The organism is Mastigocoleus sp. MO_188.B34 (assembly GCF_030065675.1).
Lineage (GTDB): Bacteria > Cyanobacteriota > Cyanobacteriia > Cyanobacteriales > Nostocaceae > Mastigocoleus.
Genome location: NZ_JASJDK010000073.1, coordinates 1 through 44,861, shown reverse-complemented (window position 1 = coordinate 44,861; position 44,861 = coordinate 1). Strand labels below are relative to the sequence as shown.

The 44,861-nt window shown below is 36.6% G+C and carries 34 protein-coding genes; 12 read left to right on the top strand and 22 right to left on the bottom strand.

Annotated elements, in window-relative coordinates; translation table 11 throughout:
- Window positions 1-143: 143 nt before the first annotated feature.
- The 3 genes from QNJ50_RS17645 to QNJ50_RS17635 form a co-directional block, all read right to left on the bottom strand.
- Window positions 144-407 (bottom strand): hypothetical protein, encoded by a 264-nt coding sequence (locus QNJ50_RS17645; RefSeq protein WP_300637553.1) that lies wholly within the window; start codon window positions 405-407, stop codon window positions 144-146.
- Window positions 408-1,512: 1,105 nt separating this feature from the next.
- Window positions 1,513-2,262 carry a DUF561 domain-containing protein gene (locus tag QNJ50_RS17640; RefSeq protein ID WP_300637551.1) on the bottom strand — a complete coding sequence of 250 codons (750 nt, stop codon included), beginning with the start codon at window positions 2,260-2,262 and terminating at the stop codon, window positions 1,513-1,515.
- 428 nt (window positions 2,263-2,690) lie between these two features.
- Window positions 2,691-2,861 carry a hypothetical protein gene (locus tag QNJ50_RS17635; RefSeq protein WP_300637549.1) on the bottom strand — a complete coding sequence of 57 codons (171 nt, stop codon included), beginning with the start codon at window positions 2,859-2,861 and terminating at the stop codon, window positions 2,691-2,693.
- Between the two features lie 30 nt (window positions 2,862-2,891).
- Here QNJ50_RS17635 and QNJ50_RS17630 point away from each other — a divergent pair, with 30 nt between their 5' ends.
- Complete coding sequence (locus QNJ50_RS17630; RefSeq protein ID WP_300637547.1) at window positions 2,892-3,308, top strand: hypothetical protein; 417 nt, start codon at window positions 2,892-2,894, stop codon at window positions 3,306-3,308.
- A gap of 107 nt (window positions 3,309-3,415) precedes the next feature.
- Here the strand turns inward: QNJ50_RS17630 and QNJ50_RS17625 are convergent, their stop codons facing one another.
- Window positions 3,416-3,976 (bottom strand): DUF2854 domain-containing protein, encoded by a 561-nt coding sequence (locus tag QNJ50_RS17625; protein WP_300637545.1) that lies wholly within the window; start codon window positions 3,974-3,976, stop codon window positions 3,416-3,418.
- Between the two features lie 241 nt (window positions 3,977-4,217).
- Here QNJ50_RS17625 and QNJ50_RS17620 point away from each other — a divergent pair, with 241 nt between their 5' ends.
- On the top strand, window positions 4,218-4,406 hold the full coding sequence (locus QNJ50_RS17620; RefSeq protein WP_300637555.1) for a hypothetical protein: 189 nt from the start codon (window positions 4,218-4,220) through the stop codon (window positions 4,404-4,406).
- Between the two features lie 164 nt (window positions 4,407-4,570).
- On the opposite strand, the gene QNJ50_RS17615 is transcribed toward QNJ50_RS17620, so the two are convergent.
- From QNJ50_RS17615 to QNJ50_RS17590, 6 genes are all read right to left on the bottom strand, one after another.
- Window positions 4,571-4,984 carry a response regulator transcription factor gene (locus QNJ50_RS17615; protein WP_300637543.1) on the bottom strand — a complete coding sequence of 138 codons (414 nt, stop codon included), beginning with the start codon at window positions 4,982-4,984 and terminating at the stop codon, window positions 4,571-4,573.
- Between the two features lie 179 nt (window positions 4,985-5,163).
- Window positions 5,164-7,401, bottom strand: coding sequence for a polyphosphate kinase 1 (gene ppk1, locus QNJ50_RS17610; RefSeq protein WP_300637540.1), 2,238 nt, complete (start codon window positions 7,399-7,401; stop codon window positions 5,164-5,166).
- A gap of 284 nt (window positions 7,402-7,685) precedes the next feature.
- Window positions 7,686-11,126, bottom strand: coding sequence for a carboxypeptidase regulatory-like domain-containing protein (locus QNJ50_RS17605; RefSeq protein WP_300637538.1), 3,441 nt, complete (start codon window positions 11,124-11,126; stop codon window positions 7,686-7,688).
- A 166-nt stretch (window positions 11,127-11,292) separates the two neighbouring features.
- Window positions 11,293-12,183 carry a fimbria/pilus periplasmic chaperone gene (locus QNJ50_RS17600; protein ID WP_300637536.1) on the bottom strand — a complete coding sequence of 297 codons (891 nt, stop codon included), beginning with the start codon at window positions 12,181-12,183 and terminating at the stop codon, window positions 11,293-11,295.
- 51 nt (window positions 12,184-12,234) lie between these two features.
- Complete coding sequence (locus tag QNJ50_RS17595; protein ID WP_300637534.1) at window positions 12,235-12,729, bottom strand: hypothetical protein; 495 nt, start codon at window positions 12,727-12,729, stop codon at window positions 12,235-12,237.
- Window positions 12,730-13,040: 311 nt separating this feature from the next.
- Window positions 13,041-13,601, bottom strand: coding sequence for a hypothetical protein (locus tag QNJ50_RS17590; protein ID WP_300637532.1), 561 nt, complete (start codon window positions 13,599-13,601; stop codon window positions 13,041-13,043).
- Between the two features lie 927 nt (window positions 13,602-14,528).
- On the opposite strand from QNJ50_RS17590, the gene QNJ50_RS17585 reads away from it, so the two are divergent.
- Window positions 14,529-15,974: a HAMP domain-containing sensor histidine kinase gene (locus tag QNJ50_RS17585; RefSeq protein ID WP_300637530.1), complete on the top strand. Its 1,446-nt coding sequence runs from the start codon at window positions 14,529-14,531 to the stop codon at window positions 15,972-15,974.
- Window positions 15,975-16,114: 140 nt separating this feature from the next.
- Here QNJ50_RS17585 and QNJ50_RS17580 read toward each other — a convergent pair whose 3' ends face one another.
- The 3 genes from QNJ50_RS17580 to QNJ50_RS17570 form a co-directional block, all read right to left on the bottom strand.
- Window positions 16,115-17,683, bottom strand: coding sequence for a CAP domain-containing protein (locus tag QNJ50_RS17580; RefSeq protein WP_300637528.1), 1,569 nt, complete (start codon window positions 17,681-17,683; stop codon window positions 16,115-16,117).
- A 509-nt stretch (window positions 17,684-18,192) separates the two neighbouring features.
- Window positions 18,193-19,176, bottom strand: a complete 984-nt coding sequence (locus QNJ50_RS17575; RefSeq protein ID WP_300637526.1) for a tetratricopeptide repeat protein — start codon at window positions 19,174-19,176, stop codon at window positions 18,193-18,195.
- 314 nt (window positions 19,177-19,490) lie between these two features.
- On the bottom strand, window positions 19,491-20,108 hold the full coding sequence (locus tag QNJ50_RS17570) for a sigma-70 family RNA polymerase sigma factor (RefSeq protein WP_300637524.1): 618 nt from the start codon (window positions 20,106-20,108) through the stop codon (window positions 19,491-19,493).
- 200 nt (window positions 20,109-20,308) lie between these two features.
- Here QNJ50_RS17570 and QNJ50_RS17565 point away from each other — a divergent pair, with 200 nt between their 5' ends.
- Both QNJ50_RS17565 and QNJ50_RS17560 read left to right on the top strand, forming a co-directional pair.
- Window positions 20,309-20,899 (top strand): hypothetical protein, encoded by a 591-nt coding sequence (locus tag QNJ50_RS17565; protein ID WP_027841443.1) that lies wholly within the window; start codon window positions 20,309-20,311, stop codon window positions 20,897-20,899.
- 483 nt (window positions 20,900-21,382) lie between these two features.
- Window positions 21,383-21,997 carry a hypothetical protein gene (locus tag QNJ50_RS17560; protein WP_300637521.1) on the top strand — a complete coding sequence of 205 codons (615 nt, stop codon included), beginning with the start codon at window positions 21,383-21,385 and terminating at the stop codon, window positions 21,995-21,997.
- 101 nt (window positions 21,998-22,098) lie between these two features.
- Here QNJ50_RS17560 and QNJ50_RS17555 read toward each other — a convergent pair whose 3' ends face one another.
- The 3 genes from QNJ50_RS17555 to lysS all read right to left on the bottom strand — a co-directional run bounded on the left by QNJ50_RS17555 (window position 22,099) and on the right by lysS (window position 25,882).
- Window positions 22,099-22,566, bottom strand: a complete 468-nt coding sequence (locus tag QNJ50_RS17555) for a hypothetical protein (RefSeq protein ID WP_300637519.1) — start codon at window positions 22,564-22,566, stop codon at window positions 22,099-22,101.
- Between the two features lie 931 nt (window positions 22,567-23,497).
- Window positions 23,498-24,193 carry a hypothetical protein gene (locus QNJ50_RS17550; protein ID WP_300637517.1) on the bottom strand — a complete coding sequence of 232 codons (696 nt, stop codon included), beginning with the start codon at window positions 24,191-24,193 and terminating at the stop codon, window positions 23,498-23,500.
- A 153-nt stretch (window positions 24,194-24,346) separates the two neighbouring features.
- Window positions 24,347-25,882, bottom strand: a complete 1,536-nt coding sequence (lysS, locus tag QNJ50_RS17545; protein WP_300637515.1) for a lysine--tRNA ligase — start codon at window positions 25,880-25,882, stop codon at window positions 24,347-24,349.
- Window positions 25,883-26,153: 271 nt separating this feature from the next.
- On the opposite strand from lysS, the gene QNJ50_RS17540 reads away from it, so the two are divergent.
- Window positions 26,154-27,107 (top strand): hypothetical protein, encoded by a 954-nt coding sequence (locus QNJ50_RS17540; protein ID WP_300637513.1) that lies wholly within the window; start codon window positions 26,154-26,156, stop codon window positions 27,105-27,107.
- 133 nt (window positions 27,108-27,240) lie between these two features.
- Here QNJ50_RS17540 and QNJ50_RS17535 read toward each other — a convergent pair whose 3' ends face one another.
- Window positions 27,241-28,365: a calcium-binding protein gene (locus QNJ50_RS17535; protein WP_300637511.1), complete on the bottom strand. Its 1,125-nt coding sequence runs from the start codon at window positions 28,363-28,365 to the stop codon at window positions 27,241-27,243.
- A gap of 851 nt (window positions 28,366-29,216) precedes the next feature.
- On the opposite strand from QNJ50_RS17535, the gene QNJ50_RS17530 reads away from it, so the two are divergent.
- The gene (locus tag QNJ50_RS17530) at window positions 29,217-30,431 is read left to right on the top strand and encodes a glycosyltransferase family 4 protein (RefSeq protein ID WP_300637509.1); all 1,215 of its coding nucleotides are present in this window, start codon (window positions 29,217-29,219) and stop codon (window positions 30,429-30,431) included.
- A 202-nt stretch (window positions 30,432-30,633) separates the two neighbouring features.
- Here QNJ50_RS17530 and QNJ50_RS17525 read toward each other — a convergent pair whose 3' ends face one another.
- Complete coding sequence (locus tag QNJ50_RS17525; RefSeq protein ID WP_300637507.1) at window positions 30,634-33,063, bottom strand: ATP-binding cassette domain-containing protein; 2,430 nt, start codon at window positions 33,061-33,063, stop codon at window positions 30,634-30,636.
- 208 nt (window positions 33,064-33,271) lie between these two features.
- On the opposite strand from QNJ50_RS17525, the gene QNJ50_RS17520 reads away from it, so the two are divergent.
- Both QNJ50_RS17520 and QNJ50_RS17515 read left to right on the top strand, forming a co-directional pair.
- A complete protein-coding gene (locus tag QNJ50_RS17520; RefSeq protein ID WP_300637505.1) occupies window positions 33,272-34,162 on the top strand; it encodes a PhnD/SsuA/transferrin family substrate-binding protein in 891 nt (296 codons plus the stop codon).
- 638 nt (window positions 34,163-34,800) lie between these two features.
- Window positions 34,801-36,195: a serine/threonine-protein kinase gene (locus tag QNJ50_RS17515; protein WP_300637503.1), complete on the top strand. Its 1,395-nt coding sequence runs from the start codon at window positions 34,801-34,803 to the stop codon at window positions 36,193-36,195.
- A 58-nt stretch (window positions 36,196-36,253) separates the two neighbouring features.
- On the opposite strand, the gene QNJ50_RS17510 is transcribed toward QNJ50_RS17515, so the two are convergent.
- On the bottom strand, window positions 36,254-37,222 hold the full coding sequence (locus tag QNJ50_RS17510) for a DUF3365 domain-containing protein (protein WP_300637501.1): 969 nt from the start codon (window positions 37,220-37,222) through the stop codon (window positions 36,254-36,256).
- 988 nt (window positions 37,223-38,210) lie between these two features.
- Here QNJ50_RS17510 and QNJ50_RS17505 point away from each other — a divergent pair.
- A complete protein-coding gene (locus QNJ50_RS17505) occupies window positions 38,211-40,130 on the top strand; it encodes a serine/threonine-protein kinase (protein ID WP_300637499.1) in 1,920 nt (639 codons plus the stop codon).
- Between the two features lie 123 nt (window positions 40,131-40,253).
- Here the strand turns inward: QNJ50_RS17505 and QNJ50_RS17500 are convergent, their stop codons facing one another.
- The gene (locus QNJ50_RS17500) at window positions 40,254-40,409 is read right to left on the bottom strand and encodes a hypothetical protein (protein ID WP_300637497.1); all 156 of its coding nucleotides are present in this window, start codon (window positions 40,407-40,409) and stop codon (window positions 40,254-40,256) included.
- A 216-nt stretch (window positions 40,410-40,625) separates the two neighbouring features.
- Here QNJ50_RS17500 and acs point away from each other — a divergent pair, with 216 nt between their 5' ends.
- Both acs and QNJ50_RS17490 read left to right on the top strand, forming a co-directional pair.
- Window positions 40,626-42,596, top strand: a complete 1,971-nt coding sequence (gene acs / locus QNJ50_RS17495) for an acetate--CoA ligase (protein ID WP_300637495.1) — start codon at window positions 40,626-40,628, stop codon at window positions 42,594-42,596.
- 378 nt (window positions 42,597-42,974) lie between these two features.
- On the top strand, window positions 42,975-43,460 hold the full coding sequence (locus tag QNJ50_RS17490) for a DUF4365 domain-containing protein (RefSeq protein WP_300637493.1): 486 nt from the start codon (window positions 42,975-42,977) through the stop codon (window positions 43,458-43,460).
- A gap of 123 nt (window positions 43,461-43,583) precedes the next feature.
- Here the strand turns inward: QNJ50_RS17490 and QNJ50_RS17485 are convergent, their stop codons facing one another.
- Both QNJ50_RS17485 and QNJ50_RS17480 read right to left on the bottom strand, forming a co-directional pair.
- Window positions 43,584-44,525, bottom strand: coding sequence for a hypothetical protein (locus QNJ50_RS17485; RefSeq protein ID WP_300637490.1), 942 nt, complete (start codon window positions 44,523-44,525; stop codon window positions 43,584-43,586).
- A gap of 8 nt (window positions 44,526-44,533) precedes the next feature.
- Complete coding sequence (locus QNJ50_RS17480) at window positions 44,534-44,659, bottom strand: hypothetical protein (protein WP_300637488.1); 126 nt, start codon at window positions 44,657-44,659, stop codon at window positions 44,534-44,536.
- Window positions 44,660-44,861 lie beyond the last annotated feature (202 nt).

Sequence of the window (44,861 nt, the reverse complement as noted above, 5' to 3'; positions counted from 1 at the left end):
TATTAGAAGATATATTGAGGAACAGCGGCATCATGACGTAACCTAAGATTGACTGCACGTAAACGTGCTAACTCGTTCTACATCTCCCGCCTAAAGGCTGGGAGTTTTGAACTTCGACAAGTTCTATAAATCCCATGTTTTAACTAGGCAGCTTCCTGCAATTGAGGTTGTTCGCTCACTTCAGCAATATTAAGTGCAAGCTGTTCGGCTTGAGGTGCTTCGGCTTTCTCTAATACTTTTACTTCAATATTGACACTAATTAAGTAGTTACCTGATCGAGCATTAACTGCTTCTGCAATTAATTTCGCCATTTCTGGGCGTTTTGCGCTCAAAACATCCCGTAACACACATCTGTCCCATTCATGCTTAGCTGTAGGATTGAGGCTGAGAATGTAATGCTTAACCATAAGATATAAACCCTTAACCTTTTGATTCTGAAGTTAATCCAGCCTTATGGATTACTATACATTCATTTTAGTACAAAAATACTATAAAGTGCGATTGACTCAACTTCCATCAATGATGTGGATCTGATTCACAACGGAATTATTGAAGATGTGCTCGGATGTTACTGGTGAGTTAAGTTAGCGTGGGACTTGCGCTGTTCTCTCTCCCTGCTCCCTTTTATGGCGAAGAGGAATCCTAAAGGAATCTGATATTCAAGGATATTTGGTAGTGCGATCAAAAACTAAGCAAATATAGAAAAATACTAAAAAACGTTCCAGCTCCTGGGGAACGTCTGAAGCATTTGTTGCAAGAATCTCTCTCACACCTGTATTGTATGTGTTGTGTATATCTTTGCAGTACGGATATAGGATTCAAATTCTCACAACAACTTTGCTCTGAGAAAAAATGGTAGCCAAAAAGAAATTGTGAACTGACAGAACTTAACAAAAATGCGATGCAAATTTAGTTGGTTGAATTAATTAAAATGCTAAGTTTTTCTCAAGACAATGGGAACCATTTACTTAAATACCCACTTTGGTAATCAAAGAATGAATTTTTATGCTAAAGTATCGACTTGCAAAAATGGGACGCCAGTAAAATCGAATTTTTCCCAATAATCTTAAATACTGATGAAGTAATTTAAACTAGAGATTTAAGTTTTTCAGTTACTACATCTTAAGGTTTCGTATTTTTCTAAAGGTAAATTCTGCGCTACTTGCCGGATATATTTATCAAAAAATACCGTAACAGGGAAATTTATGACCCAAATCATTAATAAATCTCGGTTGTATCCATACATATTGTAGGTGTTGCAAACACTACACTAATCCTAGTCGTGCTTAATTTAACACCACTTATATTGGTAGTGACTAATTTTTACCCTTACTGGAGTAATTAGATGTATAGACACAACTGAATAGAAATTAATCTCCTGTTTCATTGCTATTAAATCTTTTACGAGCCAACATTCCCATAAATAGACTTGTAGGCTTTCTCCCTGTAATTGTTGGTTCCTGTAAGTTATTTGAGAATCCAGTTACAAATAGAAAACACGATCCTGTTTTTCTAAAGAATGTTGATTCTTGTGCGGTTAGCCATTAATGATTCGACTATACCTCTAACAGCAGCAATCATTGCAATTTCACTATTGAGTTGGTTGATTGCCGAACCTACACCTACACCAGCCGCACCAGCCGCAACCGCAAGAGGTGCTGTCACACTGGAGATACCAGAAGCACATAATACCGGCACCGAAACAGCACGAGAAATTTCATAAGCAGCAGCCAAAGTAGGGGCAGCTTTCTCAATTAATCCTAATGTTCCGGGATTATTGGGCTTACTGCTAGTACCACCTTCAGTCTGAATAATATCTGCACCTGCTTTTACCAATTCTTCTGCTAATTCCACCTGTTGATCCAACTTAAGAATGTGAGGAACAGTGACAGAAAGAGTAATTTTCGGAAGAAGAGCACGAGTTTCTTTTGTGAGTGCTAACACTTCTTCAGCTTCGAATTTACGCCCTTTGGCATAAAAAGAATCAAAATTACCAATTTCAATGAGATCCGCACCAGCATTTACAGATGTAACAAATTTTTCTGCTTCTACTGCCGATACACATATAGGTATATTCGTCAATAGTTTTACTGTCTTAACTAATGCAGGATCTGCAGCAATGTCAATGAAAGTAGCACCACCATGATGTGCTGCTTGAACAGTCGCGGCAACGCTTTTGGAATTGAAATTATTCAAACCACTGATAACTTTTAAAGCATTGCGGTTGAAAAATGCACGTTGCAAAGAATGATGCATCGTCATAGTTATTCTCTTGAGGCTTTGAAAATAAAAATATTTTACCCTTTCCCTGTAAACAAATAATATCGTATCCTCTGGAACACTTTATTATATGTGTTGAACTTATGACTCAGATTTTTTTTACATTTTACAACCATGGAACAGCAAATCACTAAAAAGCTACCAAAAGTTCATAGGTATTGGGGTATTTGAGTATAAATTCCATTTTTCTGCGCAAATACTAGAAAAAGGAATCAAGTAGTAGGTAACTGTAATAAAAACATACATTATTGTACTATATATCACCTACAATTTATAGTGATTATAAGTTTTGTCTGGAATTTGCTTCTAATTACTGACCATTATTTACACTTTTGAGTTGTAGAAAACAAAAGGAGTGAAGAATTAACATTAGAAGAACTCGGTTATTGGATCGATTTCCTTTAAAATTGCTACACGTCGCTTATAGAAGGGAACAGAAAACTGGGAACAGCGCGGCGACTAACCCGCGCTAATTCATCAGCGCTATCCGGTGCAGCTAACCCGCAGGGTGGAAAAGCTTTAACTTTCAGATCGGGAAAGATGCAAGATACTACCTTTTTAAAGGCTATAGTTATTAACATTAATGTTTCCAGCTGTTAATATCACATTTCATGTCAGAACAAGTTATCTGGGTACATGGGGATTGTTTGAGTCCGAAAAACCCAGCATTTGAGGAATATCCCAACTCTCCCGCAGTCTGGATATGGGATGACGCACTGCTCGAAGAATGGCAGATTGGTCTTAAACGAATTACTTTTATTTATGAATGTTTATTGGAGTTACCTGTCACAATCCGTCGTGGTGATATTGTCAATAAAGTTTTAGCTTTTGCGGTAGAAAATAATGCTAGTAAAGTTATTACTGTCGACACTCCCAGTCCTCGCTTTGATAGTATTTGCGATGAAATTGAACGTTACAAAAAATTAGAGGTGTATGAGACCAAGCCATTTTTTGACTATGACGGTTTCATTGACCTCAAACGCTTTTCTCGTTACTGGAAAGTCGCCCAAAAGCATGTATTTGATTAATTCATGATTTAATAAATCTCAAATTTTATTAGGTTTGCAACTACCAAAGGTTATATATCAAAAAATTATCAGGAAAATTATCGCGAATGTGAAGCATACTTGAAATTTTAACTAGCTTTTTCCTCTGGTAAAGCGATCAATGCTAATTCAATTCGATCTTCACCGACTTCTGTAATTTCTACGTCTACCCCGGGACCAAAGTACTTAATCATTTTCTCGTGTTTTTCTCTCCAGACATCAATAGAAAATTCTGGGGAGTTAAATTCTAGAATAATCGTGTAAGCACCTTCTGTTTCTGTTTCTCTTAAACCAGTAACTTCAGGTAAATCGTCATCCGTTGAACCAAGACCTAAGTAAGATAAGGCTCGATCAAAATGTACATTTTGACCGTAACAATATCTGGTAATGTCTTTGCGAATTTTATTCTGAGTTATGGTCGCTTGTTTTTCCCGTAATGCCAAAATCTCTGGTGTGGTTGGTTGGGTAAATTTTATTGGTTTGAGTTCGTTAGCTTTTAATGCTAGTCCTCCAAGTAATAAAGGAAAACCATAAAAAAATCCAGCAAGGTTAAGGGTCGCATTATCCGTAGCGTAGGCGACAAAACCAACTATGACAAGAACTCCACCAATGCTTAGACCCAAAGTCCCTAAAGAAATCTGGCGCAACATAATTTTAATTTTTGTATTAATTATTATTACTTCATTTTTACTATCATCGTTTATTATAAGTACCTTGCCAAGATATTTACTTATGGAGCAATGATAGAAGGTTAATTAACAAGAAAAAGCTAATTGTAATTATCCAACCCAACTACCAGGCATCTATAATTTCTTTAAAGGTAAAGCTAGTAAAGTAAAGTAGGGATAGAGCTTTAGGCTGAAAAAAATTAATTTGTGTTGGAGAGTAATGATGGACGCGCAGACAATCAAGGAAAAAGTAGTTGAAATTAGAAGTAAAAGAGATTATTTGCTAGGTCTTCTTGAAAAACCAAATTTAGGTACTTTAAGAATTGACGTAAATCAAGCTTTAGAAGAAATGGATGAGTTGATTGACGAATATGAACGTACTTTTAATGAATCTGAAAATAATCGATCCTAAATTAGATTAAAAGCAATAGTTAACCCTGGAAATTGCGCCGGTAGTAAAACCCAAGATGTACTACCGACGCATTGGTAGAAAACACATATGCGACTTCCTATTGACCCTGAAACGATTTTGTCTATGTATTGATAAATAACTTGCAAATATGCTCGACCGTTCGATCATGTTACTGAATTATTTATACTGTTCTCCCCCAATTTTTTAATCAAAGAGATTAGTTCATTTGTAGGGGCATCTTTTTTACAAAAAGCATCCAAACTAGCTGTTACTTTTTTTTCATGATATTTAGTTTCTTCGAGTGAAGAATAAGCAATTATTTTTGTATCAGGAACAATAGTTTTGATCTGATTGGAAGCAATCCAACCATCCATTACTGGCATTTGTAAATCCAGGACAACCACATTTGGTGGGAAACGTTTGACGATGTCTATCGCTTCTTTCCCGTTTTCTGCCACACCTACAATCTGAATATTTTCTTCACGAGAAAAAGCAAATTTCAGAGCTAAACGAGTAAGTTCGTGATCGTCAACTATTAGAACCCGCAAGATAGAAGACTTACAGGATAACATTAACATTGAAGTAAAATTAAACTCAATTTACAGTAACTTTTATAGTCTATGCGAACATGCACCGCAACTGACTCTATCCTATGGTTGAATAAGTTTTAATTTTATAATTAAAGCTAACAAGAGTTAATCAACTGATACATTAGGACTACCTCAATATTTTTTGCAATTTAACTATCTGGTGAAAATTAATTTTGCTTTGGACTGATTAAATTAGGAGGAATTGTAGCTGAAACTAATACCATAGACATAAGTTTTTTTTGGGAGACAGCTTCTGGACAATCGCCGGGACGTCGTTGGATATAACTACCATCAGACTGTAATTCCCAAGCTTGACGGTTATCTGCTAACATCATCCCTAAAATTTCCTGTAAGTCTTTTGCTATGTCAGGATCTTGTATGGGGGTGATAGCTTCTACTCGCCGATCTAGATTGCGGGGCATCCAATCTGCGCTACCGAAGTAAATTTCTTCGTGTCCGTTATTGTAAAAATAGAAAATCCGCGAGTGTTCTAGGAAACGACCTACAATACTGATTACACTGATATTTTCACTAATATTTTTCAATCCAGGACGCAAACAGCAAGTTCCCCGTACAATTAAGTCAATTTTTACTCCCGCTCGCGAAGCTTCATATAATGCGGTGATAATTTGTGGGTCGATGAGGGAGTTCATCTTAGCTACAATCCTTCCAGAAAGCTCTTTTTGGGCATTTTCTATTTCCCGATAGATCAAATTCATGAAGCGATCGCGCATATTGACCGGAGCAACCAACAACTGTCGGTAGGATTTTTGCCGGGAATAACCTGTTAAGTAGTTGAATAAATCTGTTAGATCTGCTCCTAAATCTTCACGACAGCTAAGTAAACCTAAATCTGTATAAAGTCGGGCTGTTTTCGGATTGTAGTTTCCGGTTCCAATATGTACATAACGACGGATGCGTTCTTTTTCTCGTCGCACTACCATAACGATTTTACTATGGGTTTTCAGTCCCACTAAACCATAAACTACGTGAACTCCTACACTTTCTAAACGTCTTGCCCAATAGATGTTATTTTCTTCATCAAAACGTGCTTTCAATTCAACTAAAACCGACACCTGTTTGCCATTTTCCGCGGCTGCAATTAAAGCATCTACAATTGGTGAATCACCGGAAGTCCGGTACAAGGTCATCTTAATTGCTAGTACGTCGGGATCGTGGGCCGAATCTGTAATAAATCTTACAACAGAACGGGTAAAGGATTGGTAGGGATGATGTACTAATAAATCTTTCTCTCGGATCACAGAAAAAATATCCTGACCTTCATCAAGCTTAAGTAATCCAGAACCGGTATTAGGTTCTCTAAGTACTTGTAGTCTTGGATGTACTACAGAACGCCAAGGTTGGTCTTTTAATTCTGGAAGTGGGAGTGACAAGAAATACATTAAATCTCGCAATCCCAAAAGACCTTCCACCTGATAAACATCGCTATCAGACAAATTCAAATCTTGCAAAAGTCGGTTACGAATAATTTCTGGAGTTTGGGATTGAAGTTCTAAGCGAACCGGAGTTCCGCCAACTCGACGCTTGCGTAATTCTTGTTCGATGGCTAAAAGTAAATCATCGGCTTCATCTTCTTCTAATTCCAAGTCAGCATCACGGGTAATTCGGAAGGGGTGATATTCTTGAATATTCATCCCCGGAAATAAATACTCTAAATTGTGAGCAATTGCTTGTTCTAGGGGAACACCCGTCCAAACAATGGATTTACCGTTGCGGTTACTGCTTAAATCAGATGGTAAGGGTATAAATCGGGGTAAGACTCTGGGAACTTTGACTCGAGCAAAAAATTCCTGTTCGGTTTCTGGATTTTTAATAACAACAGCTAAATTTAAACTGAGGTTAGAAATATAAGGAAATGGATGACTGCGATCAACTGCAAGAGGGGTAATAACAGGAAATATTTGTTCTTCAAAATAATTGTTTAAATAATCCCTTTGCTGCTCGGATAGATCTATGTAGTCTAGGATATGTATCCCATGTTTTACTAGTTCGGGACGGAGTACTTGCTCAAAATGTTGGTTGTGTTGAGTAACTAAAGGACGTAGTGCAAAGCTAATTTCATCTAGTTGCTGTTGGGGAGTGCGCCCATCAAAAGTTAATTTGCTTACTTTTGCTTCTACCTGTTGCTTTAATGCAGCAACCCGCACCATAAAGAACTCATCTAGATTTGAACAAAATATTGCTAAAAACTTCAGACGCTCTAGGAGAGGAGTTCGTGGATCGCAAGCTTCGTGGAGTACCTTGCTATTAAATTCGAGCCAACTCAATTCCCGGTTGAGATAATATTTGGGATTGGTCAAATCTATTGGATTATTAATGTTCTGATTATCAAAGTTTTGATTATCAATGTTTTGATTATTAAGGTTCTTTTTTGACTTTGGCATGATTATCTGAGGGAAATTGGGTAATGGGCAATAGTGGGCACTAATTTAAGTCATTGACTAAATTTTTTGATTCCCTTGAAGAAAGTATTTTATATCTATATGGTTATGGTAATTGAAGTTGGACATGAAATTGTCCCTTCGCAAGATAATTAAACCAAACACTAGGTGAAAGGTTTTGATGCAAAGTAAAATTGCTGTTCTAAATTGCTTGAGATTTACCATTAATTACCAATTCGAATATCCCGATCTCTAATCCCCAAATCTCGATCTCTAATCCCCAAATATCAATTTTTCTTGCTTTCTTTCGTTGCTGTAGAAATAGGTAGTTGCAGATTCTGGTGGTAAACAAATTCGTTGCGAATTTCTATGTTGCGTTTGGGTAGCTGTCTTTGATTACTTAGGTTTTCCTGAGGAGAAATCTGTAATGTATATTTGCCAACAGGAACTCCATCAAGGCGATATAGACCAAATTTATCCGTAACGCCGGATAATACTCTTGCCCCAGAAGGATTTATTAATTCTATTCTAACTTGGGATATTGCTTTACCTGCGGTATCAGTAATTCGCCCCGCAACACCATATTCTATTCTCGTTGGAAAATTAAGCCGGGTTACCGCAGAACTAGCAACTTCAGCTACCATACTAGTCTTTGGAACTGCTATTTCTATTGGTAGCTCTTCTGTTTCTAATTCCACCACATGTAGACCTACTTTTAAATTCCCAATAAAGAAATTGCCATCCTTGTTAGTTTTTGAACTACCGACCAAATTATTATATTTGTCATAAACCCTAACAATAGAGCCCTCTAAATCCCAATTTTTCTTTTTATCTTCTATTATTAATTTTCCAGCGATCGCGCCTCGCTCTTTACCAATTCCACTAGCTCTTGCTGGTGCAACTTTACCACCTGCAAAGGATAGATCCGAGATCAATGACACAGACAAGCTACCGTCATCTAAACCACCAAAACCATTCCTAGCCCTCGAAGGAATTCCTTGATAATCAAGTCTTGCAAATAAACCGGGAAGTACTTGCATGCTTGCACCTACCAATGGTCCGAATTCACCATCGCTGTAAGCTAGTCCCAAATTCCAACTGAGTTGTTGTAAACTTCTGGGGGAACGACCAAAATTGACTGAGTAACGGGGAGCTAAACCTTGACCGAATTCGCTTCCCAGAGATACTTGGTAATTACGATTTAAATCGTATCTTAAATTGGAAATGTAGGCATCACCATAGGTATTAAAAGATAATCTTGTGGAGTTACTCGGTCTAAAGAAAGCGTTGAATAAATAATCTCCATTGATATCTGGTCTACCGTTTAAAGAGAGAGTCGAAAAAGGTCTAGCAAAAAAAGTTGGCAAAATATAATCTGCTGAGCTACCTCCATCTTGACGACTGCGACCAATTACACCCAGGCTGAATTTATTACTAAAGCGATATTTTGCTTCCAAGCTGTGGTTAAAGCGTTCTCCGGTACTGTTAATACGATATCCTTCAGGTAAAGACTGGGAATTTGCATTGATTTCCAGCTTATCAAATTCCATATCCAAGTCCGCAGCATAACCAAGTTCGCCACGGGAACTACCCACACTAGCAGATAAAATGATTGGATTGGCTAAACGCCACACCAAACCAGCTTGTCCCTGTAAAGCATCAGGAACTGCTTGCAAGGAACCCTCAAGAGTCAGATTATTAGTAAGACCTTGGCGTAATTGATAAAAACCAACTGGTTTTCCTTCATCAGAAGAGGTGTAATCATCAAATAAACTATCTTGAACCAGGTTACCGTTAAATCCTAAACCTGCTAGTTGGACATTACCTCCGGATGGTAACAACAGGTCAGAAGCATTCAACCTAACGGAACGAATATCTCTAGGTACACGTAAATCATTGCGATCAAAGATTGCAATTTCAATTTCTTTACTTTGACCCACAGGTAATCTAACATCAAGAAATTCATATCGCCCGTCAAACCCTACTTGCTGTTGGGCTATGGGAATACCCCCAACTCTCAATTGGACAAAACTAGCTGGTGGGGCTTGACCGCGAAAGGTTTGTACTGGTCGAGAACGTCTAGGTACGAGTTCGTTAGCATTATAACTTGGATTAAATCTATCTTCAGGGAGATTACTATAACCAAGTTGAAACCCAGTAAGACCAACTCCATTAAGGAGAGGGTGCAAACCTACTCTTTGTTTACCTACCTGATAACGAAATCGACCGTCACGTTTGTAGAAAAAATATTCGGAAATATTTGGCTGATTCTCAAAGTTATTATCTAGACGTAAACGGAAAGCACCGCCGAAAATTCTACCACCCAATTGGCTCGAACTACGTAGGAGAGTATCTCCCCTGCTATTATAAAAATTAAATTCTTGCTTCAAACTAGAAATTCCGCTTCTAGGAGCCAAAAAATCAGGTTTTAAATCTATTCCTTCTCGTCTTCTTTGTTGAGAACCTCCACGCCAAGGTAAATCTGCTAGTAGACTTAAATCGGCAGTGTTTAATTCTAAATCTATCTTGAGCTTTTCTTTGAGAACTTCTTTACTAACGTAAATAATGCCATTAATCTGTTTGAATAATTCAGGCTCAATATCTACAATTCCCAAAGGACTTTGAACCTGAAAATTATCATTATTTACTTCAACAGTAAATTCAGCAATCTCAGCAAAGCTTTCTAAAGGTATCAGTAAAGTATTATCTAACTGTAGAATATCTAAAGTACCGACTTCCCGACCATTAATTATTATTCCAACTAAAAAAGGTTCTCCGGGTCTTTGTGCTAGTTGAAGTGAAGATTTTTGATAATTTTGAGTGTTCTCATTATCCCGTAGTGCTTCCTGCTTTTGATTCGTTAGTCTTCGAGCAAGACTATCGGTAGTCTTTTTTGGATTATTGGTATTATTCTCAGAGTTAGTTTCAGTTTTTAGGTTATTATTCGGCTTTTTATTTGTTGATATATTTCCTTGAGAAGAAGCAATTTCAACGGAGCTTTTACCGTCGTTACCTAATTTTATTGCTTCGCTATTTGATTGCTGTAAAGAAGTAGATATAGCAGTAACAATTAACTCTTGAACTATTGATATAAATTTAACAGCATTAAATTTAGTATTTCTAGAAATTTTTGTACTATTAAGATTATATTTATGTTGCTCTAACTTTTTGGCACTATTAATTTCTTCAGTATTAGCATCTTTTGAGTTTGGAACTTTACCAATTTTTAAATCACTAATAATGATTGGTTTTTTAAGGGATGGTTCTTTGATGGTTTGTGATTCAAGGTCAACTGCACTATTATTATTAGTTATATTATCAATAGAAGCATATAAAGAAACGCTGATAATTTCTTGAACAGCAGTAATAATTTTCCCCACTACATTTTTTTGCGCAGCCTTTTGAATTGCTAATTCTATTTCAGAATCATGTTTTTTTGGAAATGTATCTTTCTGAGAATTATTTTGGGTATTTATATTTTGGGGAGTTATATGTTGAGGATTTATATTATGATTTTTTTCTTGTAATAATCTATTAGTAGCTGATGAATAATTTAGTTTAATGGTATTGTCAACATTTTTAATCAAAGATTTTTTAACTGCAAAACCTTTTGATTCCTCAGACTTTTGCAGCTTTTGAGCGACTAGATATTTGTTCGCAGACACCTTATCAGATGTCATCATTAGAATAATTGCTGGGGGTGTAGGTGGTAAAGCTGGGTAGAGCATATCTAAGTAATAAAATTCAAATAACTAGCCAAAATATCCAGCTGTGAACTCTAATTAAAAGAAGTTAAAAATAGCTTGTATGATTTTGCAATTTTGCAATTTTTTAAATCTTCGACTTTTCAAATTTTTAGAGTACAAGTATCTTTAAGTCTTCTTATAAACAGAATCAAAACTTTTCATTTACGGACTTAGAAGTATTAGATAAAGGCGGAACAATAAAAGGAATTCCCTTATCAATGAGAGTTCCACTTAAGTCACCATTAATATCCAAAATGTATTTACCTGGGGATAAATTTTTCGCTATTGGAAGTATCTGTTGACGACGATTTGCAGGTAAAACAGGCTTGATTTTAATTTTTCCTGCAGCTAACACATTAGCTGGCAATTTTATTTTTGGTTTATCTAAACCTGGTATATTTTTAGTTGCTTCTGCACCTGGGTATTTAGCCGCTTCCCAGATTGCATATTGTCCATTCATCCGGACATGGGCATTTCCTTTACTGGAAATATCAAAAGCCGCTGTTATCAAACCATTAGATTTAGTATCTATATTTACAGAATTAAGAACACCTACTCTTTTTACTTCACCAGAATAAGCATAAATAACTACCCCCATACTAGCAACAGTAATTAGAGAGTTTTGATCGGGATTTTTATTTTTTCGTGGAATTTCTTCAAGGTTGATGATTGCTCGATGTTCTCCAGGAGCTAGCTTAACTTTGGGACGAATAGCAAAGCGAATTGTTTGTTCACCACCAGGAGGAATAGTAAATCGAGAGGGGGTAAAAATAATAGCTTGGTCTAAAGTCTGCTCGGTGGATTCTATTTCTTTTAATTTACTATTTTCGTCCAGATTCCAGGAGCGGATATTAGCCTTCATTTGTACTGGCTGATCGTCAAAATTTTTAATTTTGAGGGAGTGAGAACGTTTTTTACCACCAATGGGGATTTCAAAGCGAGGGGGGCTAATACTAACCTCAATTCCATCTACACTCTCGATCCCAAGTGTTAAAAGTGCAATTAGACTTAAACCAATACTTTTTAATTTATGTAACATTTCAACCTTTATACTCTTTACGGATCGAAAAAAATATTTTAGGGATACCTTTTACAAACAACTACTATCGTTGCGTTTGACGCATACTGATATTTGTCCTTGATAACTACCTGCATTCCCAGTTTTAAATGCATCGCCAAACAGCAGGCGTACGCCTCCTTCTACTACAGTTGTGCTGGTATTAGGGTCGCTGGATACTTCCCTGATATCCAAGGGTTCCAGCGTCACATTCAGAAAGGGATTGCCATTTTCATTAGAGGTTGTAATTGTGTATTGGGCTACTAGGTCAGGTACATCTTCAGTTGGAACTCGCATTCGCCAAAGTTGTGGTAGCTCGCGGGAAATTACTTCATTAAATGAGGGAGCTGCGAGTAACTGTTCTTGAGTGCTTGCAGTTCCGCTCTGGCTTGGTAAAATATCTTGCGACCTTAAAGGAGAAATATTTACAGGTTCGGAGCTAAAAGATAATTCATAATCACTGCTAGGATCGGGTGGTGGTGACGTTTGTGCCATAACTTGCAATTGAGGTATGACTAAAAGTGCCATAACCATCACCCAGTAGTGTTTCAAGTTGAGTTGGCAACTCATGGTATTTAAAATTTATGTTGCAGATATTTCTTTGAAAGTAGTGTTGGGAAGGGAAAATAATATTGTGTTTGGATTAGTATTGTGTCCGTATTAAATATTTGTCATTAAGTTTTCCTCGTTCTCAACTCTGTTCGAGGGAATTTGTAGAGTCTTCTGATTACTTTGAGTTTTCTTTTTACAGGAATAATCTTATTTGGATTTTGCCGGAAGCAGGCGATACGCCTGCACCCGAATAATTTGTACCCAAATAATTTGTAATTATATCTGGATTAGAGTTGTGCTTCTGCTTTCACTCTAACCACACCTCCGTTATATGTTCCAGTAGCAGTAGCATTTGTTAGATTGAATGTAAAGTTAGCACCACCAACTAAAGGTTGAGTTGCCGTTGGCTGTCCATTAGGTTCAGTAGCTGTAACCTCAGTAATTATTGCAGTAGATACACCATCTGTAGTGTTTGTTAATGTATCTTGAGTTGCTTCAATACTTACATTTACTTCTGTACCGCTATTAGCCCAAACAGCGTAAAGTTCTTTAACTTGTTTTTGTACTGCTAATAATTCACTTCCATCAGTGAGGGATGGTCTTGGGGTCACAGTAAGGCTAGTATTACCATCTGTTGTGGGATTTGTATCGAAATCTTTATCGTTTGCTCCTAAGTCTCCTTGAGTAATATCTAAACTGATATTCTCAAAAGTCCGCAAGAACATTGTTGGTTGAATAGTGATTTCAACATTGACCTCTTGCTCTACTGCATTTGCAGGTACACCTGCAATAATGCTACCAACTGCACTTAAGCTAGCAGCAATAATGGCTAAAAATTTGGTTTTCATTAAAATTGTCCTTCAGTTTTGTGGTGTAAATGTTGGAAGTTTAATTAACTCTCTTTTTCCCAATCTTCAAAACTAATTGGATTATGCTAATTAATTTTTGTTTTTAGATTCCCTGGTAATCCCGAGAGTCGAGGGTCGAATTATTCTTGCAAATATGAGATTTCTTACAATTTTAAATTTCTAAATAGGTATATCACCCCCTTAATCAATTAAACTAAATACTTTAACGTTTATCTCATAATAAGCCGCAAAAAATTACTTATGATTCATAACATTCAATATTGATGTGGAGTTATTATTGATGATGTAATTTATATTTTTGCAATTTGCGACCAATACATGTTTATGGGGCGTTTAACCGCAAATATTAGCCTTAAAAGAATGAGATAAACTAAATATATATATGAGTAAATTATGAATAAATATAGTATTAGTTCTGTATGAAATAACTTTTGATTCAATAAAATATATTTGAATTTTTTGTTGAGTAATAAATGCAACAATTAAGGTGGAAAAGTTAAATTTTCGGATTAAAATCTATATCTCCACATATAAATGATGCAATCGAAATGCAAATATAAATTCATAATTAAGCACTATTATGAATTTAATTAAAAACCAAGATAAAAAGTGTCAAAAAAATACATATACTATTGTTTTGTAACAAGTCTCCTTTCCTGTGGAGTTACATAAAGAATTTAACCTCTGTGACTAAAAGATTACTTCAGTAATAATATGGAATTATTAGTTAACTAAATTGAAAAATAATTAGTATTAATACTTAAGTAAACATCTAGGTTTATATGTCCCTATGTAGATAACACTTATCTTATTAGACCCAAAAGGCATATTCAATAATTTTGAGATAATGATTTTTCCATTTATATTGAGCGATCTACCAGTAAAAATACCAAGCCCTCCAAGAATATGTTCCAAGCAACTCGGCGTCGTCTAGCACTTTGGTATACTGCTATTACAGCAGTACTTCTATTACTTTTTGCTAGTGGTGTTTATTTGTATGTTCGCTCGACTTTAATAGAACGAATCGATGACACTTTAAATCATGTAGTCGAAGTAGTAGAGCGATCGCTAGTTATAGAGTCAGTAAGTCTAGGCAATAGTAAATATAATAAATTACGTGTTAACCCTGAAGCCAGCTTTCGCAATAATGCTGAGTCAGTGGAAGACGACCGCATCGATTTGGAGTGGTTTAGTCCTAATGGTAAATTACTTTGGTCTACTTTCTCGGAAGCTTTGGATGTTCCAATTCATGCGAATCGTGATGGTGAAACGGTTCGCATAATTAGATCTAATAACAGTTCAGATTGTAGTGATATTTCAGTAGACTGTAACTATAGTATTTTACTTCGCCAAGTAACTGAAAGAGTAGAAATAGGAAGGCAAGTTTTAGGTTATTTACGTGTTAGTCATCCTTGGTTTGAAGTAACTAAACCCAGTCATCAACTAATATTTGATTTAGCTGGAGGTAGTGCTTTGATGTTACTTTCTGTTGCTGCTAGTGGTTGGTTTTTGGCTGGAAAAGCAATGGAACCGGTGGGAGAATCATATCAACGTCTCAAGCAGTTTACTGCTGATGCTTCCCACGAATTAAGAAGTCCGATCACTCTAATTCAAACTAATGTTCAAGTCGCACTTACAGATTTAGATTTAACAGAATCAGATGACTTGGTAGATCGAAATTATCGCCAACAACTAAAAGTTATCGAAAGACTGACAAAAAGATTGGGAAAATTAGTTAATGATTTGTTATTTCTTGCGAGACAAGATAGCGGTATCAATAAAAATACTTTTTCTTTTTGTCCCTTGGATGTATTATTAATTGAATTAGTTGAAGAACAACAACTATTAGCAGCAGAAAAAAATATTTCTTTGACTTTGGAGTTGATCGAACCTCCCATTAGTGAAAATGATTCTGAATTACCGGATGATTGGTTCTCTTTGAGGGCTAATTCGGAACAATTAGTGCGGCTATTTACTAATTTAATTAGCAATGCTTTGCAATATACTGATAGTACAGGAAAAGTCCAAGTAGAGCTAATGCGCCTAGAGTCGAACCATCGAGTATCTGGATTGCGTGATCGTTATCCTCAATTGCAAGTTAAAGTTAGTGATAATGGAGTAGGTATTCCTCCAGAAGCTCTACCGAGATTATTTAATCGTTTTTATCGGGTAGACCCAGCACGCGTTCATCGCTCGAGTAATAAACAAATTGGGGCTGATACAGGTTCGGGATTAGGGTTAGCGATCGCCCAAGCGATTGTGGAGTATCATCACGGTCAAATTCAAGTTGAAAGTACTGTGAATCAGGGTACAACCTTTACTGTTTATTTACCGATAATTCCCGAATCTTGATATTTAAGTGTTCAGAGACATCCTATTAAAATGTCTGTCTCTAAACCTCTGAAAATTAATGAAATCACTCAAGGCTATTAGCTTCAGTTTTAAGCAGTTTCGTAAAACTTACGCTTGGAAATATGTAAATTTTAACCTTGTTAAGACGTAAGTTGCGTACTAAAATTTTGAGTCCAATAGTCTGTATAGTTGACATGACCAGTGTCATTTTCTAAGTGGTAGTAACCAATTCCTATTTCCTTGTAATAGGGATTAAGAATATTTCGACGATGTCCGGGACTATTCATCCAGGCTGCAACAACAGCTTCAGGTGTAGAATATCCTGCAGCAATATTTTCTCCAATGTAGGGATATAGATAGTCTTGTGCTTCTGCTCGTTCAACAGCAGAAGAACCATTGGGACTTTTATGACTAAAAAAGTCATTAGTAGCCATATCCAAACTATGATTTTGAGAAATTTGACTCAATTTTGTACCCAAAAGTAATGGCTCTAAGCCAAATTTAGTACGTTCTTGATTTGTTAGTTTTAAAACTTCTTGGATAAATTCGTCATTACCACCAGTAGGTATTGGAGTCTGTGGAATAGGAGTTTCTAACGGAGTAAGTTCCGATCTATTGGGTGTTGCAGATAAGCTCAAATTGTAATGTGTAGAGTCACCTTCAGGCTCGAGATAAACCTCTATATAAAAAGTACCAGCATCTAAATTATTAATGATGAGTGATTCCTCCATCGTTCCTGGATTATTCATTCCAGCAACAATTTCACCACTAGCATTAAGCAAGTTTACACCTGCATTATGTTTTAAACCGTTAAGTGTCAGATTGAACTCATTACTTGTTTCTTCTAAGGTGAATTTATAGATATCTTTCCTATCATTATTACTAACAGCCTCTCTCCATGTAACTAAATTGTAACTGAGAAAAATATGGCGGGAACTCTCAATAGTATTTCCTGCAGCATCTTCAGAAATATAGTTACTAGCCATACGACCTTCGGTCAAGCCATCAGTAATAAAGTGTTCGTAGGCTGTTTGATAGTTTAAATTATCTCTTCTAAAGTCAGAATTGAAGGTTAAATAGGGTTGCACATCAAATGATTCCGATGAAGCTCGACCTTCACTCAAACCATACATCCGAAAATGTTCTAAAAGTTGCTGGTTAGTAAGATCTGCATTTGCTAATTCTGGGTTATTATGGCGGTAAAAATTAGGGTCAAATGCAACTGAAAATCTACGTCCTTCATCCAAGCCAGAAATCACAAAATGTTGTAGTAACGCTGATTTATCATTACCAAACTCTGTTAATAAATCCGGATTATCGGCTAAATAATAATTAACATCAAAAAATTGAGAAAATCTCCTTCCTTCTGCAACACCGTAATTTTGCAGATGTTGAAATAATTGTTCGTTACTAAAAAAAGTTAAATCATTATTATTTTGGCGATAAAAATTCAAATCCCATAATTCAGAAAATTGACGCCCTTCTGAAATTCCGTAGTTTTGCAAATGTTCAAAAGTATCTTTATTGCTAAGGTGACTCAAGTCACTGTTGCTAGCTCGATAAAAGTCTAAATTTACTAAAGGGGAGAAGGATAAACCTGCTTCTAAACCATGGTTTTGAAAGTGAGACCATAGGTCACTATCACTCAAACTTTCTAAGTTTGGGTTAGCAGAGCGATAAAAACTCGCATCAAAAATATTGACAGGCATAGGTTAATAGGGAACACAAATTACTGGATATTTTCTAGGTAGAGCACAGCCTATGCCACGTGGCTGAAATTAAAAGTTATTTTCCTTGGAAATCGAAATTAAATTATAGTTTATATTTTTTAAATCGTCATTATAAGGAAGTGTTATTAGGTTAATTCTTACATAATTATGCAATGATAGCTATTTAAGCTCCTACATCAAATTAAGAGTTAACTAAGAATTCTTATTGAATTGACTTTTTTGAATTTAACCAGAAATATTTAATATTCAAAATTAACAATAGATAAATGTAGTGATGTTCTTGTTAGGACTTACGCAACTGGCATATTTTTCCTGTAGGGTGTGTGACGCTGTAAAAATACCTGAACGTAAGAATCAGACTTATAGCGTCACGCACCAACCACCAATTGTGATACTTGCGTAAGTCCTGCTTGTATCAAATAATGCATTTATAGAAATAGAGACGCAGTAACGCGTCTCTAGAACCAGTAATAAAAATAAACTGTTAATCAACGTTTACTAATACGGGTAATCTTGTCGAGTAACAATAACTCTTCTCTAGTATCTTCTAAACTTTTTGCAAGTAAAATGGCTCTTTCGTAAAAATTGCGAGCTGTAGGATATTGACCCATTTGCTCGTACAGTTTGGCGTAAGACTCAAATGATTTCAACTCTTCCCGAACATTGTTGAGTTTTTTCGCTATATTCAAACGTCTTTCGAGCAACTCAAAAGCCCGGTCATAACGCTTCACAGAACTGTGAGCAGTTATTAGTCCATCCATCGCACGTAATTCATTTGAGCGATCGCCAATAGTTTTTGCAATTCGTAGTGCTGCACCATAAGTAGCAATGGTCTGTTGATAATTATCAACTAAGAGGTAAGCATCCCCTAAATGATTGAGGGTATTTGCTTCCCCTGGGTAGTCGCGAGCTTGACGACGAAAATTTAATGCATTTTCATAAAGCTCTATGGCTTGCTTATGATTTTCCAAACGAAAATTTGCTAGACCTAAATTACTTAAAGACAGCCCTTGACCTTCAAGGCTTTCAATATTACGAGCAATGTTAAGGGCTTCTATAAAAGTTTGAAGTGCGGGATTAACATCGCCTTTTTGCATCAATAAAGTACCGACGTTATTCAGTGCAAAAATTTGAGAGCGAAAGTCTTTGAGATCGCGAGCAATTGCTAAACGCCGGCGAATAGCATTTTCAGCTTGTTTGGAACGACCTAATTTTACATAGTTTTTGCCTAATAAATCGTAAACTAAACCTTGAGCTTTTATGTCTCCAGTAGAATGATAAATTTCTAAAGCTTGTAATAATAAATTTACTGCTGAGTCTAGTTTCCCTTGTTGTAATTCCCGTCGAGCTAAACTTACCTGTTGATCGCCTTCCTCGCGTAATTGAAATGAATTTTTTACATAGGGTGAACCATGAAGTTGTTCCGTTACTTCAGCAGCATTTACTGTCAAAGGAGCACAAAAAACACTCACAAGCAAAATCTTGCACGTCAATAGTATGGTCTTTGCCCAATTTTTTTGACCTTTACGGGGTAATTCTTGAAATTTATTATGCTTCCCAGTGCAAGAAAAGAGATATTTCCAAAACAGATATTTCAAAAAGGCATTTTTCATAAAATATTCCTACTTCATAAAATATTCCTACAATGATGCAGGTTTGAGTAATTGAAAAAAGTATTAAAAAAGTAATTGAAAGACGGTAGTTATAAAGAAGTAATTAAAAGAAATTAATTAAAAAATATTGAAAAAAAAATTGATTGAGTTTCACTGCTATTAGACACTAGAGTTTAAGTTTCGCTCAGGTAGATGTTGCGAATATCTAATGGTAATTTTTCTTCCAGTAAAGAGTATCCTTCTCGAAGTAAATTAGTTACTTCTGGTGGAGAAATTTCTTCTCCTTCTGCTTGTAAATAAGCAGCAATTCTAGTTTCGCTCCAATGAAAAGTTTGTGCCATCAGTAAAATTAATCTCAGTTTGGGCGATAGTTGTTCTAACGCTTGTTCGACATAACACCAAAGTGGTGGAGAAGTATCTTTAATCGAGTAGTGAATGGCTTCCGTAGGGGGTAATTCTGTTTCATTGATAGAGTAAGCAGTCATATCGATCAGCCAATTCTGCAAAGTCATAGCTTCCTGCTCTGGTTTAGAAACATTTAAATCCAAACCGCCCAATTGGTAATAAATATTCCGCCAGGTCAAAGCAAACAAATAATCTGCTTGCACCGGAGAACGTGCTGAATGTCGAATTAAGGTGTAAACAATAGGGCTATAGCGGCAAAAAATCGCAGTAAAGTATTTACCAGCATCCGGATGAGCAACAAACAGATTCAACAGTTCCAAATCACTGTGATGGAATAGTGATTTGACTAATGGATGATTTGCTTCAGAAAAACTTGGTATTTGCACAATCCTAGTTTGAATATATTGGTACTATAAGGGTAGTGGCTGATTTATGTTCGATGGTAAAGTATCTTGCTTAGCATTAACAGATCGTAGTTAACAGCAAGACTTAGCAGGCAATTGATACACTATAGAATACAGACTTAAATTTAAGTCGAAATTTGCAAAACGAAAAGTAGCTCCGTTATACAATTTTTAATGTTTTCATGTTTATAGCAGCTAGTGTGATATCGTTCCTGCTTCAGCCATTTACTATAGGTTCCTTTTTACCTTCTTTACCATTAGATAGTCTTTTCTCCACTCAGGGGATAATGGTCATGTTACTGGCAGCATATGCTGGTGCAATGTGGATGTTTCTCACCAGCGCTCCAAAGGTGCACACGGTGATGGTGTCGGATTTAGAAATAGCCCGACAGTTGTATGAAGGTTTACTGGATTTACCTGCGGCGGAAGTACCTTTACATTATTATTACAATTACGAACAAACCATTGGTGCGACTGGAATAGATCCGCTTTATTTGGGAAGTACCCCCACATACAATCGCACGAATAATGCTGCAGAAGGACTGTGGTATCAGCTGAAGAAAAACACTCAGCTACATGTTATTACGGGAGCCAGTTTGGGTAACAAAAATCAGCAGCGTCACGTTTGTTTTGATCGCGAATGCTTAGAAATGATTTTATTGCGGGTGGAAATGCGGGGTTTGAAGTTTAAAATTCGCAGCCGCAAGCCTTTAAATTTTTTAGTAAAAGACTATGAAAGGCGTGTTATTGAGATGGCTGAAATGGCAAATTAATCTTTGCTATGAGGGTGGGTTTTTCCCACCATTGCTATTTTCATAAGATAAAAACACTTGAAAAAATAAATTTTAAGCATTTTTATTGAACTAGTGGCGATCGCTTTAATATTATCTTCTGTATAGAACCAGTTTTGAATATATTAAGCAGTCGCCAGTCTTTTAACCATAAGTCTGACAAACAATTTTTTATACTTTTCTATAGCTTCTTGGTGACAACAGCAAATTCCTACCTTCTGAGTCAAATATGGAACCTGAAACATCTCTAACACTTCTAACACTATGAATAAAATCATAAACTTTTGGCTAAAAGTCTTATGCAGTAAGAATTTCATTTTTACTATGGTGAGAGTATTCAAAGAGGATTAGAAGCCTAAATTTAATTCACATTAGACATAATTTTGTTGCAGAAATTCTCTAGCCTCAGCAAATATCAGTATTATAAAGGTAGCAGCCTCTCATGAATTGCTAGGGGAGGAAAATATGAAAGATGATACATCAAATTTCTGGTCAGAATTAAGGATATCGCAGCTTAAAAATGAAATAAAGAAACTTGAAAGGGAAATAAAGGAGATCCAAGATAGAGAAGCAAAGCAGTCTGAAAGTGGAATAAAGGGACTGGAGTTTATTAAACAAACAAAGATAAATCTGGAAAAACCTATAATTAATGAACCAAACTACCCTAATTTCTCCTTTAAAGATGAAGTTTTAGAACAAAATCTTTTGGAAGAAAATCAATTTTCTCGACACAAGATTAACATAACAATACCAGAGGAAGAAACTGTAATTAATGATCAAATCTATACTAATTTACTCCCCGACAAAGATGAAATTTTGAAAATAAATAACCAATTTCCTCCGTACCGTACTGACACAAGTATACCAAGCTCGGGAATCGGTAAAAGTAAACAATATCCAACTAAAGTTAGTAATACTAACTTTATTACAATTTTATTGTGGTTAGCAGCATTTTTGCTAGCAATAAATTCCTGGTCCCAACAAAATATAAATGAGAAGGAACAGCAAAAAAACAAACAAGGTTATTTACAGAGAAATGTGCCTGTAGTTTTAGACACACAAACAGCATCGTTTTTCTAAAGAAGTTTTAACGGTAGCGTTTTTATATCCCAAGGCTTTTCTAACTCTGGGTGAATTCAGACTGCAGCTTCGGATTTGGTTGTTATCATATTCCTTATGAGTTAATAATTCAAAATATCCGTCAATTTCTCTAGTAATTCTTCTGCTAAATTTACGAAACTCACTACATCATATCCATTAGTCTTAGCTGAATTATTTCTTTCTACTTTTGAATTATGTAGCAAGAAATCTTTGATTGCAAAAATTTGCTCTGCTCTTTTCGAAAAACTTAAACACCTCTCTAATTCAGAGACTATCTCTGTTAAAGGTTTCTCCGCAAGTCTTTCCCATAATTTGACAGCAACTGGATCACCACTTTCTAAGAAGTTCGTAATATATTCTGTAATATTTTGTTCTTCTTCATCTTCGCTCCATTTTTCCAGCCAGTCTCCATCTAAGTCCTCAATATAAAAATGAGCAGCTTCAAAACCATATTTAATGATGTCATTCTGTAGTTTTTGGGCTGATTCTACAGCTTGTAAAAAATCTTCTAATCTCTCTTGACAGCCAGTTGGGTTATTTTTGACCATGATGACTTAGTTTTTTTGGAGCACTTAATGAAGAAAGATTCAATCTAAGTAACGAAAAAGACTTAAAGTTTTCAGAGTTGGGAACTCAGTTAACGAGGTGCTAAGCATTAGCGATTCTGTTGTTAATCTTCATCCTGAAACAAGATTATTTCGCAAACTGAAAGCATCCATGTGAGAAATAGTAAATACTGTAATTTTTACAAATACATTCACCTAAGATGTAAGTTCATATATTTGATAATCTTGAAATTCAATATATTGAGTAAAACTTTTGGAATGCAGCAATAGCGATCCGTCCTGTTTAAGGTTTATGTTTTATCTGACACTTATCAGCACTTAAGTAATTTCATTACATTAAATACAACAGATTGAAAAAAATATTAGTCAACAAGTTAGAGTAACCAATCCAATTTTGATAATTAAACTTTAAATAGAACCCAAAACTGTAATTTGTAGGGTTGTGTAAACATCAAGCGAAATTCCCCATCCCGTATTTCTCACCAAAATTCTTCAAAGATTTATGATTATGTACTCAATAACTCTATAGCCATTCAAAGTTACAGCCTTAACTAGCAGGAACACATGGAATCAAAATTGTTGTTTTTCATTTTGATTTAGAGACCCGCTCGCTAAAAAAAAAATCTATTTATTGGAAGCATAAATATGCTGGATTATATAGCTACTTACTTAAAATGCAACAAGTATGTTCACGTACACTATTTGTAACAGACTATCTTTGTTTTTCTACTGAATTTTATTAACACTAACTTCTAGAAGGAAACTGAGAATGCCTATTACGAATGAATATTTCATCCTTCATTCATTCTGACTCCTAAATTTTAAATTTTATGTTTCTGAAGAAACGTTTTTTAATAATCTCGAGAATAAAGTTGATAAAAAATCATTTACAAATATATTACATTAAAACTTTTCACAGATTAAACCTGAGATAAACACCAATCTTAAGATTATTACTGTTGTAAAGAGTTATGTTAGCGATTTTATTCACAAAATTAGGTTCTCCAGGATTGTAACTTAGAAATAACCCCCGTTCTATGCTCCAAAAACGTAGAGTATCTTCCCAATCATTAGATTTTTCTTGACAAAATTCTTGACTGAGAGTTGTCAATTGGACACACAATGAACCTTCTTGCCCAGCACTAACTATTATATCAGTAGACATTGAAAGGTCTATTACATAACGTTTAACTACTGTCCCACCACGCAGTTGAATTTCCTCAATCGCTGAGGCTATTAAATCTTCATCTTTTTGCTCAAATTTCCCAGCCATAAGTTTTCTTCGCCAAATATAAAATTTGGGATCTTTATGGTTTAACCATTGGGGAAACAAGTAATTGTACCAATATTTTAAAGTTGGATTTAGTGCCTCCAAAGCTAATTTTTGCTCTTCTTCCGAAGGTAAAGATTTAAATTTTAGCCAAGCTTCAGCATCCCTGATTATTTGCTCCAAAAACAAAATCAAGAATCTTTTTGCAGTCAAGGAACCTGTTTTTATATCTCCAACCCAACGATCGATTTCAATCAATCGTTTCTCCAAATTCGGATCGACAAGGGATGCTTCTTTTATGAGTTTTTTTAATCTTTTTTTAATATCTTTTGCTAGCAAAAATTAATTTACCTCATTCCCTGAATAAATTTGTTGTACTTGTATCTTTTTTACTACTGACTTGTATAAGTTTGACGGTCAATTGGAGAATTAGTTAAAGAATCAATTTGAGAGTAGTGCGTTAGGTATGACTAACGCACCCCAAATTTCATATCACTCAGGTTTATCAGGGTTTAATTCTTCTGTTCCTGATTTTTCTGGCTTGAGTAGGGGGAAAGCGATCGCATCACGAATACTGGCACAATCGTTTAACAGCATCACCAATCTGTCAATACCAATACCTAAGCCACCGGTGGGTGGCATTCCATACTCTAAAGCTGTGAGAAAATCTTCATCAACACCTTGGGCTTCTAAATCTCCAGCGGCTTTTCGGGCTGCTTGTTCCTCAAGGCGTTGGCGTTGATCGATAGGATCTGTCAACTCAGAGAAACTATTAGCGGTTTCCCGTCCGACTATAAATAACTCAAAACGTTCTACCAATCCGGGTTTAGAGCGGTGGGGCTTAGATAAAGGTGATATTTCTACGGGGTAGTCCACTACGAAGATGGGCTGAATTAATTTTTCTTCCGCTTTTTGCTCGAAGGCTTCATTTAATAACTTACCAATTGATGGGCAATCTTCTACACCTTCAATTCCCGCTGTTTTACATGCAGCTTTGGCTTCTTCCAAGGTACTAAATTCTTGGAAATCTAATCCAGTGTGTTCTTTGACTAGGTCGTGCATTGTTACCCGTCGCCAAGGGGGAGTCAAATCAATTTCTTGTCCCTGGTAGGTAATCTTCAAAGTATAGAGTGTTTCTTGGGCGACCGTGGTAATAATTCTTTCCGTCAGCGCCATCATATCATTGTAGTCGGCGTAGGCTTGGTAAACCTCAATCGAAGTAAATTCTGGATTATGACGGGTTGAAATTCCTTCGTTGCGGAAAATTCTTCCCAATTCAAACACTCTTTCAAAACCACCGACAATCAACCTTTTTAGGTGTAACTCCGTGGCGATACGCAAATACAAATCCATTTCTAAGGTGTTGTGGTAGGTAACAAATGGACGTGCATCTGCACCTCCAGCCTCGCTTTGGAGAACTGGAGTTTCAATTTCAATAAAATTCTGTTCTTCTAAATAGCGACGAATCCCCGCAGTAATTTGAGCGCGACGACGAAAAGTTTGCCGTACTTCAGGATTAACAATTAAATCTACATAACGTTGACGATAACGTTTAGAAATATCTGTTAAACCATGCCATTTATCTGGTAAAGGCAACAAAGATTTGGTGAGAATGGCATATTCTTTAACATAAATAGATAATTCGCCCTTTTCAGTGCGTTTAATTGTTCCTTTAACTCCCAGAATGTCGCCGACATCTGTAAGATTTTTCAGATTATTAAAAGCATTAGCATCAATTTCAGCCATACTTTCAGAAATACGTTTTTTCTCCAGATAAAGCTGAATTGTGCCAGTTTCGTCTTGTAAAGTGAAGAATGCTAGCTTACCAAAAACCCGACGTGCCATAATGCGTCCGGCAATGGAAACTTCTAAATTAACTTCTTCACCTTTACCTAAATCGGCAAAATTTTCTTGTAATAGCGCCGCACAATCGCTAGATTTCCAATTATAAGCATAGGGATTCATCCCTAACTGACGCAGTTTTTCAACTTTCTCTAGCCTTGTGGCTCGAATATCTTCTTCGGACATGGTTAATGAATTTTAGAAGGGAAAATTTCTCGGGGGAAAGATTTAATTATAAGACCCTGGGAAATTGTACATTCATTTTTATCTAAGTGTTTCAGATTGCTAAATTCTTTCCCAAGATTATCTTCTGGTTTCTGGAATTTCCTAGAGAGTAAGCAAATAAAAAAAGATGATTGTATGATTTCTGACTTTAAGTTTAAAAATGATTTCGTGATAATTTTAGAATCAGTATTTTAACTGTATTCAAGCATCAGTATTTATACACATCAATTAAATGATACAAAAACTGCTCTTAGCAAACTCCGTTCAAGAAATCACCTCTGAACTTGAAGCTGATATTTTTCTCTATAGTGCAGCAATTTCTGATGTAAATGCTGATAAATTAATTAATGAAATTAAGCAAACTATACCTAAAAGAAATAACGTTGCCTTAATTATGACCACCTATGGTGGCGATCCAGATGCGGCTTTTAGAATTGCACGTTATTTAAAGAGAAAATATAAACACTTTACTTTATTTGTATTTGGTTATTGTAAGAGTGCTGGAACTTTATTAGCCTTGGGAGCAGACGAAATAGTTATGTCTGACTTTGGCGAACTGGGTCCACTTGACATTCAAGTTACTAAAGACGATGATTTTCGCAGCGAGTCAGGCTTGGATATACAGCAAGCCCTATCTGTAATTAGTTCTCAAGCTTTTGAAATGTTTGAGAGTTATTTTTTAGATATTATTTCCAGTTCTCAAGCAGCTATAACAACTAAAACAGCTGCAGATATTGCAAGTTCCATGGCTGTCGAATTATTGTCTCCCATCTCCAGTCAAATAGATCCCCTAAGAGTTGGTGAGATGAACAGACTTATGAATATTGCTTTAGCTTACGGACAAAGATTAAAGCCCCAAGGTATTGAAGTAATTAGGGATTTGATTTACAACTATCCTTCCCATAGTTTTGCGATCGATTTTGAAGAAGCAGAAAAACTATTCGATACGGTTAGAGAACCCTATGAAGCAGAGTTATCTTTAGAAGAAGCAATATTTCCTTTAGTTCGTAAACCAGCATCGACTGATGTGATTGTAAATTTAGAAACTTTAGTTGAAGAAGATGACGACAATCAAGCCGAAAATTACCGAGGTAGCGAAGAAACTGAGGAAAACTCAATTGATTCAGACGATGGAGAGGATGAAACGTTTGAACCGAATGTATTACCCTTTGAGAAAAACAAGTAAGACTACCAAAAGGTAAAGTTTTAAGTTTTAATCAAAGTTGATCTATAGATTTGCGAGTAAAAATACAGCAATTTGCAGGGCGCACGTCAGTGCGTCCCTAGCAGCGATCAATCTATGGCAATACGGCAAATATTTAAATCAAATTAAAATCTGTATTACTCAATTCTGGGATACCTTCCAAATTCGCGAATTGTCCCCCTGCTCCCAAACCGAGTTCACTACCATTTTGGTTATAAAATAAGTTTCCTGTAGCCATGCTGTAAACAATCGATGCACTACTACTACCTACATCTGCATCATCTGTCACTAATGCAAATTCGCTTGGAGATAATAAATCATCCTCTAAACTTGCGAGTGCAAAAGTTTCACGGGACAAACTAATTTTATCGATCCCCGAACTGAAGTCTTTAATGTCGGTCATTCCAAAAACTTCTTTGTTGAAACCTAATCCATCATTCGGAGCAAATTCAAAGTGATCGCGACCACTACCACCAGTTAAAGTATCATCTCCTAAACCACCATTGAGGGTATCATCTCCATCACCACCATCAAGGATGTCATTACCAAAATCACCAAAGAGAAAATCATTCCCACCTTCACCGTAAACTAGATCACTACCAAAACCTCCATCTAAGGAATCATCATCTCTTCCACCTTTGATGGTGTCATTTCCCTCAGCCCCAGAAATAGTGTCATTTCCACTTCCACCCATGAGACTATCGTTATCTTCTCCGGAGAATCTATTACTACCACCAGTAATAGAATCATCTCCACTACCACCCATCAAGGTATCATTACCACCTTCTCCGCCGAATATTGTATCGTTACCTTCTCCACCACGGGCGAAATCGTTACCAAAGAATGTAGCTTGAATCAGATCGTTACCAGCACCACCGTAAAAGGTGTTATTCCCACTGGTGAGGAAGGTTTCACCACCTAAAAGAGTGTCATCACCTTCTCCTCCCATGAGGGTATCATCCCCTAAACCACCATCGAGAGAATCATCACCGTCACCACCAATTAAAAAGTCATCACCGTTGATCCCAAATAGCGAGTCGTCTCCTTTACCTCCATCGAGGAAATCATTCCCCCCTTCTGGAGGGTCAGCTTCATAAATGTCAGTACTGCTCTCACCGATGAGAATGTCACTTCCATCAAAACCAAAAATTCTGTCTGCTCCTCCCAAACCTCTAATTAAATCATTTTGTAGAGTACCGAAGATAATATTGGAATTTCTGTTTCCGGTAATTTTATTCATGTTCAATTTAAAAACCTTTAATAATTTAGTTGTGAACTACGATGGGTTGTATTGTGTGAGGGAGAGACAAAAAACAAAAATCCCATTCATTCGGCTTAGCTTCTACCAAATCAACGCATCAATCAAAATTTGGTAAAAATCTTATAACTTCAAAATAACTATAAAAAAAGAGGTCTTGGATCGCTCCTCAATCTCTTTTGCTCTAATTAAGCCATACAATAACAAAGCTACATTACTGAAACACCATATTTTTATAAAGATTGATATAAGAATGAATTTATAAGCCAACTTCATATAATGACTGAATTAATACAATCACAAACATAGTGATTACACTAATAATATTTCCGAATAAATGTATAATCAGTTTGTTTAAACAATTAATTTTCCTACTACAGCCATTAAATTCTTCACATCAAACTGAATAATCAACAGAATTAATCAGCCTCTCAAAGCAAGGAAATTAGGATACAAATATTAAGTTAATTTACTTGTAATCGATGTAAATATACTGATGTAAGTACTGAGTATGAAAAGTATCTTTTTTGTTAAATTTGATTTAGTGTTTGGACCTAGTTTTAAAGCGAAATACTTGTAATTTATAAAACAAGGTATTATTACTTTAGAAAATCAACTCTCTTTATCAAAAAAATATTAAAAAAAATATTAAACTATCCCTATTTATGAATTAGAGAGGATTTGGGGAGTTTCAACCAGCACAAAATACTTTCTCAATTTTTTTACAATTTCCCTCAGGGAATATAAAGAGTATTAGACCACCAAACGACCGATAAAAGCTAATGTAAACTAGTTTACTTGGCAAACTCATGAGTTTTTGCTAAATCAAGGTTATGCGTATTTTATTTTTACATCCTAATTTTCCGGCTCAATTTCGCCATTTAGCGGCAAAGTTAGCTTCAGATTCTAATAATCAAGTTATTTTTGGTACTAACCGTCGTGATGGTTCTATGAAAGGTGTTTATAAAGCAATTTATAGTCCTTCACGAGAAGTGCGACCGGAAACACATCATTACGTCCAACCATTAGAAAAAGCTGTTCTTCAAGGTCAAGCTGTCTATCGTTTAGCCGAAGAACTTAAAAAAAAGAATTTTATTCCAGATGTTGTTTACGGTCATTCCGGTTGGGGTCCCACTTTATTTATTAAAGATATTTTTCCTCAAGCGAAGTTATTATCTTATTTTGAATGGTTTTATCACGCCCATGGCTCGGATGCAGACTTTGATTCTACAGATCCATTAAATGCAGATAGTGAAGCCCGAATTCGCATCAAAAATGCTCCCATTCTCATAGACCTTTACAGTTGCGATCGCGGTCTTTCTCCTACTTATTGGCAGCGTCAGCAGTTCCCACCAGAATATCATAGTAAAATTACTGTCTGCCATGATGGTGTGGATACAACATATTTTCAACCAAAACCGGGAGCAAAACTAATCTTACCGGAAATAAATCTTGACCTTTCCCACGCAAAAGAAATTGTCACCTATGTGGCGCGGGGAATGGAACCGTATAGAGGTTTTCCGCAATTTATCGAAACTGTAGCTTTACTTCAGCAAAGAAGACCTGATTGTCATGTAGTGATTGTTGGTGAGGATAGAGTTGCTTATGGGAAACAGCTTCCCGATGGCAAAACTTATAAACAATTAATGTTAAATAAAGTATCTCTAGATTTAAATAGAGTTCACTTTACGGGTTTACTTCCTTACAATCAATACCTACAAGTTTTGCAAGCTTCCTCCGTTCACGTTTATTTAACTCGTCCATTTGTACTTTCTTGGTCAATGCTAGAAGCTTTATCTACAGGTTGTTTAATAGTTGCTTCTAGCACCGCTCCTGTTACCGAGGTAATTGAAGACGGTGTTAATGGCTTACTAGTAGACTTCTTCTCACCTGAGGAAATTTGCGATCGCGTAGAAGAAGTTCTCGACCACCCAAACCAAATGTCTTCAATTCGGGCGAAAGCACGAGAAACAATCTTAGAAAAATATGATTTAGCAAAGCTGTTATCCCAACATTTGGAGTGGATTCAAGAAGGGATTGGGGATTAGGAATTAGGGATTAGGAAGTAAATTCTTGTTCTTCTTGATTCTAGCTCCTTAATCCTGACTCCTGACTCCTAACTTCTGATTCCTAACTCCTGTTAGCGAAGCGATGCGCGACCTAGCGTAAGCGTACTGTAGGTATTGCGCATAATTCTGACTTCTGACTTCTGACTTCTGACTTCTGACTTCTGATTTCTGACTCCCAAATTCACACAATGTCTTTACGTTTTTGTAGAATCAACGCCACAATCAAATAGATTGCGGAGTGTAACAGTAAAATACCCCAGTTTAAACCTAAATTTTTCCAAGTAGCATCATATACAGAAGATGCAGTAAATATATCATCAAAAGATGGTGCACCTGGAGTTGTGCTAGGTATCATGTCATTGACATCAATGAGCGATCCATAAGCACCCATCGACCATCGACTAATTGTCAGCCAGCCCAGCTTCGCGGATATTCCTTTTAATTCAAATAAAACTCCCGAAAGAATTATTTGGGGAATCATAATTAAAGGCAAAATACTATTAGCCTCATTTTCATTTTTGACAGCAGCAGAAATCATTAAACTGAGACTAACACTGGCAAATAAGGTTAAAAAAGTTGTAATTCCCAAACCTAAAGCCCAAGGCATAAGATTATACTCCGGTCCTTTAAAACCAATTAAAACCGTTGCTGTAACTAACAGAGTTTGCAGGATGACTAAACCGGAACGAATGAGAACTTTTGAACCTAAGTAGGAAAATAAACCCAAATTAATCAGTCTTTCTCGGGCGTAAATTGCGGCTTCCTTAACAATTTCCCGTACCGAACTAGAAAGTCCCACCCAAATACCAATACAGCTAAAAATAAACAGTAACTTCAGTGCTAATGGTCCTTGAGTAATTTCTGCAGGATCTAATTTATTTAAGGGAGTTTCATCTTTTAAGATCCAAGCCGTTAAAGCAATCGCAATCGGACCTGATACCAATGAAAATATAATACTGGAACGATCTCGAAGAACTAATTGCAAATAACGCTTAGAAAGCAACCACAACTGCTTAAGTGGAGATATTCCCGTATGAATTCGATCGTCTGTTTTAAATTTACTTTCTTCACCTGGTTTTAGCTGCCTAGTAACATACTTTTGATATTGGGGAGATTGATGGTATCTCTGGGACCAATTATTAACTGTCTGGACTACATGTGCTGGAGCACCACCTTGGTCTAGTTTGATATAAATATCTGAGAAATATTTTAAATCTTCTGAAGGCATGTCAAAAAAGCTTAAAGCTTCCTTTGGTGGTCCAAAATAACATAGTTTCCCACCACGCCCCATAAATGTAATGCGATCGCAAACTTCAATATTTGCAGTAGCATGGGTAACTAGCACCACTGTTCTACCCTGATCCGCAAGTTCTCGTAGTAACCGCATCATTTCTTTGTCTAAACCAGGGTCGAGACCGGAAGTTGGTTCGTCCAAAAAGAATAATTTAGGATCGGCTAAAAGTTCAACGCCAATACTAACTCGCTTACGCTGTCCGCCACTTAAATTACGAATAAAGTTAGTTCTGACATGGGTCAGTTTTATTTGTTCTAAAGTTGTTTCTACAATTTGTCTAACATCAGTATCGGGAGGTAATCTTAACTTACACGCATAAGCAATTACTTCTTCAACTCTTAAATCGGGATGGACGATATCATCCTGGGGTACATAACCAATTTGCGAGCGATACAATGCCCAATTTTGACGTAAATTATCTCCATTCAGATACACTGTACCCGATGATACCCGTTCTATTCCCAACAATGATTTCATTAAAGTGGATTTACCCGCACCACTACCCCCCACTAAAGCCACTAACTGCCCAGGTTCAATAACTAACGAAATATCATTGAGAATAGCCTTTTCAGCCCCACCTTTGATTTTCACTTTGCGTGTGAGGCGATCAACATCAAGACGAATTTGACTACCACTATCCAGTAATTCTAATGAATCTGGAGAATAAGCCAAAGTAAAAGGACCAATGTTAATCCGATTTCCATTTCTTAATTGGAAACGTTTGGATATCCTTTGACCATCAACGAAAGTACCGTTGGTGCTTAAATCTTGTAAAACATGTCCACCTTTCGCATCTGGATAAATTGTGGCATGTAAGCGAGAAACAGTCGGTGCGTCCAACTCCATCGAAGAGTAATCATCCGTCCTCAGGGCTCGACCTATTTGTACTGGCCATTGCTTAAGATTTCTTAAGCCCAATCGCCGATTACTAGGAAGTGAAACTGGTTGGTCGCCGGGGTGATAATAAGTTAAGGTAATACGGTTATGAGGAGATAAGCCAATTTCCAGTTGCATCCCATCCCTGAGAATACAGCCTTCTGTCTGATTGATTCTAGCCCGATCTAGAAAGATACCATTTCGGCTAGGAGTAGAACCGTCACCATCAAAAATTCTGTAATCTTCCCCTTCTTTACGTAAAGTTGCTTGTTTTCGGGAAACAACTTCCCAACCAATTGGAACATCTAAGTCAGCCCATTCACGACCCCGTCCCAAGCGATGTTCTAATTTTTCTAAATCCAATCGTAGTCTTTGACCTTGATTTTCCAATTCTAAAAAAGGTTGTGGTCTAAAAAGAGTTTCATCGAATCTAGCAGTCATGACTGTTTTTTATTAATTGCTTTTATAATGATCGGGGACTGAGTATTTCTGTCAATATCTATTTATAAGTTTCATCTGCTAATAACATTTTTCCAGCAAAAATAAAGTTTTTTTGGTATTTACACCACCCGCTTCAAGTAACAGAGATAATTATTCTAAAACCTACTCCAAAATAAATTCAGTTTCATTCCTTTTACATAAATCTATTATGTTTTCCCGTCCTTTACTGCTATTGCAGTTATTAATATTTATTGGTATATCGATTTCGGGATGCTTTGGTGGTGCTGAAAAACCAAAAGTCCCGAAGAAATTGACGGTAGGTGTAGTTAATTATGGTGAAACCAAGCTTTCCCAACAACAATACGACCGTTTTAAAACCTATCTATCTACCAAAACACGATCCATAGTTGATATTGAGCCAACTTACAACGAATTACGAGCTATCAGACAAATTCGCTCGCGAAACTGGGACATGGTGTTTGCACCTCCCGGTTTAGCAGCGATCGCAATTGGTAAAAAGCGTTACGAACCTATATTTTCAATGGCGGAAATTAGCAGTGTTCAAACTCCTCTAATTATTGTCCGCGATGATAGTCCAATTCAAAAGATTTCTGATTTAGCTAATAAGAGCATTGCTTTAGGACAAAGAGGTTCTGCTGCCGGTTATTATGTTCCTTTATATGACATGTTTGGTCTTACCCTCAAAGAAATTAACTTTGCTTCTACCCCCAAAAAATTGATGGAATTAATTAGCCAAGGAACAGTTGATGCTGGGGCAATATCCAAAAAGAATTTTGAACGTTATCGACAAGTACAACCAAAAACAAATTTTAGAATCATACATGAGGGTCGCTATATTCCATCAGGAGTCGTACTGCTAGCACCAACAGTTGAAAGAAATCGCGAGCAGCAAATTCGCAGAGCAATGGAGGAAGCTCCAGCACATATTACTGCTGATGCAGGTTATGTGCCCAGCGCCAAAATTCCTAACTACAAACAATTTATTAAATTAGTTGAAAAAGTGAGACCACTCGAACAGCGGGTTGAAGAAACACCTGCAGTTTTACTTTACCCAGCAGAACCTACTGCCGCTAATTAATAATTTATCAAAGTGGGACGTAAACACAGTAGGAGTTAGCAGAACACAATTGTAGAAACGCCTTTTGAATATGTACGCGATCAGTCTGCACGAAGGCGTTTCTCAACAGAAATTATTAATAAAATATTTTATACAACGAAAAGATAGAATACCGTTTACAATTCAATGAGGTACATTTAGATGCCCAAAGACGCTTTCCCCACAACATATTACCTGTCATTCACCGAGTAGAAATCCACTACAAGTCATGTATTCATAACATTCAAATAATATTCTTGCTAAATTTAATTTTTAATCTACGTATTTATGAAAATTAATATATAAAACTTAATGGTTCGTTGTCATTTTTTTGTGGAAAATCACTTATAGGTACAGTATTCGTAAACAGTGCTTTATTAAGCACAGCTTTTTGAACATCCCTGGCTAACACTCGCTGCAGGAGACCCAATTTAAACTCACTTATAAGTATTTGCTACTCTTCTTAAGAGTTTCAAATTAATCGCTTAATTTTGAGCGTACAATACCAAATAATAACAACGAAAAAAATAATTATCTATTTTTTGCATAATTTTATGCATACCTTGCAGCGTCCACAACTATATATATATAAAACTTGATATAATCGGGAGCTTAATAAGATGTCTTATTCCCCTATAACAAAACCAGAAATTACCTCAGGTACTTTGGTTGATAATCGCTACATCATTGAGCGACTGTTAGGTCAAGGGGGTCTAGGGCGAACTTACCTAGCTTTTGATAGTCGGCGTTTCAATGAGCCATGCGTTCTCAAAGAATTCGCTCCAGTGGGAACTGGCTTAGGAGGTTTAGAAAAATGCCGAGATTTATTTAGAAGGGAAGCAAAAATTCTTCACCAATTGGAACATCCTCAAATTCCTCGTTTTCTGGCATGTTTTGAGGGGGATAATAGACTATTCCTAGTTCAAGAATTTGTAAATGGGAAAACCTACTCTACCTTGTTAGCAGAACGTCAAAGACAAGGTTTAACTTTTACTGAAAATGAGGTTATTGAGTGGCTAAAAAATTTACTACCTGTTTTGGAATACGTCCATCAGCATAATATTATCCATCGCGATATCTCTCCCGACAATATCATGTTACCTGATGGGAAAAATATACCCGTACTGATTGATTTTGGTGTCGGGAAACAAATTGCTGGTATTGGTCAAACACTTCAGACTGAAAGAAATACCTTTGTAGGAAAAGTTTCTTTGGTTGGAAAAGTTGGATATGCCCCCCGAGAACAAATTAGTTTGGGAATTTGTTCCCCTAGCAGCGATCTTTATGCTTTAGGTGTGACTGCAATCGTTTTGATGACAGCTAAAGAGCCATCATCATTGATGAACCAATATTCATTAGAGTGGCAGTGGCGTCAATATACTAATGTGAGTGATGCTTTTGCTAGAGTACTCGACAGAATGTTGGCTGATACTCCTAAAATACGTTATCAAACAGCAATAGAAACTCTCGCTAGTCTGGAAAATTTGGGTGCAGAAAATCGAGGTGTAAACAATCTGAATAATTCCTCTACATTCTTACAAAACCCTATATCCGGTACGCCCCCTACAGCATTTATTTATAATCCTGACAACTCATTTGCAGGAGTGCCAGAAAAGTCATATTTACCAGAAAATCAATCAAGGAATATTTCTTCAACAAATAGGAGATTTTACTCACCAACTCCGACAAATCAGGAGTTAAATTCACAATATCAAACCAATCGAGAATTTTACCCACAGAATCAAAGAAATCAAGGATTTCATTCACAAAATCCAACAAATCGAGAATTTCGCTCCGAACAGGGTACCGGGAAAATTTCTTATCTAGATGCAAACTTTATTCAATGTTGTCAAGAAAAATTAGCCTATCATATTGGGCCAATGGCAAATTTGATTATCGAAGATACTTTAGCCGATAATCCACATTTTTCACCTCAGCAATTTGTAGAGCTACTCGCGAATGAGATTCCCGATTCGCAAGCAGCAATTGAATTTATACGTAGTTTACTGAACTAATTATTTCGCTAATTTTTCCGTGAGGCTAAATTTTTTGCGTCAATTAATTAGCGTATAACTAGTAGCCAGAATTACCAGAATTACCATAGTTACCGGAATTACCATAGTTACCGGAATTACCGGTATTGGTATTTCCTGGTGGGCGCTTGAGTCTTCTCATTGCCATTTCTAGACTTAATTTCATACGTTTGAAAGCTTTAGCCAAGTTACCAATCTCGTCATTTGATAACTGTTCAAAATCAACGTCCATGTGTCCGGTACTAACTTCTTCCGCAACTCTAGTAATTCTTTTTAAAGGTCGGACTATTTGTCTATTTAGTAACAGATTTACTAAAAGAATAATGGCAACGAAAACAATAGAAACAATTCCTACAATTAGAAACGAATATTGATTTGCTTTCTGAATGACTGCACTTGCGGGGACAGAAATAATTTGGGCTCCTACAATTTCATCTAATTTCCAACCGAAACCACCTACAGGACCATAGTTTTTAATTTGAGTTTTTGGTGCCCTTTCAGGAGTATCATGACACTCTAAGCAACTTGGTTCTGTTATTTCCAAAGGACGGGCAATATAGAACATGTCAACTGCTGGTTCGGAACGAAATCCTTGCCACTCTTTTAATTTTCTGTTCTTCCTAAATTTTTCAACAATTTCTGTTTCGAAATCATCTGCTTTATCCCGAGGATTAGTAGGATTTAAGGTTGCTTCCTTGTAAAAATATTGCCCATATTTCTCTTTACTGCGTAAATTATTGAATACTTCAGTCGCAGAGTAAGCAGGAATAACTTGAGGTAGAAATTCTGTTTCTAACTTTTCATTTAATTCAGGTTTGATTTGTTCATTAGTGTATTGACGTACTGATGTCATTGTCTCCATCAATAAAAGACCAGTAGAAGCAATTTCTCTCTCAGCATTTTGTCTGAGAATTAGTGACAAAGACAAACCACAAAAACTCAACCCGAAAATGAGAATAACGAGTAAAATTATCGTGAATTTTTGTTTTAATTTGAGGTTTTTAAACATTATCTTCAATCATTCTTTGTAAGATATCATAGATTAATTTCAATTATTGCTGAATAGTTGTTGGTAACAGTCAATAATTATAGGCAATATAGTATCTAGTAGAAATAATACTATTTAATTCCAAAAGTTATATCTAAATTTTACACAAAGTTTTATATTATGGAGCCCGATTTAGGTTCTGTTATTAATTTTATTACTAAAGTAAACTCAAAACCAAAATCTCAAACAAAAAATATCATCTTTAGAACATAAATTAGAGATAGTTATAGCTGATTTTTAAAGAAGTATAACCAATTAAACTGAAAAATACTGAATTGAAAAATAAATATTGTCTTTACAAACCATCTAAATTGATAATTTATTTGCCTATTATTTTGTTGTATATAGAAATAAAAAAATATGAACAGGAGAAACTTATCATGTTTTGCTTGAAACACTAATATTTTTCATTAAAATTTTAAATAAAAGAACAAAAGTAAGGCTATTACTTGGAACTTAAAAGTTTCTACTCTGGAATTTACCAAAATCTGATTATTTCATATTGGCACTTGAAGTCAGATATGGATTTGTAGAGATACATGAGTAAACATTCCTATTGGTGAAAATGTTATGGTGTCCACAGAATGTCGATAATTCTTCACCCCTGAGAATATAGTTTTGCTTTCAGGTTGCACATTTAATAACTTCATAACCCTTGTATAGCAAAGGTTTTAGCTGAAGCCGAAAATGTCCTGTTTTCATTCGTTGCGAGGGAATTTAATACCTTTTTATTTTGTTAACAAAGCTACTTTGAATTTTAAATCCCCCTTGTGGGGCGCTCAGGTTATTTTTCAAGCACTTTGTCATCTAGGTTTAAGAAAAAATCAATAACTTCCCTTAAACAAAGCAGATAATAATTAAAATATAGCTGTAGTTATAAGTTATATTCTACCTATAAAGCTTGAAATTATATGAAAAAATAAATACCAGCAAATCAAAATTTATACTAATGGTCTGGAGTGCAGGAAAAAAATTATTTGGGGAACGTTACACTATCGTCAGAAAGCTAGGCGAAGGGGGGATTGGGATTACCTATCTTGCTGTTAATGAAGAAAATCAACCAAGGGTAATAAAAACCCTCAGACAAGAAGTTCTCAGCGATCCTCAATGGAAAACCCAGCAAAAAAAATTACGCCAAGATTTTCGTGATGAGGCAGTGCGGCTTGCTGTATGTCGCCACCCCCACGTAGTGCAAATCGAAAACATTTTTGATGATGGAGATTTGCCTTGCATGGTAATGGAATATATTGAGGGCGAAGATTTAGGACGTTACGTACAAAAAACTGGAGCACTCCCAGAGTCTGAAGCATTATTATATATCCGCCAAATTGGTGATGCACTAACAGTTGTTCATCGTAAAGGTTTATTACATCGCGACATTAAACCCCGCAACATAATGTTGCGTCGAGGTAAACCCGAAGCCGTATTAATTGATTTTGGAATCGCTAGAGATTTTATTCCAAATGTAGTTCAAAGACATACAGTTTATCGTACTCCTGGCTTTGCCCCACCCGAACAATATCAGCTAGAAGCAGCAAGGGGAGAATATATTGATGTTTATGCCTTGGCTGCTACTCTGTATAATTTACTAACCGGAGTTATGCCTACTAGTGCGGACGATCGCCGTCATATTCCATTACAACCACCACAAAGCCTAAACCCCAATATTAGCGACAAAGTAAATCAAGCAGTTATGCGTGGCATGGCTTTGAAAGCTAATTATCGCCCCGGTTCCGTACAAGAATGGTTGAATCTATTAGGTACTGATGGTGATGAGGGGCTACCAGCAGTTACTCCCACAAGAATTATTACTCCCGATGAATCTTCTCAAGTTCCCATCAATGCTGACGAACGGTCGCCTTCTCATCAATCACCTCCATTATCCTTTAGGCGTGCAGTTAGTTCTGCAAATGTAGAGTTTAATATATGGCAATGCACACATACTCTTGGGGGTCATGGAGGTCAAGTTCATAGTGTTGCTATTACTCCAGTAAGTCTGCAATCATCAAAAGGATTTTTAGATGCTATAGCAAGTGGTAGTAGCGATAAAACAATCAAGCTATGGGATTTAGGAAGCGGTCAATTATTACGAAGTTTTGGTAAGTGGTTTTTTGGTCATTCCAGTTTAATCCATCAGGTAGCATTTAACTACAATGGTGAAGTGCTTGCTAGTGCGAGTTGGGATGAAACCATTAAATTATGGCAAGTAAATTCTGGTAAAGAAATTCGTACTCTAAAGGGTCATACAAATAGTGTTAATTCAGTTACCTTTAGTCCCAATGGCAAATTATTAGCAAGTGGTAGTGCAGACTTTACAATTAAATTATGGGAAATAAATACCGGTAGAGAAGTTACTACATTCGCAGGTCACTGTGAATCAGTTTGGTCAGTTTCATGGAGCCCATTTCCGGTCAACTTCTCCAATGGATTCGGGCTTTTGCTTGCTAGTGGTAGTGCTGATTTTACAATTAAATTATGGGAAATAAATACCGGTAGAGAAGTTTCTACACTTGAAGGTCATTCTTTATTTGTCAATACCGTAGCTTTTAGCCCCAACGGACAACTACTTGCAAGCGGTAGTAGCGACAATACCATTAAAATTTGGGATATTAGTACAGGCAAAGAAATTTACACACTTGAAGGTCACTTTGATTCAGTTTGGTCATTAGCATGGAGCCCAGACGGACAATTACTTGCGAGTGGTAGTTGGGACCATACTATTAAAATTTGGTTAGCAAGTTCGGGTAAAGAAATTGCTTGTTTAGTAGGTCATGATAATTATGTGCGATCGGTTGCGTGGGGTCGGGGTGGACGAACAATCGTAAGTGGTAGCGATGATGCAACGATTAAAATTTGGGAAAGAAGGTGATATCAAGTCAAAAGTCAAAAAAAGATTTAGATTTAGGGTAGGGTGTGTTAGGCGCATGAGTATAAATCTTTTTTGTTACCTCTTTAAAAGTGCCATAACACACCACCCAAGGATTTTAAGCTTCTAAGACTTGCAAGGGTGTGACGGTCTACCTACCACATTCTCAATATACAAAGGTGTATTACATCCACAAGAATGCATGTTTTTTTTCGCAACGTAATCCACCACAGTCCAATGATTGCGATCGCGCCGAGAACTGATAGTTTGAGCAATCAACATAAACTTCTACCTTGAACAGTGTCATTACTAACTTAATTATCGCTTTGTATCTTTGTGTGTTGCTTCACTTTGTATTTTGTAAACTGATTGCTATCATGCGCCAAAGATAAATGGTTAAAAATTTCTATGCTTAACAAGAATCTAAATATTTTCTGATTCTGACCAATATCCGTTAAAAATAGTGTTCAGTAACAATAGGGACTAACTATTATTATTATGTCTGAAGCAAACATAGAATCAATTCTTCACGAAAAGCGCATTTTTCCTCCCAGTTCTGAGTTTTCTCAAAATGCCCATATTAAAAGCCTCGAAGACTACCAGCAACTCTATGAAAAAGCAAAATCTGACCCCCAAACCTTTTGGGCTGAACTTGCAGAACAGGAGCTAGACTGGTTTCAAAAGTGGGATACGGTGTTAGATTGGCAACCACCTTTTGCCAAATGGTTTGTTAATGGCAAGATTAATATTTCTTACAACTGCCTTGACAGACATCTGACAACTTGGCGCAAAAATAAAGCAGCTTTGATTTGGGAAGGTGAACCAGGGGACTCTCGGACTTTAACCTATGCCCAATTACATCGGGAAGTGTGTAAATTTGCTAATGTCCTCAAGCAGTTGGGTGTTAGCAAAGGTGACACAGTCGGCATATATATGCCGATGATTCCTGAAGCAGCCATTGCAATGTTAGCCTGTGCCAGAATCGGCGCGCCACATAGTGTGGTATTTGGTGGTTTTAGTGCAGAAGCTTTGCGGGACAGACTCAACGACGCCCAAGCAAAAGTGGTAATTACCGCTGATGGTGGTTTCCGCAAAGATGCAATATTTCCCCTTAAGCCTCAAGTTGATAAGGCTTTGGAAAATAATGCAGCCCCGAGCGTGGAAAATGTTTTGGTGGTACAGCGATCGCGTCAACAAGTAAGCATGAAAACTGGACGCGACCATTGGTGGCACGATTTAGAACCTAATGCCTCGGCTCATTGTCCAGCCGAACCGATGGATAGTGAAGATATGTTATTCATTCTTTACACTAGCGGTAGCACTGGTAAACCAAAGGGCGTTGTTCACACCACGGCTGGTTATAATCTCTACACCCATATGACCACCAAATGGATTTTCGATTTGCAGGAAACGGATGTATATTGGTGTACTGCTGACGTTGGTTGGATTACTGGTCATAGTTATATCGTTTATGGTCCTCTTTCCAACGGTGCGACAACATTAATGTATGAAGGTGCGCCCCGTAAATCCAATCCGGGTTGCTTTTGGGATGTAGTAGAAAAATATGGTGTAACGATTTTTTATACTGCACCAACAGCCATTCGTGCTTTCATCAAAATGGGTGACAGTCATCCCAAGTCTCGTAATCTTTCTTCTTTGCGTTTATTGGGAACCGTAGGCGAGCCAATTAATCCGGAAGCTTGGATGTGGTATCACAAAGTAATTGGTGGGGAACGTTGCCCAATAGTAGATACTTGGTGGCAAACTGAAACTGGTGGAGTAATGATTACACCTCTACCCGGGGCAATTTCTACTAAGCCTGGTTCGGCTACTCGTCCCTTCCCTGGAATTGTTGCAGATGTCGTAGATCTAGAAGGAAACTCTGTACCAAATAATGAAGGTGGTTACTTGGTAGTACGTCATCCTTGGCCCGGTATGATGCGAACTGTGTATAATAACCCAGAGCGCTTTCGCCGGACTTATTGGGAATATATTACTCCTAAGGATGGAAAATACCTCTATTTTGCAGGTGATGGAGCCCGTAAAGATGAAGACGACTACTTCTGGGTAATGGGTCGTGTAGATGATGTAATGAATGTATCAGGTCACCGTCTAGGAACCATGGAAGTAGAATCAGCTCTGGTTTCACATCCATCTGTAGCAGAGGCGGCTGTTGTTGGTAAACCTGATGAAATCAAAGGTGAAGAAATAGTTGCATTTGTAACCTTGGAGGGTGGATACGAAGGTGATAATGAATTAACTAAAGAACTTAGAAAACATGTTACAGAAGAAATAGGTGCGATCGCTCGTCCGGGAGAAATTCGTTTTACTGATGCTTTGCCAAAAACTCGTTCCGGTAAAATCATGAGACGGTTATTACGCAATCTAGCAGCAGGTCAAGAGGTGTCAGGCGATACCTCAACTTTAGAGGATAGAGGTGTGCTGGATAAATTGAGAGGAGGAGCCTAATCTTCCACGGTTTTTATTTTTAAATAAAGATAAACTATTTTGAGGTTGCTGTTAGCGTGGGCGATACAAAAGTATTATTTATCAGTGTCCCCAGACAAGATATAATTTCTTCCGGATAAGCTTGTGCTAACAGCAACTCTTTTATTTTGTTTCGGTGCTTGCAATACTACCTCTCTAAAAAAAACTATTAATTAACACACCTGTTATTGGTTTGGATTATAAGTTGGGTACCTGTTTGCAGAAGCTTTAATGATATGTACCAAATCTTATCCGAAAATATATTAGTATTTTGGGTAATACATGATGCTTACCCTATACTTATGGGAAGATATGTCAAACAGTTAAGTAAAATTTAGGATTTGCTTGGGAATATTTTAGATGAAAGATAGATTGGGAGAAAAAGGTGAAGAAATATTCGTCGCTTTAATGACGGAATCTCACTCTGATAAAGGTGCCATTTTTAAACCAAGATACTTGGATGATAAATTGCCCTATGTTGATTATATTGTGGAGTTGTTAGGGGCAGGACAATCAGCACCTTACTTTTTTGTGCAAGTTAAATCTACAACACAAGGTTGTACAAAAAAACAGAATCGCTTGAAGGTTAAATTTTCCCAAGAATCTGTGCGGGGTATAGCTTCATATCCAGCCCCTACTTACATAATCGGTATTGACGAAAAGGAAAAAACTGGTTATCTAATCTCTGCTAATGGAGAAGAGCTTGGTTCGATATCCAGTCTTCCGACAATTTTCCCCATCGATATGCAAAACCGGGGGGTTCTTTGGAATGAAGTCAATGATTTTTGGTTTAAGTGCAGCAGAAATAAAATCAAATGGAAATTTGTCGAACCTGAGGATGAGTAGAGAAAGTAAAAAGTAAAAAGTAAGGAGTAAGAAGTAAGGAGTAAGAAGTAAGGAGTAAGAAGTAAGGAGTAATAAGTTAATGAGTATACTTTTTATCCTTACTTATTTATCAAGTTTACGCGCTCAAATCGCTGTAAGATTGATATCTTCTGCTAGTATCCGCTCGCAAATTTCTTGTCCATGTTTGTACAACGCAGATAAACCTTCAGGGGTTGCATTTGTAAAATCAACTCCAAATTCTTTGGGGTCTACATCTGGTTTGATAATGTGGATGTCAACTCCTCGATAATTTCCAGGAATTTCCTCTAGCTGAAACATGTCTCGATATAGAGTACCCGATTCGTTAGCAATCGCGATGACTTTTTGATAACCAGCTTCAACCATTTCAATCGCGGGACACAAACAGGTATAGGAAGCATCTACATAGGGTTTTCCATCAATCCAAGCCGGGATATCCCAATCATGAAGCATTCGCGAGGTTGCATATGCGACTTCTTCAAAATTATTTGTATCTAATTTGGAGGTGTATCGTACATCTCGCTCACAATTATGTATCGTCTCTCTCCCAAGATTCTCCAATTGCAATAGAATATTTTCTGACTTGTTACTAAACATCTTCATTTGCAAGTTTTCATCTACCCAACTACGATCTTTTTTTGCTGCTGATAATAATAAACGTCTTCCCAAACGTCTAAATTTTTCGCCTTGAGTTTCTTTCGCAGCTTCTGGGGTGATTACTGCACTTGTCGCAATAAAATAGGCTGGTCTTTCTGGCGCAAATAACTCTTCTTTCGGGGGACTAAAATTAGTTATTCCCCCTTTTACTACTTGACTAATTCCCATATCTGGTTGTCCTAGAGCTTGTAAACCTGCAAGCCAATAATCGACCCCTAGTTCGCTAGCTTTCTTTAAAACAGCCCAAGCGGAAGGTATTACAGATGAAGATGCTGCAGCATAAGCATTTGCAAAGATCCCATTAGCTTCCAAAGCGCTCAATATACCGTGAGCGAAAGCACCTTTGAAACTACCCGATGCACAAGCTATTGCTAATGATTTATTTGTCATAGATCCAGTTAATTTGCTTTACCTGTTCGACTTAACTCACGCTTCCGCATTTTTGCTAAGATTCGTACCCTGCGCTTAAATTCTTGAAAGTCTTGATCGCTAAGTTTTGTTTTTCCCCATACAGGGCGTTGCATTTTGTGAGTATTTTTGTAGTTTGTGAGTATTTTTGTAGTAATTTATCTGGTATTTTTACTGGACGACCATTATCTGTACTAATAGACCCGTCCAAAATATTAATACAGGTATAAAAAAATGGTAGAAAGGAAAATTAGTACTCTACCATTTTGATTAAAATGTCGATTGTCTTCGATTATATTCAAAAATATCCTCAAAGAA

Excerpts from the sequence above, each read along its gene's own strand:
- QNJ50_RS17625 (WP_300637545.1), bottom strand. The coding sequence starts at position 3,976 with ATGTTGCGCCAGATTTCTTTAGGGACTTTGGGTCTAAGCATTGGTGGA.
- QNJ50_RS17555 (WP_300637519.1), bottom strand. The coding sequence starts at position 22,566 with ATGGTCAAAAATAACCCAACTGGCTGTCAAGAGAGATTAGAAGATTTT.
- QNJ50_RS17615 (WP_300637543.1), bottom strand. The coding sequence starts at position 4,984 with ATGTTAATGTTATCCTGTAAGTCTTCTATCTTGCGGGTTCTAATAGTT.
- QNJ50_RS17640 (WP_300637551.1), bottom strand. The coding sequence starts at position 2,262 with ATGACGATGCATCATTCTTTGCAACGTGCATTTTTCAACCGCAATGCT.
- QNJ50_RS17560 (WP_300637521.1), top strand. The coding sequence starts at position 21,383 with ATGAAAGATGATACATCAAATTTCTGGTCAGAATTAAGGATATCGCAG.
- acs (WP_300637495.1), top strand. The coding sequence starts at position 40,626 with ATGTCTGAAGCAAACATAGAATCAATTCTTCACGAAAAGCGCATTTTT.
- ppk1 (WP_300637540.1), bottom strand. The coding sequence starts at position 7,401 with ATGCCAAAGTCAAAAAAGAACCTTAATAATCAAAACATTGATAATCAA.
- QNJ50_RS17600 (WP_300637536.1), bottom strand. The coding sequence starts at position 12,183 with ATGTTACATAAATTAAAAAGTATTGGTTTAAGTCTAATTGCACTTTTA.
- lysS (WP_300637515.1), bottom strand. The coding sequence starts at position 25,882 with ATGTCCGAAGAAGATATTCGAGCCACAAGGCTAGAGAAAGTTGAAAAA.
- QNJ50_RS17480 (WP_300637488.1), bottom strand. The coding sequence starts at position 44,659 with ATGCAACGCCCTGTATGGGGAAAAACAAAACTTAGCGATCAAGACTTT.
- QNJ50_RS17585 (WP_300637530.1), top strand. The coding sequence starts at position 14,529 with ATGTTCCAAGCAACTCGGCGTCGTCTAGCACTTTGGTATACTGCTATT.
- QNJ50_RS17520 (WP_300637505.1), top strand. The coding sequence starts at position 33,272 with ATGTTTTCCCGTCCTTTACTGCTATTGCAGTTATTAATATTTATTGGT.
- QNJ50_RS17500 (WP_300637497.1), bottom strand. The coding sequence starts at position 40,409 with ATGTTGATTGCTCAAACTATCAGTTCTCGGCGCGATCGCAATCATTGG.
- QNJ50_RS17510 (WP_300637501.1), bottom strand. The coding sequence starts at position 37,222 with ATGTTTAAAAACCTCAAATTAAAACAAAAATTCACGATAATTTTACTC.
- QNJ50_RS17485 (WP_300637490.1), bottom strand. The coding sequence starts at position 44,525 with ATGACAAATAAATCATTAGCAATAGCTTGTGCATCGGGTAGTTTCAAA.
- QNJ50_RS17565 (WP_027841443.1), top strand. The coding sequence starts at position 20,309 with ATGTTTATAGCAGCTAGTGTGATATCGTTCCTGCTTCAGCCATTTACT.
- QNJ50_RS17590 (WP_300637532.1), bottom strand. The coding sequence starts at position 13,601 with ATGAAAACCAAATTTTTAGCCATTATTGCTGCTAGCTTAAGTGCAGTT.
- QNJ50_RS17530 (WP_300637509.1), top strand. The coding sequence starts at position 29,217 with ATGCGTATTTTATTTTTACATCCTAATTTTCCGGCTCAATTTCGCCAT.
- QNJ50_RS17605 (WP_300637538.1), bottom strand. The coding sequence starts at position 11,126 with ATGCTCTACCCAGCTTTACCACCTACACCCCCAGCAATTATTCTAATG.
- QNJ50_RS17635 (WP_300637549.1), bottom strand. The coding sequence starts at position 2,861 with ATGTTAATAACTATAGCCTTTAAAAAGGTAGTATCTTGCATCTTTCCC.
- QNJ50_RS17490 (WP_300637493.1), top strand. The coding sequence starts at position 42,975 with ATGAAAGATAGATTGGGAGAAAAAGGTGAAGAAATATTCGTCGCTTTA.
- QNJ50_RS17630 (WP_300637547.1), top strand. The coding sequence starts at position 2,892 with ATGTCAGAACAAGTTATCTGGGTACATGGGGATTGTTTGAGTCCGAAA.
- QNJ50_RS17620 (WP_300637555.1), top strand. The coding sequence starts at position 4,218 with ATGGACGCGCAGACAATCAAGGAAAAAGTAGTTGAAATTAGAAGTAAA.
- QNJ50_RS17505 (WP_300637499.1), top strand. The coding sequence starts at position 38,211 with ATGGTCTGGAGTGCAGGAAAAAAATTATTTGGGGAACGTTACACTATC.
- QNJ50_RS17535 (WP_300637511.1), bottom strand. The coding sequence starts at position 28,365 with ATGAATAAAATTACCGGAAACAGAAATTCCAATATTATCTTCGGTACT.
- QNJ50_RS17595 (WP_300637534.1), bottom strand. The coding sequence starts at position 12,729 with ATGGCACTTTTAGTCATACCTCAATTGCAAGTTATGGCACAAACGTCA.
- QNJ50_RS17525 (WP_300637507.1), bottom strand. The coding sequence starts at position 33,063 with ATGACTGCTAGATTCGATGAAACTCTTTTTAGACCACAACCTTTTTTA.
- QNJ50_RS17580 (WP_300637528.1), bottom strand. The coding sequence starts at position 17,683 with ATGCCTGTCAATATTTTTGATGCGAGTTTTTATCGCTCTGCTAACCCA.
- QNJ50_RS17540 (WP_300637513.1), top strand. The coding sequence starts at position 26,154 with ATGATACAAAAACTGCTCTTAGCAAACTCCGTTCAAGAAATCACCTCT.
- QNJ50_RS17645 (WP_300637553.1), bottom strand. The coding sequence starts at position 407 with ATGGTTAAGCATTACATTCTCAGCCTCAATCCTACAGCTAAGCATGAA.
- QNJ50_RS17515 (WP_300637503.1), top strand. The coding sequence starts at position 34,801 with ATGTCTTATTCCCCTATAACAAAACCAGAAATTACCTCAGGTACTTTG.